Source organism: Chitinophaga terrae (ex Kim and Jung 2007), assembly GCF_900107795.1.
In the GTDB taxonomy this organism is placed as follows: domain Bacteria; phylum Bacteroidota; class Bacteroidia; order Chitinophagales; family Chitinophagaceae; genus Chitinophaga; species Chitinophaga terrae.
The window spans coordinates 1-57,671 of sequence record NZ_FNRL01000019.1 but is presented as its reverse complement, the minus strand read 5'-3'; the positions used below and the strand labels follow the sequence as shown (position 1 = coordinate 57,671).

49 protein-coding genes and 1 pseudogene (1 of these 50 running past the window's edge) are annotated in these 57,671 nt (G+C 46.3%); 26 read left to right on the top strand and 24 right to left on the bottom strand.

Annotation, left to right across the window (positions count from 1 at the left end):
- The 3 genes from BLV62_RS18890 to BLV62_RS18880 all read right to left on the bottom strand — a co-directional run.
- Positions 1-242, bottom strand: the 5' portion of a protein-coding gene (locus BLV62_RS18890) for a pyridoxal phosphate-dependent aminotransferase (RefSeq protein WP_089763529.1). Its footprint begins 781 nt before the window's first position; 242 of the gene's 1,023 nt are visible here — the first part of the coding sequence; it begins with the start codon at positions 240-242; its stop codon lies off the left edge, out of view.
- Positions 243-314: 72 nt separating this feature from the next.
- On the bottom strand, positions 315-1,019 hold the full coding sequence (locus BLV62_RS18885) for a hypothetical protein (protein WP_089763528.1): 705 nt from the start codon (positions 1,017-1,019) through the stop codon (positions 315-317).
- Between the two features lie 164 nt (positions 1,020-1,183).
- Positions 1,184-1,762, bottom strand: coding sequence for an HdeD family acid-resistance protein (locus BLV62_RS18880; protein WP_089763527.1), 579 nt, complete (start codon positions 1,760-1,762; stop codon positions 1,184-1,186).
- A gap of 183 nt (positions 1,763-1,945) precedes the next feature.
- Here BLV62_RS18880 and BLV62_RS18875 point away from each other — a divergent pair, with 183 nt between their 5' ends.
- Positions 1,946-2,866, top strand: a complete 921-nt coding sequence (locus tag BLV62_RS18875) for an acyl-CoA desaturase (RefSeq protein ID WP_089763526.1) — start codon at positions 1,946-1,948, stop codon at positions 2,864-2,866.
- Between the two features lie 63 nt (positions 2,867-2,929).
- Here BLV62_RS18875 and namA read toward each other — a convergent pair whose 3' ends face one another.
- Positions 2,930-4,006 (bottom strand): NADPH dehydrogenase NamA, encoded by a 1,077-nt coding sequence (gene namA / locus BLV62_RS18870; RefSeq protein WP_089763525.1) that lies wholly within the window; start codon positions 4,004-4,006, stop codon positions 2,930-2,932.
- A gap of 169 nt (positions 4,007-4,175) precedes the next feature.
- On the opposite strand from namA, the gene BLV62_RS18865 reads away from it, so the two are divergent.
- The gene (locus tag BLV62_RS18865; protein ID WP_139170278.1) at positions 4,176-5,435 is read left to right on the top strand and encodes a DoxX family protein; all 1,260 of its coding nucleotides are present in this window, start codon (positions 4,176-4,178) and stop codon (positions 5,433-5,435) included.
- Between the two features lie 54 nt (positions 5,436-5,489).
- On the opposite strand, the gene BLV62_RS18860 is transcribed toward BLV62_RS18865, so the two are convergent.
- The 4 genes from BLV62_RS18860 to BLV62_RS18845 all read right to left on the bottom strand — a co-directional run bounded on the left by BLV62_RS18860 (position 5,490) and on the right by BLV62_RS18845 (position 12,620).
- Positions 5,490-7,295 carry a RagB/SusD family nutrient uptake outer membrane protein gene (locus BLV62_RS18860; RefSeq protein WP_089763589.1) on the bottom strand — a complete coding sequence of 602 codons (1,806 nt, stop codon included), beginning with the start codon at positions 7,293-7,295 and terminating at the stop codon, positions 5,490-5,492.
- Between the two features lie 20 nt (positions 7,296-7,315).
- Positions 7,316-10,864: a SusC/RagA family TonB-linked outer membrane protein gene (locus tag BLV62_RS18855; protein ID WP_089763523.1), complete on the bottom strand. Its 3,549-nt coding sequence runs from the start codon at positions 10,862-10,864 to the stop codon at positions 7,316-7,318.
- A gap of 52 nt (positions 10,865-10,916) precedes the next feature.
- Positions 10,917-11,945, bottom strand: a complete 1,029-nt coding sequence (locus tag BLV62_RS18850) for a FecR family protein (protein ID WP_089763522.1) — start codon at positions 11,943-11,945, stop codon at positions 10,917-10,919.
- A 63-nt stretch (positions 11,946-12,008) separates the two neighbouring features.
- Entirely contained in the window at positions 12,009-12,620 is a 612-nt protein-coding gene (locus tag BLV62_RS18845) for an RNA polymerase sigma factor (protein WP_089763521.1), read from the bottom strand.
- A 103-nt stretch (positions 12,621-12,723) separates the two neighbouring features.
- Between BLV62_RS18845 and BLV62_RS18840 the strand changes: the two genes are divergently transcribed.
- On the top strand, positions 12,724-12,891 hold the full coding sequence (locus BLV62_RS18840) for a phosphatidate cytidylyltransferase (RefSeq protein ID WP_089763588.1): 168 nt from the start codon (positions 12,724-12,726) through the stop codon (positions 12,889-12,891).
- Here BLV62_RS18840 and BLV62_RS18835 read toward each other — a convergent pair.
- On the bottom strand, positions 12,888-13,256 hold the full coding sequence (locus BLV62_RS18835; RefSeq protein ID WP_089763520.1) for a helix-turn-helix domain-containing protein: 369 nt from the start codon (positions 13,254-13,256) through the stop codon (positions 12,888-12,890). The two genes, BLV62_RS18840 and BLV62_RS18835, sit on opposite strands and share 4 nt — an antisense overlap.
- 570 nt (positions 13,257-13,826) lie before the next feature.
- Here BLV62_RS18835 and BLV62_RS18830 point away from each other — a divergent pair.
- From BLV62_RS18830 to BLV62_RS18785, 9 genes are all read left to right on the top strand, one after another.
- Positions 13,827-16,979, top strand: coding sequence for a SusC/RagA family TonB-linked outer membrane protein (locus tag BLV62_RS18830; protein ID WP_089763519.1), 3,153 nt, complete (start codon positions 13,827-13,829; stop codon positions 16,977-16,979).
- A gap of 63 nt (positions 16,980-17,042) precedes the next feature.
- Positions 17,043-18,911, top strand: a complete 1,869-nt coding sequence (locus tag BLV62_RS18825) for a RagB/SusD family nutrient uptake outer membrane protein (protein ID WP_258522438.1) — start codon at positions 17,043-17,045, stop codon at positions 18,909-18,911.
- A gap of 24 nt (positions 18,912-18,935) precedes the next feature.
- Positions 18,936-20,105 (top strand): DUF5000 domain-containing lipoprotein, encoded by a 1,170-nt coding sequence (locus tag BLV62_RS18820; protein WP_089763518.1) that lies wholly within the window; start codon positions 18,936-18,938, stop codon positions 20,103-20,105.
- Positions 20,106-20,130: 25 nt separating this feature from the next.
- Positions 20,131-21,237 (top strand): DUF4998 domain-containing protein, encoded by a 1,107-nt coding sequence (locus BLV62_RS18815; RefSeq protein ID WP_089763517.1) that lies wholly within the window; start codon positions 20,131-20,133, stop codon positions 21,235-21,237.
- A 908-nt stretch (positions 21,238-22,145) separates the two neighbouring features.
- On the top strand, positions 22,146-22,532 hold the full coding sequence (locus BLV62_RS18805) for a PleD family two-component system response regulator (RefSeq protein ID WP_139170276.1): 387 nt from the start codon (positions 22,146-22,148) through the stop codon (positions 22,530-22,532).
- A 164-nt stretch (positions 22,533-22,696) separates the two neighbouring features.
- The gene (locus BLV62_RS18800) at positions 22,697-22,969 is read left to right on the top strand and encodes a hypothetical protein (RefSeq protein ID WP_089763514.1); all 273 of its coding nucleotides are present in this window, start codon (positions 22,697-22,699) and stop codon (positions 22,967-22,969) included.
- Positions 22,970-23,033: 64 nt separating this feature from the next.
- Positions 23,034-24,752: a carbamoyltransferase family protein gene (locus BLV62_RS18795; protein WP_089763513.1), complete on the top strand. Its 1,719-nt coding sequence runs from the start codon at positions 23,034-23,036 to the stop codon at positions 24,750-24,752.
- Positions 24,753-24,765: 13 nt separating this feature from the next.
- On the top strand, positions 24,766-25,752 hold the full coding sequence (locus BLV62_RS18790; RefSeq protein WP_089763512.1) for a glycosyltransferase family 2 protein: 987 nt from the start codon (positions 24,766-24,768) through the stop codon (positions 25,750-25,752).
- A 9-nt stretch (positions 25,753-25,761) separates the two neighbouring features.
- The gene (locus tag BLV62_RS18785; RefSeq protein ID WP_089763511.1) at positions 25,762-26,745 is read left to right on the top strand and encodes a glycosyltransferase family 9 protein; all 984 of its coding nucleotides are present in this window, start codon (positions 25,762-25,764) and stop codon (positions 26,743-26,745) included.
- Here BLV62_RS18785 and BLV62_RS18780 read toward each other — a convergent pair.
- From BLV62_RS18780 to BLV62_RS18760, 5 genes are read right to left on the bottom strand one after another with little or no spacing between them, the layout of a single operon-like run.
- Positions 26,737-27,813 carry a glycosyltransferase family 9 protein gene (locus BLV62_RS18780; protein ID WP_089763510.1) on the bottom strand — a complete coding sequence of 359 codons (1,077 nt, stop codon included), beginning with the start codon at positions 27,811-27,813 and terminating at the stop codon, positions 26,737-26,739. The two genes, BLV62_RS18785 and BLV62_RS18780, sit on opposite strands and share 9 nt — an antisense overlap.
- Before the next feature lie 3 nt (positions 27,814-27,816).
- A complete protein-coding gene (gene rfaE2, locus BLV62_RS18775) occupies positions 27,817-29,289 on the bottom strand; it encodes a D-glycero-beta-D-manno-heptose 1-phosphate adenylyltransferase (protein WP_211118334.1) in 1,473 nt (490 codons plus the stop codon).
- Between the two features lie 7 nt (positions 29,290-29,296).
- Positions 29,297-29,854 carry a D-glycero-alpha-D-manno-heptose-1,7-bisphosphate 7-phosphatase gene (locus BLV62_RS18770; RefSeq protein ID WP_089763508.1) on the bottom strand — a complete coding sequence of 186 codons (558 nt, stop codon included), beginning with the start codon at positions 29,852-29,854 and terminating at the stop codon, positions 29,297-29,299.
- Entirely contained in the window at positions 29,851-31,110 is a 1,260-nt protein-coding gene (locus BLV62_RS18765; RefSeq protein WP_089763507.1) for a glycosyltransferase family 4 protein, read from the bottom strand. The genes BLV62_RS18770 and BLV62_RS18765 overlap by 4 nt, the downstream gene beginning before the upstream one ends.
- A gap of 12 nt (positions 31,111-31,122) precedes the next feature.
- Positions 31,123-32,121: a glycosyltransferase family 4 protein gene (locus BLV62_RS18760; protein WP_089763506.1), complete on the bottom strand. Its 999-nt coding sequence runs from the start codon at positions 32,119-32,121 to the stop codon at positions 31,123-31,125.
- A 558-nt stretch (positions 32,122-32,679) separates the two neighbouring features.
- Here BLV62_RS18760 and BLV62_RS18755 point away from each other — a divergent pair.
- The 7 genes from BLV62_RS18755 (at position 32,680) to BLV62_RS18720 (ending at position 42,261) form a co-directional block, all read left to right on the top strand.
- Positions 32,680-33,366, top strand: a complete 687-nt coding sequence (locus BLV62_RS18755; protein ID WP_089763505.1) for an alpha/beta fold hydrolase — start codon at positions 32,680-32,682, stop codon at positions 33,364-33,366.
- A 30-nt stretch (positions 33,367-33,396) separates the two neighbouring features.
- Complete coding sequence (locus BLV62_RS18750) at positions 33,397-33,861, top strand: hypothetical protein (protein WP_089763504.1); 465 nt, start codon at positions 33,397-33,399, stop codon at positions 33,859-33,861.
- Positions 33,862-34,197: 336 nt separating this feature from the next.
- Positions 34,198-34,785, top strand: a complete 588-nt coding sequence (locus BLV62_RS18740; RefSeq protein ID WP_139170272.1) for an RNA polymerase sigma factor — start codon at positions 34,198-34,200, stop codon at positions 34,783-34,785.
- A gap of 46 nt (positions 34,786-34,831) precedes the next feature.
- The gene (locus BLV62_RS18735) at positions 34,832-36,010 is read left to right on the top strand and encodes a FecR family protein (protein WP_089763501.1); all 1,179 of its coding nucleotides are present in this window, start codon (positions 34,832-34,834) and stop codon (positions 36,008-36,010) included.
- 212 nt (positions 36,011-36,222) lie between these two features.
- Positions 36,223-39,597, top strand: a complete 3,375-nt coding sequence (locus tag BLV62_RS18730; protein ID WP_168927907.1) for a SusC/RagA family TonB-linked outer membrane protein — start codon at positions 36,223-36,225, stop codon at positions 39,595-39,597.
- 14 nt (positions 39,598-39,611) lie between these two features.
- Positions 39,612-41,066 (top strand): RagB/SusD family nutrient uptake outer membrane protein, encoded by a 1,455-nt coding sequence (locus tag BLV62_RS18725; RefSeq protein WP_168927906.1) that lies wholly within the window; start codon positions 39,612-39,614, stop codon positions 41,064-41,066.
- A gap of 70 nt (positions 41,067-41,136) precedes the next feature.
- Positions 41,137-42,261, top strand: a complete 1,125-nt coding sequence (locus BLV62_RS18720; RefSeq protein WP_089763498.1) for a TlpA disulfide reductase family protein — start codon at positions 41,137-41,139, stop codon at positions 42,259-42,261.
- Between the two features lie 73 nt (positions 42,262-42,334).
- On the opposite strand, the gene BLV62_RS18715 is transcribed toward BLV62_RS18720, so the two are convergent.
- Positions 42,335-43,723 (bottom strand): alpha/beta hydrolase-fold protein, encoded by a 1,389-nt coding sequence (locus tag BLV62_RS18715; protein ID WP_089763497.1) that lies wholly within the window; start codon positions 43,721-43,723, stop codon positions 42,335-42,337.
- Positions 43,724-44,032: 309 nt separating this feature from the next.
- Between BLV62_RS18715 and BLV62_RS18710 the strand changes: the two genes are divergently transcribed.
- Positions 44,033-45,064, top strand: coding sequence for a right-handed parallel beta-helix repeat-containing protein (locus BLV62_RS18710; protein WP_089763496.1), 1,032 nt, complete (start codon positions 44,033-44,035; stop codon positions 45,062-45,064).
- A gap of 10 nt (positions 45,065-45,074) precedes the next feature.
- On the opposite strand, the gene BLV62_RS18705 is transcribed toward BLV62_RS18710, so the two are convergent.
- A complete protein-coding gene (locus tag BLV62_RS18705) occupies positions 45,075-46,457 on the bottom strand; it encodes a S41 family peptidase (protein ID WP_089763495.1) in 1,383 nt (460 codons plus the stop codon).
- 235 nt (positions 46,458-46,692) lie between these two features.
- On the opposite strand from BLV62_RS18705, the gene BLV62_RS18700 reads away from it, so the two are divergent.
- From BLV62_RS18700 to BLV62_RS18690, 3 genes are all read left to right on the top strand, one after another.
- On the top strand, positions 46,693-47,181 hold the full coding sequence (locus BLV62_RS18700; protein ID WP_089763494.1) for a GNAT family N-acetyltransferase: 489 nt from the start codon (positions 46,693-46,695) through the stop codon (positions 47,179-47,181).
- Positions 47,182-47,323: 142 nt separating this feature from the next.
- Positions 47,324-48,685, top strand: coding sequence for an AAA family ATPase (locus BLV62_RS18695; protein WP_089763493.1), 1,362 nt, complete (start codon positions 47,324-47,326; stop codon positions 48,683-48,685).
- Entirely contained in the window at positions 48,669-49,316 is a 648-nt protein-coding gene (locus tag BLV62_RS18690; RefSeq protein ID WP_089763492.1) for an RloB family protein, read from the top strand. The genes BLV62_RS18695 and BLV62_RS18690 overlap by 17 nt, the downstream gene beginning before the upstream one ends.
- Before the next feature lie 35 nt (positions 49,317-49,351).
- Here the strand turns inward: BLV62_RS18690 and BLV62_RS18685 are convergent, their stop codons facing one another.
- The 3 genes from BLV62_RS18685 to BLV62_RS18675 form a co-directional block, all read right to left on the bottom strand.
- Positions 49,352-50,704: an SMI1/KNR4 family protein gene (locus tag BLV62_RS18685; protein ID WP_089763491.1), complete on the bottom strand. Its 1,353-nt coding sequence runs from the start codon at positions 50,702-50,704 to the stop codon at positions 49,352-49,354.
- Between the two features lie 102 nt (positions 50,705-50,806).
- A complete protein-coding gene (locus tag BLV62_RS18680; RefSeq protein WP_211117855.1) occupies positions 50,807-51,496 on the bottom strand; it encodes a type 1 glutamine amidotransferase domain-containing protein in 690 nt (229 codons plus the stop codon).
- Between the two features lie 189 nt (positions 51,497-51,685).
- Entirely contained in the window at positions 51,686-52,141 is a 456-nt protein-coding gene (locus tag BLV62_RS18675; protein ID WP_089763490.1) for a pyridoxamine 5'-phosphate oxidase family protein, read from the bottom strand.
- Positions 52,142-52,247: 106 nt separating this feature from the next.
- Here BLV62_RS18675 and BLV62_RS18670 point away from each other — a divergent pair, with 106 nt between their 5' ends.
- Positions 52,248-52,850 carry a TetR/AcrR family transcriptional regulator gene (locus BLV62_RS18670; RefSeq protein WP_089763489.1) on the top strand — a complete coding sequence of 201 codons (603 nt, stop codon included), beginning with the start codon at positions 52,248-52,250 and terminating at the stop codon, positions 52,848-52,850.
- 78 nt (positions 52,851-52,928) lie between these two features.
- Complete coding sequence (locus BLV62_RS18665) at positions 52,929-53,195, top strand: hypothetical protein (RefSeq protein ID WP_089763488.1); 267 nt, start codon at positions 52,929-52,931, stop codon at positions 53,193-53,195.
- A gap of 352 nt (positions 53,196-53,547) precedes the next feature.
- Here the strand turns inward: BLV62_RS18665 and BLV62_RS18660 are convergent, their stop codons facing one another.
- The 5 genes from BLV62_RS18660 to BLV62_RS18640 all read right to left on the bottom strand — a co-directional run bounded on the left by BLV62_RS18660 (position 53,548) and on the right by BLV62_RS18640 (position 57,235).
- Positions 53,548-53,811 (bottom strand): hypothetical protein, encoded by a 264-nt coding sequence (locus BLV62_RS18660; RefSeq protein WP_139170270.1) that lies wholly within the window; start codon positions 53,809-53,811, stop codon positions 53,548-53,550.
- A 58-nt stretch (positions 53,812-53,869) separates the two neighbouring features.
- Positions 53,870-54,538, bottom strand: a complete 669-nt coding sequence (locus BLV62_RS18655; protein WP_089763486.1) for a hypothetical protein — start codon at positions 54,536-54,538, stop codon at positions 53,870-53,872.
- A gap of 45 nt (positions 54,539-54,583) precedes the next feature.
- The gene (locus BLV62_RS18650; RefSeq protein WP_089763485.1) at positions 54,584-54,910 is read right to left on the bottom strand and encodes a hypothetical protein; all 327 of its coding nucleotides are present in this window, start codon (positions 54,908-54,910) and stop codon (positions 54,584-54,586) included.
- Positions 54,911-55,633: 723 nt separating this feature from the next.
- Positions 55,634-56,017: a hypothetical protein gene (locus BLV62_RS18645; protein ID WP_089763484.1), complete on the bottom strand. Its 384-nt coding sequence runs from the start codon at positions 56,015-56,017 to the stop codon at positions 55,634-55,636.
- A gap of 381 nt (positions 56,018-56,398) precedes the next feature.
- Positions 56,399-57,235 carry an AAA family ATPase gene (locus tag BLV62_RS18640; protein WP_139170268.1) on the bottom strand — a complete coding sequence of 279 codons (837 nt, stop codon included), beginning with the start codon at positions 57,233-57,235 and terminating at the stop codon, positions 56,399-56,401.
- Between the two features lie 168 nt (positions 57,236-57,403).
- On the opposite strand from BLV62_RS18640, the pseudogene BLV62_RS18635 reads away from it, so the two are divergent.
- Positions 57,404-57,664 (top strand): annotated as a pseudogene (locus tag BLV62_RS18635) (transposase); the annotation flags it as partial.
- Positions 57,665-57,671 lie beyond the last annotated feature (7 nt).

Here is a 57,671-nt window from a genome sequence, read left to right as displayed (position 1 = left end):
TATATGGCTTCTGTTCCTCCATTGGTAACGAGTACGGCATCGGCCGGCAGATCCAGTGATCGCTCCAGCTTCTGCTGGAGCCCGGCGGCCCCGGGATCGGGATAATGATCCACTTCACCGATCTGTTCAGCAAGATATGCTTTCAGCTCTTTACGCATCCCTGCATACCAGACATTAGAACTAAAATCTGCTTTAACAGGCAGATCAAACTGATACCTGTCATCTCCATGTCCTCTGATCATAGCGCAATGTATTAATTATTCCAGCGTGCCTTTATAAACAGCAATAAGGCCAGGAAGTTCACCGGACTTGCGTTATTTAAACTGATCGTTTTCCAGGCCGGTGTTTATGTCAACTTTTTTTAACACGGCTTCCACTGTTACTTTATTATTGCTGCTGTTCCGGAAATAGAACGGCAGTTTTATTTTTCCAACAGTCCTGTAATCGTCCAGCTCTGTCGATATTTCCGGCACATCTTCTTCCTGCCCCGACAGCATTACAGATAATACTTTATACCCGGTTTTCACGTCGTAGTAATTGCGGAGTATAACGCCGTCGATGGTGGCGATCGTTATTACGTATGCTGGGTTTCCCTTCACATTTTCCGGCTGCGGTGATAATTCCAGCTTCGTCATATTGTCGGGCGAGAGATAACCCAGCTCCGGAAAGAACTGGCTCCTGCTTTTGTACACATTCCTCAACCGGTTGCTGACAGGCACCTGTTTGCCGTAGTTGGTCAAACGGATGCTATCGCCCAGCACCACCACCTTGGAAAAAGGTTTATGCCCCTTTTGCAGGTTGATCTCCTGCAAATATTTACCGGGTCTTTTTCCTCTAATGATAATGTTCACCTTCCTGCCGTAGGCTTTGCCGGTTACCTTAAACGTGAAATCGTTCACCGCCTGAAGCGATGCAGCGCCTCCACACGCGTCTATATATCGTTGCAGTACCTTTTCCGCGGTCAGTGAACTATCGGCGTGCTGAGCACTGCCTTTTACAATAAAACCAAGCAATAGCATTATGACAAGGAGACTTAGACGGCACATTCTCATCAGGCTAAAACATTTAGGAAATCTTAAATATACGAACGGAAACGATTCTGACAAAGCCAGGCATTAAAAGAGGCAGGCTGACCTAAACCGTGGGTTTGGCCAGCCTGCCTCTTTTGCGCAAATAAGTACTGTTATACGCCCAGTTTTCTCATCTCTCTTTTTACATGTTTCAGGCGGAATGCGAATATGATGCTGAATATGCCGGTCACCCAGAATGCGGCGGCCATAAGGCCCAGTATTGCGGCCACTCCCAGGGCCGGGTTGTCAAGGATGCATATTGAAATAATTATTAACCCTATGCCTCCTACCAGTACCCAACCCCAGTTGGGTATGCGATCAGTGGACAACTGTATGGAAAAGCCTATCAGCGCTATTCCCCTGAACATGAACCAGAACGCCAGGAACAGGGGGATCACCGCCATGCTGATAGCGGGGTATAACATAAGGATCGTGCCCAGCACTACGTCAATAATCCCTGAAGCGAGCGACCAGCCCCACCCGTTATGGCTATGCCGGTTGCTGACAGCGAAAATTATCTCAAAGATCCCTGTAATAAAGAAGGTGACAGCGAAAAAGATGCTTAACAGTACATAACTGCTGAAGGGGTTCGAAAATACGATGAAGCCGGCGATGAGAAATATGATGCCGTTCAACAGGTACAGCCACCAGTATTTGACGTTATTTTTAACAGCAGAAAGGAATTCAGACATATTTAAGACTTTAAGGTGAGAAAAGGAAAGTTCTATGACATCTAACACCCTCTTTGTTAAAAAGTTCGCTTAAACATAACCGGGAAAAACCGGCGAAAGGGCTTACCTTTGTCTGATGATTTTAAATTTCCCCGGATGATTAAAATCATAGAATAAACCATAGATGGAAATTAATTTTGCGGAATGAATAAGGCGATCAAGCAAGACAGAAAGTCACCAAACTGGTGGCATCAAGTAGACTTCCTGGGCATCCACGCAGTGCCCTTGTTAGCATTTTTTACCGGCACTACAGCGTTTGACTGGATCTTGTGCGGGGTGTTATATGTTGTACGCATGTTTTTTGTAACAGCGGGTTACCATCGTTATTTCTCTCATCGCGCCTTTAAAACGTCGCGATTCTTCCAGTTTATACTTGCAGGCGGCGCACAAAGCAGTCTTCAGAAAGGCGCTTTATGGTGGTCTGCCAATCACCGTATTCACCATAAACACAGCGATACTCCTGAAGATCCTCACTCGGCTAACGTATATGGCTTCTGGTACGCCCATATCGGCTGGATCATGGGGCCTGAATATAAACCTACCCGTTGGGACCTGATCAAAGACCATAAAGCTAAAGAACTGGTATGGCTGAACAAGTACCACATGGTTCCTGCCGTTGTACTGGCAATTGCCGTGTATTTCGTTGGTAATAAAGTGAACGGGACAGGATGGTTCGATTGGACAGCAGGGTTGTCGACCCTTCTTATTGGCTTCTTCCTGAGCACAGTGATCCTCTACCATGGTACTTTCACTATTAACTCACTGATGCACAAAATTGGCAATAAAAGATATTATACAGGAGATGAATCCCGCAACAGCGCTATCCTTGCGCTGGTAACACTGGGAGAAGGATGGCATAACAACCACCACTACTACCAGAGCGCTGCACGCCAGGGCTTTTACTGGTGGGAGTTTGACATTACCTATTATGTACTGAAAACATTAGGATTTTTCGGCATAATCTGGGAGATCAGACCTGTGCCCGCAAAAGTGAAGAACAGCAATAAGCTGAAAGATATGAAAGCCACTCCTACCGCTAAGATACAGGTAGAAGAAGTGGTCTGAGAATATTATAAAGAAAGAAAAAAGCAGGGCTGTAACAGTCCTGCTTTTTTTATGCAACAATGGTTAATGCGCCTTCCTCGGTTTCGCCCTTTCATATTGTACAGGCCAGGCAATCTCCGCTCCCAGCGCCTGGGCAGCATGCAACGGGAAATAAGGGTCCCGCAGCAGTTCTCTTGCCATCAGCACCAGGTCGGCTTTCCCGCTGTCGATGATCGACGCAGCTTCTTCGGCAGTGGTGATAAGCCCTACCGCCCCTGTCATAATCCCCGAATCTTTCCTGATCCTTTCCGCAAAAGGAACCTGGTACAGCGGCCCCACACTGATCTTCTGATGTGCGGCCAGGCCGCCTGACGAACAGTCGATGAGGTCTACGCCCCGTTCTTTTAAAATCGACGCCAGTTGTACTGATTCCCCGATGTTCCACCCGCCTTCCGCCCAATCGGTGGCCGAAATACGGACGATCAGCGGCAATGGTTTGGGCCATACTTCGCGGACCGCAGCCACGATTTCCAGCAACACCCGGCTACGGTTCTCGAATGAGCCGCCGTATTCGTCGGTCCTGGTATTACTAAGCGGCGACAGGAAATTATGGATCAGGTAACCGTGAGCCGCATGGATCTCGATCACTTTAAAGCCCGCTTTCTGTGCCCTTACTGCCGCTTCCCGGAAATCGCCGGTCACTTTCCTGATACCGTCGATACTGAGGGCTTCCGGGTGAGGATATACGTCGTTGAATGGAATAGCGCTGGGTGCATACACCTGCCAGCCGCCTTCCTCGGGAGGCAACGCTTTGCTGCCTTCCCAGGGCCTGACAGTACTGGCTTTCCTGCCTGCATGCGCCAGCTGTATGCCCGCTACCGCTCCCTGTTCATGAATAAAAGCAGTGATCTCCTTCAGTTTTGTTATATGTTCATCTTTCCAGATCCCCAGGTCGTATTTGGATATCCTTCCTTCCGGCGATACGGCAGTAGCTTCTGTCAGGATCAGGCCAGCCCCTCCTACCGCCCTGCTGCCTAAATGAACTAAATGCCAGTTGCTGGCAAAACCATCCTCCGATGAATATTCGCACATAGGCGACACGGTTATACGATTCCGTAACGTAACGTTTCCAAGCTGAAGTGGACTAAACAAGTTTGACATATATCTCTTTTATCTTTCTAAAATTAAACAATCTTGATAAAAAGACTTTTAAATCCATTTTAACAAAAACCAGCCTCAACATATTGGGCCTTATTCCTATTTTTAAAACAATAAGAAGGTAGATGTGACAATGAAAATCTAAAAACCTATTCACCTAAAACTGCTATACATGCAACAATCCGAACGTTTGCAAGATTGGACCCTAACCCGCAGAATCCTGTTTCGTTTCTTTAGTGTTTACTTCCTTGTCTATGCATTGACCATCATGATAACCGAAGGAGGGAACGACTCGTTTTTCATGAAGATCTGGAACAAGCCTGTTACCTGGATCGGGCGGCTGCTCATCTCCCCTCAATACCAGATAGAAGTATGGCCTAACGGAAGCGGAGATACGACTTTCAACTACCTGCAGATCGTATGCTTTTTTATTCTCACCCTGCTCATCAATATTGTGTGGTGGGCGATAGAAAGAAAACGTACCCATTACGAAAAACAGGAGTATTTTATTCGTTCCATCCTGCGTTTCACGCTGGCCACTACCATGCTAACTTACGGGATGGCAAAATTAACAGGCAACCAGTTTGTTCCGCCAATGAACTACCAGCTGGACCAGCGCCTGGGCGACATGTCGCCGATGGGACTGGCATGGACGTACATGGGTTACTCCAAAGCCTATATGATGTTTACAGGAATAGCGGAGATACTGGGCGGCGTGTTGTTGCTCTTCAGGAAAACAACGTTATTAGGCGCGCTGGTGTCGATGGCGGTAATGGTAAACGTGGTAGCAATGAACCTGTGTTTCGATATCCCTGTAAAACTCTTCTCCTCTCACCTGCTGATGGTTTGTTGTTTTTTGGCGGCGCCGGACCTAAGCCGGATGATCAAGTTGCTTATCACCAACTCGCCGGCTCCTCCTTCCAATTACTGGTATCCCGCATTCAGGAAAAAAGGCGCCAGGATCGCATTCACCGTGTTTCGTTACCTGCTGATCGTTTTGATACTGGGAGGTAATATAGTTTCCCTGATCAGCTTTTCCCGGAAGCCTAAAGAAGCTGTTCCACTGGCAGGATCATATGAAATTGTTGACCAGAAATTTGCGGGAGAAAGACCGGCATCACTCAGCTTATTTAACAACTGGCAAAAGATATACGTGGAAGACCGTGGCATGCTGATCGCCAGGGGCAGTGATAACCAGATAGCCGGTTATTACCTGAAGATAGACACTGTCAAGAAAACATTTACAGCCTGGGCAGAGGAAGGCGATAGTCTTGAACTGCATTACCGGCAGGGACAAGATCAACGGTTAACGCTGACAGGATTGATAAACAAAGATACATTGACGGTAGAATTAAAAGGGAAAAGCAGGGACAGTACAACCCTCATCAGCAGGGGATTTCGCTGGGTTAATGAATATCCGTACAACAGGTAAAAAAATCCGGGCAGGGAGCGATACCCTGCCCAGGAATTTGCCACTACCATTTTATTAATAGCCGGAATTTTGTTTTAAAGTTGGTTGGCCTCCTTTCACACTCAGATCAATTTGCCGTTGCGGTATCGGGAATCTCACATTCTTAGGCGCAAACACTGCTCCTGCAATATCCGTAGTGATAGTCTGCTCATAAGTGAAGTACCTGTTCAACTCTGTTTGCGCAATACCCCATCTTACAAGGTCGAAGAAGCGATGCCCTTCCATGGCCAGTTCCAGTTTTCTTTCAAACCTGATAGCTTTAATAGCGTAGTCTTTTCCTTTTGCCGAGAACGTACCATTCGGGTAAGGAGATATTTTATAATTGGCGGCCGGTTCGTCTGTTACGCCATCCATCGGGTTATCGGGATCTATGTATTTCTTCACCCAGCCAACAGGATTGGCGGCCCGTTCTCTTACTGCGTTCACATGTTGTTCTGCGATATCCAGGCTTCCTACCTGCGCCTGGCATTCTGCCGCCATCAACAATACATCCGCGAAGCGGATCAATACATAGTTGATCGCATTGCCCGGCGCCCAGCCATTGCCATCATAGTATTTATCCTGTGTTGCCTGCATGTATACATTCTTTATCGCTGCATATGGGCCGGCGGATTGCTGGTTCCTTACCCAGGCAACGCCCGGGTGGTTGCCCCAATCCAGGAACGGGATACCACGGCGACCAACTGTCCAATCGAGCCTTGGGTCCAGGTTGCCGGCATCCGGGGTAAAAGCTACAGAATCAGGAACATTCATGTCATTCTTAACAGGATGGTTGTTGAAATCATCCAGGTAAGGCAAACCGCCGGCATCTGTGCGGTAAGAGTTCACCAGGTCCTGGGATGGCTGGTAGAAGCCGCAGCAGCTAAACGGACCGTTATATGGATAGTTCAGCATTTCGCCCTGGTTCGCGTTGCCGGTACCGCCAGATCCGTCATTCGCGCTATACTGGATGGAGAAAAGCGCTTCGCTGTTATTCTCTGTAAAGGCGTCAAAATTATCATGGAACTTAGGGCGCAATTCATATTTCAACCCTTTTGAAGTAACGCCGTTGGCAATCACATCTTCAAAGATAGGCATCGCATCGCTGTACTTTTTCTGGTACAGGTAAGCTTTGGCCAGGTAGGCTTTGGCAGCCCATGAATTGGCGCGTCCTACCACGTCCTGCACGTCGTTCAGGTGCTCGGCTGCGAATTTGAAATCAGCCTCGATCAGCGGCCAGATGTCCTTGTCGTTCGGAATTTTAAACTGGTCCACATCCAGCTTGGAATAGCTTACATCTTCTTCAGAGATCCAGGGAACATTGTCGAACATCTTCTTCAGGTCGAAATAAAAATGCGCCCTCAGGAATTTGGCTTCAGCAGCCAGTTCTGTTTTCTCCTGCTCCGTCATATCGGTCACATTCGCCAGCACATGCAGTACAAAATTGCTCCTGCGGATGCCTTCATAGTTCACTCTCCATTTGTCGTTGAAGAAGCCATTGGAAGGATTTCCTACAAAGGTCGCGATCTGCAATACCGCCGGCGCATCGCCGGGATCGCTGCCTTTATGTGCATCGCCCCCGCATACGCTGCCATAGATCCAGTTGTCCGGGGATACGGCATAGCCGCTACCCCCGGAAAGATTTGTCATATCGCCATCCTTAAAATCCTGCCCGTCCAATGCGCCATAAACGCCGATCAACAAATTGTTCACTCCTCTTTTATTAGTTAATGCAGATTCTTCCAACGATGACTGAGGGGTTCGTTTAAGAAAGCTCTTTCCGCAACTGCCCATCATTACACAGATCATCATTCCAAAAGAAAGTTGATATATAGATTTCATGATCATTTCTGGTTTAATAGTTAAAAGCCCAGGTTAATACCAATCAGATACTGTCTTTGATTCGGGTAAGCGCCTTCATCTACGCCAAAGTCGGTAATGTCGGACCCGCCGATCTCAGGATCCAGGCCCGAGTATTTGGTAATAGTGAAAAGATTTGCCGCCTGTATATATATCCTCAGTTTCTGAACATGATAACGCGACAGCCATTTCGATGGCAGCGTATAACCCAGTAAAAGGTTCTTGGCCCTTAAGTAAGATCCGTTTTCCACCATGTAGGAGTTAGGAACATTCTGGGTACTGGTAGATCCGTCCACTTCCTGTATAGGCGCTTTAGCGTTCTTGTGATCAGGGCGCCAGGAATCGTATAACGCTGTTTTGCTTTTTGCACTTTCAAAAGACGGATAGAAATCTCTCCACCATCTTACATTATTCCAGATCTGGTTGCCATGAGTACCGAAGAAGAAAATACTGAAGTCGAAACCTTTGTATGCCAGCCCGATATTCAGGCCGTAAGAGAAATCGGGATTGGGATTTCCCAGGAATGTACGGTCTTCCGGCGTAATGATACCGTCGTTGTTGGTATCCTGGTACCTGAAACGGCCCAGGCCTTCTCCTTCCTGGTAAATGGCCGAATTATCTTTTGTTGATTCCTTCGCAAGTTTATCTGCCGCATCGATCTCTGATTGTTCATTCCAGAACCCTACGATCTTATAGCCGAAGAAAGAAGATACCGGTTGGCCAACCGCATTCCTGATAATATTGCTGCCATCGAACCTGCGGCCGTCGCTGTCGAAATAATCCACCCCGTCAGCGATCTTGATGATCTTATTTTTATAAGTAGTGAAGGTTCCTGTAGCAGTTAACTGCAGGTCCTTGGTGAGGTTGCTGTGCCAGCCAACAGAAAGGTCCAGTCCTTCGTTCTTCATTTGCGCAATGTTCACGAATGGTTGCGGCGCTGTACCTGCCAGTCCTGGCAGTTCGGGATTGTATAAGAGATCTTTGATGTCTTTACGGTAATAGTCGACAGAGAGATCTAATTTACCGTTGAAGAGCGACGCATCTATACCGATGTTGGCATTGATATCTCTTTCCCATTTTGCATCGGGGTTGCCTATCTGGAATCCGGCAAAACCGGCGGTAAGCCCGTTGTTTACGCCTGCCAGGTCGTAGTAGGTAGAGCTGCGGTTGCCCCCGTAGAGGAAGTAACCGTTGTTTACGCCCAGGTTTAACTGGTTACCCATGATACCCCATCCTCCACGCAGTTTCAGGTCAGAGATCCAGGTAGCTTTTTTCATGAAAGGTTCCTGGGAGATCCTCCAACCGGCGCTGACGGCGGGGAAGGTACCGTAAGGGTTGTTGATAAACTTGGAAGACCCGTCCCGGCGCAGGGTTGCGCTGATAAGGTATTTATCTTTATAGGAGTAATCGACCCGGCCAAGGATAGAGAACAACCCTTCCTGTTCCCTGTTGCTATAGTTGGTTTGTACGCCGGTGCCGGTACTAAGGTCAGGGAAGTAATCATCAAAAGTGAAGTAATCTTTTGTTGTTCCGCCTACCGACCGGCTCCGGGCATCAAAAGCCTCGGTACCGGCAATGATCTTCAGATCATGTTCTCCCCTGAAGGTTTTATGAAAGGTAAGGGTGTTGGTCCAGGTCCAGTTATGCGAGTTATTGGCGCCTTCCGAATAGGAGTTGAAAGTTGAGTTCTCTTTGTTCTCATACTGCGGGAAGGTAAAAGAATGCGACCAGCCCGAAACTACTTCCCCGCCAAAACTTGTTCTTATTGTAAAATTATTCAGGAAGTCTACTTCTCCGTATACATTGCCGAACAGGCGGGTGTTCAGTCCTTTGTTGTTCCGTGTTCTGGCCATCATGGCAACGGGGTTCATCGCATCTCCCAGCGCATCGCCGGCCGAACCGGCGAAGTTGCCTTTGATATCATATACCGGGATAATGGATTGCTCCCGCATTGCATGGCCAATGGCGGCATCGGCGCTGTTGATCTCTACAGACGGGTTTTCGGTGATCGAGTAAGCGAGGTTCTCTCCCACCCTGATATGATCGCTGATATTGTATTGGGTATTGGAACGAATGGTGTACCGTCTCAGGTACGTGTTCATCAATGTACCCTGTTGATTGAAATAATTCATGGAGAAAAGATAATTTCCCTTCTCGCCGCCGCCACTGACAGCAATGTTATGACTGGTTATAGGCGCAGGCCTGAACACTTCGTGGTACCAGTCGGTCCCTGCTTTATTTGCTCTAACTATCTGGTAGAATTTATTATAATCGTTCAGGTCTGTATAATTCGGATTGACATAATACTTGGAGGGATCAACTGCGGGGTCGCCTTCCATTGCGCCTGACGGGAGGATGTAATCAGGAATGACAGGTTTGGCGCCATGGCCGTATTGCGGCGTACCGGGATCGGCGCCGGAATTCGTATAGGCCAGCCAGCGGAGTTCTGCCTGTTCCTGTGGGTTGAGGGTATTCCATACGTTGCCTCTTTTAGGATATTGCCGGCCGTAGTAACCGTCATAAGCTACTTTTACCTTGCCGGAACCACGGCGGGTAGTGATGATCACAACACCGTTAGAGGCCCTGGAACCGTAGATGGAAGCGGCGCCGGCGTCTTTCAGGATCTGGAGGTTGGCTACATCGTTGGGGTTCAGATCGGAGATATCAGTAGTTGGTACCCCGTCTACCACGTATAAAGGAGAGTTGGTACCGAAGGTGTTTACACCCCTGATCCTGATCTGCGGGGCTTCGCCTGGCTGCCCCGATCCGATCACGGTAACGCCTGATGCCTGCCCCTGCAGCTGTTCAGTAACCTGGGCGGTAGGTTGTTTCCGCAGGTTTTCTACATCAACAACGGCTACTGCCCCGGTAAGGTCTTTCTTCTTTTGAGTGGTGTAACCAGTCACCACTATTTCACTCAGGGCGCTGGCGCCTTCCTTCATGGTGATGTTAATGGTTTGCCGGCCTCCGATGGCGATCTGTTGGGATTCGTAACCGATGAAGGAAACTTCCAGCTGATCGCTGCTTTTACCGGGGGCGGTGAGGGAAAAATAACCGTCGGCATTGGTTACGGTACCCAGCGAGGTGCCGGAGATACGAACAGTAACTCCAACTATCGGATTTCCTTTTTCATCCCTGATAATACCTTTTACAGGATGTTGCTGTTGTGGGGCATTGTCTTCGGGCGATGTGGGAGCGGCTTTTTCAGAGATCATATAAAAACGGTCGCGAACCTTTTCGAAGTGCAGGTTGAAAGGAGCCAGCACTTTGCCCAGCGCTTCATCGGGCGACTGGCATCCGGCAATGGAAAGCGAAACTGTTTTGTTCTTTACCAGGTTGGTCTTGTAGGCAATGGCCACACTGAAACGTTCTTCGATCTGGTGAAGCACCGTTTTAAGGGCTACTTCATCAGGCAATTGGAGCGTACTGTCATTGGGGGCATCCGCCGGCCATTTGCTTACAGGAGAAAGAGCCTCCCTGGCCGATGCCGTTTGGGATAGGAAATACAGGGCCGATGCGTGTAATAACAACGCACGTAAACCTCTTTTCATGTGGTCAGGTTTTAACGATTAAGAATTAACGCTATCATGATCAGCGGCGATTTTATTTCTTATGAATCCAGATCTCATCGCCTCTTTGGTTGAATCTTGTACGAAATACTTTGCTTAGTTGAGTCATCATAGTATCCGGGTCGTAAATGATAGGCATAGACCCGGAAACCTTATAGTTTAACAATTGTGAATCTGAAATAATGAGCGTTTTGCCGAACACCTGTTTCATAAACACAGCGGCATCGGTGAGGGAGAAGTCTTCCATTACCAGTTTGCCTGATTTCCAGGCAGTGTACTGGGATGGATCCACATTGGTTTTGGCGAAGCTGCCATCTCCTTTGTTGTACCTGATCATTTCTCCCGGTTTAAGGTATAAGGCAGCTGCTTTGTTGTCGATATTCAACATAATGCGGCCGGTTTCCAACACTACTACGATCTCTTTACCCAGGCTGTTAACGTTAAAGCGGGTGCCAAGCACCTTTACATCGAGGTTGTCGTAGGTATGCACAGTAAAAGGCTGATTGGCGGAAGTATGTTTTACATTGAAGAAGGCCTCGCCATCCAGCCAGACTTCCCTTTCTGCCTTGTTGTTAACAGTATACAGCAATTTAGAATTGGCATTTAAGATAACAACAGAGCTGTCGGGCAACTGCAGTTGTTTGGTTTCGCCGGGTCTGGTATGAGCGCTGACGACTACCGGGCGTTGCTTCCCTGTGTTGTAATAATGCCAGCCGGCCATTAATATAATCCCGGCAAGTACCGCGGCGGCATAACGGGCCAGCGGCATCCATTTACGTGTAGGCGTAGCCGTTTGTTGCTCCTGCGTTGGTTCATCGGCCATGCCGCTCCATATCCGTTCCCAGAGTTCCTCCTTTTCATCGGCTGCCAGCGCATAATTGCGGAACCGTATGCCCAGCACCAGGCTGCGCGCCTGATCCACCAATTCAGTCTTTTCAGGGTATTGCGCTACCCAGTTCTCCCAGAACACATTTTTCAGATCGGGGTGCAGTACCCATTGCTGGAAGGATTCGTCCATAGCCAGTTGACTGGCCGAATATGTCAGATAATTATTACCCGCCAAAATGCTTGCTTTATTACATAGAGCAGGTAAGCTTTAAAATCTCATCAGTTTTTTCAAACTTTTTTAACTTTTTAATAAAATAAGTAAAAGAGGAAGGGGAAGATTCTTTTTAAGGATGCTGATGGCTTTGGAGATGGTGTTGTAGACGGAATCTACCTGCATGGCCATAATGTTTGCCACTTCCTGGTAGCTGAGGTTCTGGTAGAACCGGAGGTAAATAGCTTCCCGTTGACGGCGGGTTAACTGGTTTAATGCCTGTTGCAACAACCTTTGTTGTTCGGCTTTTGTTTCATTTTGTATGAGCAGGTGTTCCTGGGGCAGGGAGAAGTCGAACTCAAAAGCGTCCCATGATTCGGGGTGTTGGTAACGTTGATCGATCCTGGAGTTTTTCAGCAAACGTCTCCTGAGGCAACTGATCAGGTAATACCTGATGTTACGGATCTCTTCTGTCAGGTGCTCCCTGGTTACCCATAGGTCCTGGAAGAGGTCCTGCAGGCAATCTTTCACCCTGTTATGGTCAGCGCAGCAGTGCATACCATAATGGTAAAGATCATCGATGTATTTTTCGTATATGGCTTCGAAAGCGTTGCGGTCGCCCTGGCGAAAAAGTCCCCAAAGTGAGGAATGTGCGGCAACTACATGTAGGCCGGTACGAGCGGCTTTCCCTGTATTCATACGATCCTGGTTGATATCTTAAAGCTATTAATTATTCGGTGATCTTCAAATTTTTTTGGTACGAGTTATGAAAGTGAAGTATATATCATTAAAACTGAATAAGATGAGAAAGCTGAATTATTTCCTGTTAGTAAGTATTTTATTCCTGCTGAGTAGTTGTGAAGTGGTCGGCGGAATTTTTAAAGCGGGTGTATGGACGGGTATTATTGCAGTAGCGATAGTGCTTGGATTAATTATCTATTTTGTTACCCGGGGCGGCAGACGCGGTTAGGATTGTTCTTTCTTTTCCTGCTGCAGTTTGAGCAAGGCTTCCAGTAATTCGATGCGTTTTCTTTCTGTTTCCAGCAACTGGTCGTAGAGTGCCACTATCTTTTCAAAAGGATTGAACTGATAGTTGATGATTGTATTGTTTTGATCGTATATGTTGTTGATAATCACTTCCTCTCTAAAATTTCGTATTACATCAGGAGAAACTTCCAAAGCTGCAGCAACCTTTTCCAGTCGTTTGTCATCCATTGATTCTGCGTTTTCCATTTTCGATAAAGCCTGCTGGGTAACGCCGAGCCGTCGCGCCAAATCTGCCTGTTTGATGCCCCGGATCTCCCGGAGGCGGGCTATCTTCTGCCCTATGTTCATAAGTATCCAGATTTTGATTTACTAATGTACATTAAACAATCGAACCACAACTAATCTTGATAGTAAATGCCTTAATTTACAACGCGTTACATTAATGTATATCGATTGAATTTGTAAAATACAACCTTTTTCGTTGTAATACACAACCCTTCAAACTTGTATCCTTAACAATATATTAAAATCTTTGTCCAAGGCTGTAGCGAGCCTATGAACTTACATAATAGTTATGTTTTTGACCGGAACCGGGTATTGTAGTATTCCTTTAAGGTTGATCCACGTTATACGTTAGCTTTTGACAAAGGAAGAGTTAGAAAAAACAGTCCCGTAAAGACGATGTCTTTACGCCAGGAACTATTGCCATCATTTTTTTTAAACAATTTAATTGCAATCGATTACAAGAAAGCCATGAAATAGCCGTAAAAACAACCAGCAACATAAGCAGCATTTCCTAGAAAAGGACTACAACACCTTACTTGATTCAGCCACAGGATAACTACTCCTGTGGTACAGGCATTTTTTGCCTATAACGTCAACGTATGAACGAAAATTTTATCAAGCAAAATTCAACGTATGAAAGAGAAACTTTACATCATCCTGGCAGCAGTCATGTTATTGCTGCTGCTCCGGCCTCCGGCTTTCGCCTCCCCGTTCCAGACGGCCGACAAAGAAGTAAGAGGATTAGTAACCGATAGCACCGGCAGCCCTATCATCGGTGTATCCGTTGGCGTTAAAAACAAAGCCGGCGTCGGAACCGCTACCGATATTAACGGTCGCTACATCCTGAAAGTGCCAGCCAATGCAACGCTCATTTTCAGCATGATCGGCTTTGTTCCGCAGGAAGTTCCCGTAGCCAGCCGGGAAGTCATCAACATCAAACTGCTGAACTCCTCCAGCCAGTTGAATGAAACCGTAGTAGTAGCTTTCGGCAAACAGAAAAAAGCCGACGTAGTAGGCGCTGTTACTACCATCAATCCTTCCGAACTAAAGATACCATCCAGCAACCTGACTACCGCCCTTGCCGGCCGCATAGCCGGCGTAATCGGCTACCAGCGAAGCGGGGAACCGGGCCAGGACAACGCCGACTTTTTCATCCGCGGCGTCACCACCTTCGGTTACAAAAAAGATCCGCTGATCCTGATAGATGGTATTGAACTGACTGTTACAGACCTGGCCAGGCTGCAGCCAGACGATATTGCCAGCTTCTCCATCATGAAAGATGCTACCGCCACTTCCCTGTACGGAAGCCGCGCTGCAAACGGCGTAATCCTCGTTACCACCAAGGAAGGTAAAGAAGGTAAAGCCGCTATCACTTTGCGCCTGGAGAACTCCGTTGCCGCCCCTACCCGGAACGTGCAACTGGCAGACCCTATCACCTATATGCGGCTAAACAATGAAGCGGTTTTAACCCGCGATCCGTTAGGCCAACTCCCCTATACCGATCAAAAGATCGATAACACCATTTCCGGCGTAAACCCTTATGTGTTCCCGGCTACAGACTGGCGCCGCTCCCTGTTCAAAGACTATAGCAACAACCAGCGCGCGAACCTGAATGTAAGCGGCGGCGGAAGCGTAGCCCGTTACTATGTAGCCGGCTCCTTCAACCAGGATAACGGGATACTCAGGGTCGACAAACAGAATAACTTCAACAGCAACATCAACCTGAAAAACTATTCTCTTCGTTCAAACGTCAACGTGAATGTTACCAAATCTACCGAACTGGCTGTCAGGTTGAACGGTTCATTCGATGATTATACAGGACCTATCGACGGCGGATCTTCTGTCTATAAAAACGTAATGCGCACCAACCCCGTGTACTTCCCTGCCTACTTCCCTAAAGATGCAGACCACCAGTATGTAGAACATATCATGTTCGGCAACTATGAAGACGGAGGCGCCTACCTGTTAAACCCGTATGCCGACATGGTTAAGGGATATAAGAACTATTCCCGTTCCCTGATGGCCGCACAGTTCGAGATCAAACAGAACCTGTCGTCCATCACCGAAGGTCTGAATTTCAGGACTATGGCAAACGTAACAAGGAACAGCTATTTCGATGTAACCCGCGCGTATTCGCCGTTCTGGTATCAACCTGCGTCGTACGACAAACTCACTAACACGTATAAACTGCAGTTGATGAATGAAGAGAATGGAACAGAATACCTGAACTATGTGCCGGGACAAAAAACAGTCAGTTCCAGTTTTTACCTCGAAGCTGCATTAAACTATAACCGGACCTTCAACGAAGATCATAACCTGAGCGGTTTATTCGTATTCATGGTGCGCAATAACCTGACAGGCAACGGCGCAGACCTGCAGGCTTCTCTACCCTTCAGGAACGTAGGCCTGGCGGGAAGAGGCACGTACTCGTACAAGAACCGTTACTACGTGGAACTGAACTTCGGGTACAACGGTTCCGAACGTTTCCATGAATCGCATCGCTGGGGCTTCTTCCCTTCTGCCGGTCTGGCGTGGAGCATTTCAAACGAAGCATTCTTTGAAGAATATAAAGGAACAATCAGCAACCTGCGTTTACGCGCCACATATGGATTGTCTGGTAATGATGCCATCGGAGATCCCAACGACAGGTTCATGTACCTCTCCAACGTTAATATGAATGATCCTAACAGGAGCGCCGTTTTCGGACGTGATAACGGCTACTCAAGAAATGGAGTATCCCTCTCCCGCTACGCAGATCCGAATATCTCCTGGGAGCTCGCGAAAAAGGCGAACCTCGGCCTGGAGATCGGGTTATTCGGCAAAGTGGATATACAGGCGGATATCTATTCAGAAAAGCGCAGCAACATCCTCATGACCCGTACCGCCACCCCGGCAACCATGGGATTGTCGGCCCAGCCACGCGCCAATGTTGGTAAAGCCGAAGCGAAAGGTATTGACCTGCAGGCCGATTACAATCATTCATTCAACAAAAACCTCTGGATACAGGCGCGCGCCAACTTCACCTATGCCACCAGCAAGTTCACCAACTATGAAGAACCATCTTACGATGGCGCGCCATGGAAGCTGCATGTAGGATACCCTATCACCCAGCAGTGGGGCTACATTGCAGAGCGCCTGTTCGTAGATGATAAGGAAGCGGCGAAGTCGCCGCGCCAGAACTTCGGCGAATACGGAGGCGGCGACATTAAATTCCACGATGTGAACGGCGACGGCCAGATCACTTCCCTGGATATGGTGCCTATCGGTTTTCCTACCACTCCCGAGATCACCTATGGTTTTGGTTTTTCTGTCGGTTATAAAAGATTTGATGTTTCAGCGTTCTTCCAGGGCCTGGGAAGGGAATCGTTCTGGATCGACGCCCGTGCCACCGCTCCATTCATGACTTACTATTACCCGAATGAAGTGCTCTCCGGCCGCCCGCAGAACCAGTTGCTGAAAGCGTATGCCGACAGTCACTGGTCCGAAGAGAACAGGGATCTGTACGCACTCTGGCCACGCCTCAGCACTACCGGGATCGGCAACGACAACAACGCGCAGACCAGCACCTGGTTTATGAGGAACGGCGCCTTCATCCGCCTGAAACAAGTGGAAATAGGATATACCATCCGCGACTGGGCATTTATGCGAAGCCTGCGGATCTATGCCAACGGCACCAACCTTTTAACCTGGAGCAAGTTCAAACTATGGGATGTGGAAATGGCCGGAAACGGCCTGGGATACCCGGTTCAAAGGGTCTTCAACCTTGGCGTGTTAGCCAATTTCTAAATCAACCTTTATTGGCCTCTTAATAAGATGTTCATGAAAAAACTTTGTATAATATTTTCTTTTTTGACATTACCCGCTTTGTTCAGTTGCAGAAAATACCTGGATATAGTGCCGGATAATGTGGCGACGATAGACTATGCGTTCCGGCTGCGATCCACGGCCGAGAGATATCTCTTCACCTGTTACAATTATATGCCGGCACTGGGAAATTTCGACGGCAACCCCGGTAACGCCTCCGGCGATGAATACTGGCTGCCTGTGGTGAACAATTCCAACGCCTGGCAGATTGCCCGCGGGTTCCAGAATATCGTTAATTCCTACATGAACTACTGGCAGGGCAATAACGGCGGTAAAGACCTCTTTGAAGGCATACGCCAGTGCAACATCTTCCTGGACAACGTAGGCCGGGTGCCGGACATGACAGAAACAGAGCGGAACAGGTGGATTGCAGAAGCCCGTTTCCTGAAAGCATATTATCACTTCTGGTTATTCCAGATGTATGGCCCTATACCAGTGATCAGGACAAACATTCCTGTGGGCGCAAGCCCTGAAGAGGTATATCCTCCAAGAGAACCGGTTGATACTTGCGTTAATTACATCGTTGAACAATTAGACCTGGCAGCCAAAGACCTGCCTGAAAAAATCGAAAACGAAGTATCAGAATTAGGTAGAGTGACAAAAGCCATCGCGCTTACCATTAAAGCACAGGTACTGGTCGTAGCGGCCAGTCCCTTGTTTAATGGGAATCCCGACCATGCAGGATTTAAAGGACCAGACGGCACCCTGCTATTCGCTAATTCCCAGAGCCAGGAGAAATGGGTAAGAGCGGCCAAAGCCTGTAAAGAAGCAATAACATTATGCGAATCCCTGGGTCATAAACTGTATACGTTCAATCCTCAATTCTTCCAGTACGACATCTCGGATACAACCCGCGTACAGTTAAGCATCCGGAATGCGGTAACAGAGAAATGGAATCCGGAGGTTATCTGGGGCAATACCAACAGCCTGGCCCAAAGCATACAGGCGGCAGCTACACCAAGAGGGCTGGACCCTTCCAAGGTGGCCAACAGCGCAACCGTAGGGAACATCGCCCCCCCGCTGAAAATAGCAGAGATGTTCTACAGCAATCATGGCGTTCCTATTACAGAAGATAAAACATATGACTACAGCGGCAGGTTTAAACTGCGCTCCGGCACCCGCGCTTACCGTTATTACCTGCAGGAAGGCTACCAGACAGTGGCCATGCATTTCGACAGGGAGCCAAGGTTCTACGCTGATCTCGGGTTCGACGGCGGCATCTGGTACGGACAGGGATTGTTCAACGATAAGGCGAACCTGTTCTTCGTATCCAGCAAAAAAGGTCAGCCCGCCAGTGCGCAGAACCAGTCTTCTTACTCTGTAACCGGTTACTGGCCTAAAAAACTGGTGAATTTCAACAACGTGATAGGCGATGGAACTACCTATACTATCCAGAGCTATCCTTGGCCTATACTGCGTTTGGCCAACCTGTACCTGTTATATGCAGAAGCGCAGAACGAAGCGGAAGGTCCGTCAGCGGATGTATACAGGTACCTGAACCTGATAAGGGAAAGGGCCGGCATCCCGTCGGTCGAAGAATCGTGGACCAACTATTCCCGCAACCCGGCGAAGTTTACAACAAAAGATGGGTTAAGAGAGATCATACAACGGGAACGGCTGATTGAAATGGCATTTGAAGGACAGCGGTATTGGGATCTAAGGAGATGGAAAAAGGCAGCTGAAGAAATGAATAAACCGATCACCGGCTGGGATCTTGCCCAGGAAGATGCACCGGCTTATTACAGGGAAAAAGTGATCTATAACCAGACGTTCACAACCCGCGATTACCTGTGGCCTATTCCTGAATCAGAGCTTTTAAGCAACAAAAAGATCAATCAGAATCCAGGTTGGTAAACTGTCAATTTAAACTCATTCAACATGAAACGTTATTCTTTTCTATATCTACTCTGCTGCAGTTTAATGTTTGCCTGCAAGGAGGATAAACGGCAACCCATTAACCAGGATAGCGCTCCGGGACCCGTTTCCAATGTAACGGCAGAAAATATCGCCGGCGGTGCGCGCATCACCTATAACCGTCCTAAAGATGAAAGCCTGCTGTATGTAAAAGCAGTCTACAATATCAGGGAAGGCGTGCAAAGGGAAGTCAAAGCATCTTACTATCAAAACACCCTAACGGTAGATGGTTTCCCTGATACAGTAGCTTATACTGTAACCTTGTATGCTGTAAGCAGGGGCGAAAAAGCGTCGGCCCCGGTTACCGTGACCATACACCCGCTTACTCCGCCTGTAAAAGCGGCGTTTGAAACGCTGGAGATGACCAATACCTACGGAGGAGTGAGAGTAAGGTTTGTTAACGATGCGGAAGCAGACCTGGTTTTAACGGTGCTGGCTACAGATTCTACCCAGGAACTGGTACCGGCGGAAACCTACTATACGAAAAGGAAGGCAGGCGCATTTGCCGCCAGGGGTTTTGATACTACCAGCAGGAAGTTTGGCGTATATGTCCGTGACCGCTGGAACAACCACTCCGATACCCTGTTTGCTACGCTGAAGCCTATGTTTGAACAGAAACTGGATAAGAGCAAATTCAAGGAAGTGGATCTGCCAACAGATACTTATCAGCCACATATTGGCAAATTCAACCAGTTATGGGACGACAAGCTGGGAGGCAATATCTTCCATACCAAACCAGGAACAGGATTGCCGCAATGGTTCACTATCGACCTGGGCGTTAAGACCTCTTTGAGCCGGTTTAAACTGCACCACAGGGACGGAACGTTTGATGGTCCTTACACGGGGGGCGACCCGAAGATATACGAGATCTGGGGAAGCAACAACCCGCCAAGCGACGGCAGCTGGAATAACTGGGAACTCCTTTCACGGTTCGAATCTGTAAAGCCTTCCGGGCTGCCTGAAGGCACCGTAACCACGGAAGACAAACAGTTTGCGGTTACTGACGGGGAAGACTTTGATTTTCCTCCGGATATTCCGCCTGTGCGTTACATCAGGTTTAAAACCATCAAAGTATGGGGGGCATTAGACCATATGTATATAGCAGAACTGACCTTCTGGGGAAATGTGAAATGATCGTTCATCATTTAATTCAACTACAATGAAAGCATACAGCATATACGTCATGATCCTGCTGGCCGGGCTTTTCTCCTGCAGCAAGATGGATGATAACTATAAAGGTTTTATTAAAGGCGGGGAAATTGTATACGCGGGGTCTGCAGACTCCGTAAAAACCTGGCCCGGTAACAAACGTTTGCAGCTCACGTGGCTGCTCAGTGATCCGACTGTTACCAGCGGGAAGATCTATTGGAATAACAGTAACGACTCTATGGATCTTGTATTCAAACGCCAGCATGAAATCGATACCATTAAACTGATATTATCGCCGCTGCAGGAAGGCCAGTACTCCTTTGATATCTTCACCTTCGACAGCAAAGGGAATAAATCAATTAAGGTAACAACAACCGGACAGGTGTATGGCGACCGTTACCTGGCATCTCTTCTTCCCCGCCCTGTCAGGAGCGCCCTGTATATCAATGGAGTACTGAATATCACCTGGGGAACGCCTGATTCGCATGTATCGGGCACGGAGATAAAGTACAGGGATCGCTCAGGCGCAGAAAAGCTCATCAGCGTACCCGCCGATTCCAATACCACCACTATCGATACTTATGAATACACAGAAAACAATCCTATTCTTTATAGCACGGTGTACCTGCCCGACAGCAACGCGATAGACCTTTTCAAAACGCCATTTGAGGAAATAGCGGTAAAAGGTCCGCCTATGGAATACGCTAAAACCGGCTGGACAGCTACCGCCTCCGATTACGACGAACCATCGGGCCGTGGCCCTGCCAACGCGATCGACAACAATGTGTCTACCGTTTGGCATATGTCTAAAGCGGCAGGCTCCAATTATCCGCATACCATTAAAGTTGATATGGGAACAGTGAACGAAGTCGCAGGCTTCACTTTCAACCAGCGGTTACCGTTAGATGGAGCTGTTAAACTGATAGAGATAGAGATCAGCAATGACAATGCAAGCTGGCGTTCGCTGGGTGCATTCACTCTCTTATCAGTGAACGACAAACAATACCTGGATCTGACAGAAACAGAAAGCTTCAGGTACTTCAGGGTGATCATCCGCTCTGATTACAAGAATTCAACCTTTACTGCGCTGGCAGAAGTTGGAACATATAAAAGGTAGTGGTGTCTTTTATTTAAACATAACAGCATGACCATTATTGGTCGTGCTGTTTTATTTCAGGAGTATACCACTTGTAAAAACGTCTCCCCTTTCCTGTAATCAATAGCACCGGATAAATTAAATAGAAAAGGGGCGGGATCATACCCATACACCTGCCGAAAAGAGATCGGCCTGTCTCGCCGTCCAACAAAAATACAAGCGGCGCCGTAAACATAGCTACTGTGGATTCTGCTGCAATAGGTTCATAAAAAACCATGTCCCATATCCCATAAAACAGTAACAGCACCAGGATTATATAGGTGATCCTGTTATTTACCAACAGAACAAAAAGCAAGACTACAGACAGCAAGAAAGCAGATCTTCCAGCATAATATGTGTCCTCGAACCCGAAGTATATGCCAATAATAACATTCAGTATAAGGATAAAGGCAATAAATAAATTAAATATTCTCATATTCTTTTTGGATGCAAACACTAATTTAATTAAAAGTAACCTGGCAGCTCAATCTCCCCGCTCTCGCCCCGTAACGCGTAGATATTACCCGTTACCACTCTTATCCGCTAACTTCCTGTTTAAAATATATATCACACTAAAACTATAACAGTAAAGGTTATTGGGAAATAATAACAGCCGCATTTTTTTCTGGCACAGTAGATGCGCCCTTTATTTACCCAATGGTTTTTAACTTTCAAATTGATTCGTATCAGTTAAGAAAGCCCGCCATTAACCATTAAGCGAAAAAAAGGTTGAAGAACCATTAACTACACCCAAGATTAAAAGGTAAGGATATACAAATTGCATGTCAATATTTACTCTTCCTTGTAGCTTCACACAAGTTCGACGGCAAATAAGTTAAACTCGATTTTTTATATGTCCGATAAACTGCGGGCTTAAATTATTTGTCTGTATGGCGAAGATTGTCATTATGGAATCCGATAAGGATACGGTCTTTCTCTATACCCATATGTTGCGTAAACATCACGAACTTACGTTTGTACATACGGGCAGAGAGTTGCTGATGCATGTCAGGGGAACCAATGTAGTGATCGTCAATAGCAAGCTTCCCGATATAACGTTAGACGACCTGTGCGATCTCGTATACAGGACTGCCAAACCTCAGAAGATCTGTATACTGATCATAGCAGCCTCTCAAGACGAATCAAAGCTGCAGCAACATTGTCCCGGCGATCAATGGATCAAACGGCCATTCCCCCAAACCGCATTATTGAACCTGATTTCAGATTGTTTGCAAAAGGTATCAGCATTGCCCAAAAATAACGTATATCCATTGTAGTTATATCCAAGCAGGTAGAAGCTGAAAAATATCACTCATAATGTTACAAGATTACACAGCAGTGAGTAGACGGCTACTCATCCATTTATAAAAAAATACCCCTACCGGGTACAATTTCCGGTATGGTGTGTTGTTTGAAACCATTTACTAAAAACCATAAAGTTATGACGCAAGAAACCAGACAAACAAGCCAACCGGGTAATAACCCTTCCTCCTCAGATCCTCGCCGTAGCGGTGCTGCGGCGAGTTCTTCAGACATCAACGAAGAAAACACAGATGAACTGTCTGAAGCGCAGTCGGAGGAAGAAACTGAGACCAGCGACACCGAGGAAGATGGCAGCCCCGTGCTGGACGAAGAAGACCTTGAAGAAAACGGGTTATCAGAGGAAGAAGCTGATAACATAGAATGGGAAGGCAAAAAGCCGCCCGAAGAATAACCTGCTTCTTCACTTACTAACCCATTTTCACCCAATAGAAACCACCAAACCCAACGATTCCATTATGTATACACTCGGCATCAATGCAGCATTTCACGACTCGGCAGCCTGCCTGGTCTCCGATGGTAAATTGGTAGCTGCAGCAGAAGAAGAAAGATTCACCCATATCAAACACGGGAAAAGACCTATCCCCTTCAGCGCATATGAGCTACCTTTTCATGCAATCGATTATTGTTTAAAAACTGAAGGCTTACATATCAATGATATTGACCACTTTGCTTACTCATTCGATCCATACATCCTGATGGATCCCCAGTGGGGCACTCCTCCTGAAATAAGATTGCCATTATTTCCTTCCAGCAACGGCGTAGCCGAAAAATGGCACTCGCCCTGGGACCCATTATTTTTACAGGCTATTGCCAACGCAAGGGGCCAGCTGAACGACGGCTATCCGCATCACCTGCAGAAAAGATTTTTGCATGCGAACACCCAGCCGGAACAGTGGCATTTCCTGGATCATCACCTCTGCCATGCCGCCAGCGCCTTTCTTCCATCCCCCCATCATGAAGCCGCAGTAATGACCATCGACGGGAGAGGCGAAAAGGCCACTACCACATTCAATATCGGGTACGATAACACGCTGGAGAGACTGAAGCAGGTAGACATGCCTCATTCTATCGGGTTATTGTATGAAAAGATAACTACACACCTGGGCTTCCTTCATTCGTCTGACGAATATAAGGTAATGGCCCTGGCTTCCTATGGCAAACCCACTCATCTGAATGTGCTGCGGGATCTTATATCAATGTCCGATAACGGCAGCTATAGCATAGCGGATGTGGATCTCTCCGAGATCCTGGGGCCTCAACGACGCAAAAACGATCCATTCACCGATACTCACTTCAACATCGCTCAATCTATGCAGGCAGTGCTCCAGGAATGTGTCCTTAACCTGGCATCCTGGCTTAAACAGACTACGCAGTCTGATACGATCTGCCTGGCCGGCGGCGTCGCCCTGAATTGTGTCCTGAACGCAGCGATCCGGGACTCCGGTATCTTCCGGCACTGCTGGATTCAACCGGCAGCCGGGGATGCCGGAACTGCTCTCGGCGCCGCATTATGGACAGATGCAAGGGAACGGGGACAGCAATCGAAATCGTTTGTAATGGATCATGCCTACTGGGGTCCTGAATTCTCAGACGAGGAAATTGAAAAGTTCCTGAAATGGACAAAAACACCTTTTACCAAAATGGAGGATGTAGCGGCAACTACCGCTTCCATCCTGGCCGATAACAAGATTATTGGGTGGTTTCAGGGGAGGATGGAGTTCGGACCCAGAGCATTAGGCGCAAGGTCTATTCTCGCCTCCCCTATTCATCCTGAAATGCAGGCAAAGCTGAACGAGATAAAAGAGCGGGAAGATTTCAGACCGGTTGCTCCTGTGGTCTTGGAAGAAGAAGCCGCCAACTGGTTTGAAAACGCCGGCACCTCTCCGTTTATGCTTTTCGTTAACACGGTTAAACCATCCAAGCGCGACAAAATACCTGCTGTATGCCATACCGACGGCACAGCGAGGATACAGACCATCAACCGGGATCAGCACCCAAGGTATTATAATGTGCTGAAAGCCTTTCATCAACTTACCGGGGTACCGGTATTAGTGAACACTTCGTTCAATACGTTGGGCAAACCTATCGTATGTACGCCGCAGGACGCACTGGAATGCTTCTGGAGCTCTCCTTTTGATGCTTTGGTCATTGGTTCGTATTTAATCAGTAAATAAAATCTTTTTCACTATGGCGTCTGAAATTCGGGTTTCAGTTGTAGTACCAACTGTCAACAGGCCGACCTTATTAGCCGATTGCCTGAATGATCTGCTAAACCAGGATCTCGACAGAGAGATGTACGAGATCATCGTGGTATGCGATGGTCCGGATACCAGCACCCAGAAAGTGGTAGCTGCAATGGCAAGAGATACCATCGTACCGGTGAGATTTCGCCAGCTCCCGACCAGGTCGGGGCCGGCTGCGGCCAGGAACCAGGGCTGGCGCTCGGCCTCCGGGGAACTGATCGTATTCACCGACGACGACTGCAGGCCCGCTACTTCCTGGCTGTCTGCCTTCTGGGCCGCATACCTGCACAATAAAGGCAACTGCGCATTTACAGGAAAAGTGATCATTCCTCTTCCTAAGCCGGAACAGATCACGGACCACGACTTTAATACGCAACACCTGGCAGATGCAGAGTTTATCACCGCCAACTGCGCCTGCCCTAAAAAGATACTGGAGCTGACAGGCGGGTTCGACGAAAGATTTACCATGGCTTTCAGAGAAGACAGCGATCTCCAGTTCAATCTTCTTTCCAACGGCATAAACATCAAATATATAGTTGAAGCCATTGTTGTGCATCCTATCAGGAAAGTGAAGTGGGGACATAGTCTGAAAGAACAGCGCAAGGGACACTTCAATGCGCTGCTGTACAAAAAATTTCCCGTCCTCTATCAGACACGCATCGGGCAGGCGCCCCCGTTGAGATATTACTTTATGATTATAACACTTCTGCTGGGTTTACTGTACTTTGCGATTGACAGACCCGTTGCGGGATATATACATATCCTGATATGGCTGGCTTTATGGCTGGAATTCAGCTACCAACGGCTGAAGTTCACGAGCAGAACTACCAGTCATATTCTGGAAATGCTGGCTACATCTGCCATCATTCCATTTCTTTCTGTCTATTGGCACATACGTGGACTGATCAGGTTCCGGACCATATTCTTTTAAACCTTTTTTATGCTTACAGATATCAAACGTATCGGGATCCTCAGGGCCTTAAATCTAGGCGACCTGTTATGTGCCGTTCCCGCGTTCAGAGCGCTGAAAGCGGCCTACCCGGGAGCGGAGATCTCGCTGATCGGACTCCCCTGGAGCCGGGCCTTTCAATCGAGATACCGGCAGTATATTGATGAAATGATAGAGTTCCCGGGGTACCCCGGACTACCGGAACGCGATTGCGACATCGACAGCATACCAGTATTTATTAACGATATGCGGTCGAGGCGTTTTGACCTGTTGTTGCAGATGCAGGGAAAAGGTACCATAGTCAACCCATTGGTTCATGCCATGAAAGCCAGGTACACGGCAGGTTTCAGGCCGGATAAAACGGAAGGCCTGTTCCTGGAATACCCCGACCGGCTACACGAAATACACAGGCATCTCAGCCTGCTCAAACACCTGGACATTCCCGTGCAATCATCGGCCCTGGAATTCCCGCTGAATGCAGCTGACTATGCAGCATTCGGAGAGATCAACGACGGGTTGACGGAGCATCAATACATCTGCGTTCACCCGGGCTCCAAGGGCGCCTGGCGGCAATGGCCCACTCCGTATTTCGCCGCTATCGCTGATTACCTGGCAGAAAAGGGATATAAGATCGTTATCACCGGCGTTCCCAGCGAAACAGGGATCGCGGAAGAAGTGCTCAGGTATATGCGTTACCCCGCCGTCAATTTAGCCGGGAAAACAACTTTAGGCAGTATGGCCGTTCTGCTGCAAAAGGCGCGGGGACTCGTATCCAACTGTACGGGCGTTTCGCACCTGGCGGCAGCCATCCATACCCCAAGCCTGGTGATCAGCATGGATGGAGAAGCGTTCAGATGGAGCCCGCTGAATACGCAGTTGCACCAGGTGGTAGACTGGACGAAACACCAGGAGTACGACTATGTAATAAAACAGTGTGAAAGTTTACTGGAGAGAACAGAATATGTTTTACTGTAAGATGTTGTCGATTGCCTGCAACACGTTTTCTACCGTTGCAGGCTTTAATTTTTCTTTGGCAATCTTTTTATAGGCATATTGCAACAACTGGTTCTTACTCTGCAGGGCATCCGGTACGTCGAAATACAATACTTCATGCCTTACATTCCATGGCGTGTGCTGCAGGTTGGTGATAGCGTATAACACCACTATAGGCGTAGAGGTAGCCGCAGCAATATGAATAACGCCGGTGTTCACCGATACTACGAGGCGACTTTTCTTGATCAGCAGCGCCAGTTCCGCCACACTGAAAATACCTGCCACGTTAATTGCTTTTTCCCCGATCGCTTCTTTCAGTTTCTCCGCAGCCTGCGCCTCCTGCTGGTTCCCCGTGATCAGCAGTTGATAGCCATAGATGTCAACGACCTGTTTTGCAATTTCTACCCATTTGCTGAAACTGTAACGGCGTTTTTCGTCCTGGACCATCGCATGTAAAATGATCCATGGTTCATGTGGATCTCCGCCGTGTTGCCTGATCTTTTTAGTAACCGAAGCCCAATGCACATCATTGGTTTGCAAGGAAAGCCTGAGCCTGGGGAAATTAGCGCCTGTTACAGCTACAAGCTCCAGGTCCCTTTCCACCTGGTGCAATTCCTTCTTAAATGGCTCCTCATCGGGTATCCAATGCGTTAAGAGCTGGTATGGATTTTCGCGGCAATAGGCCAATCGTACGGGTATCCCCGCCTGCCAGGCCAGCATGGCCGATGGCAGCGGGTTCTGACTATATACAGTAAAAATGATAGCTGCATCAAAATGCTGGCTGCTTAAAGTTTTTACTATTTCCGTATAGTCGTCGGGGGTAGTAATGTTGTTTTGCTTAACCCAGGGCGCATCATAGATAAATACCTGGTCAATCTCCGGTATTTCCCTGGCAATAGCGGCTGCGGCTGTTGAAGTAAGTACAGACAGCTTGCAGTCGAGCGACATTTTCAGCGCGCTGAAAGCGGGTGTGCTCATCAACAGGTCGCCCATATTATCGAGTCGTATGCATAAAATGTTTTTAACGTCTTTCCAGTTTGTTTGCATCATTGATCAAATGTTCAGCAGTTGATAGGCAGATATTTTATTGATTATATTGCTGGTAGATGTATTGTTTACAATCGGGATTATTTCTACCTGTCCTCCCAATGCTTCTACTAGCGGGGCTTCCGGAAGCGTGTCTATCGTATAGTCGCCTCCTTTTGCAAAAACATCCGGCTGGATGATACTGATTAGCTGGTCGGGGTTATCTTCATTCAAGCCTCCAAACGGAACTATATGTGTTACACATCTTAACCCGGCCAGCACTTCCATCCGGTCGGCCAGGTGATTGACAGGCCGTTTGGGTCCTTTCAGGCGTTTGATGCTTTCGTCGTTGTTCACGCCAACGATCAATACATCTCCCAGGCCGGCAGCCTGCTCGAGGTACGAAACATGGCCGCTGTGAAGGATATCGAAGCAGCCATTGGTAAAAACTATGCGCTTGCCGCTGCTGCGGTAGAGCGAACTTAGCAATTCCAATGTTTCTTCGCTGTCGATGATCTTGCTGTTTAATGCTGCAGTGAACATCAGTTCCCGGATACTGCAGAAGGCTGTTACCGGTTTTTTAATGGCAATGCTGGCAGCCAGCGAAGCAACAGAAGCAGATTCGATGGAATTGCGGCATTGCATATAGGCCATGGTGAAGGCACTCAGGTAGGTATCGCCGGCGCCTGAAACCTGCGGATGCGGCACTCTTTCTGCTTTCAGGACCATGGCAGGTTTTTCCTTTTCCAGGATAACCGCCCCGTCCTCATCCAGGGTTACAGCAATTACCTTTGCGCCTGTGCAGTCGAAGAGCCGCGACTGGTGTTGCAGCAAAGCGGATGCGTGGATAGCTTCTTCCCTCTCTTCCAACAACGTTGCTGTCTCCTTACGGTTGGGCTTCACAATATCCGGCTGCAGCGCAGCATAGTTTTGCAGCTTCTTTGAATCTACCGCCAGGTATGGATGGTATTTCTTCTGTAACTTTTCTATAGCCTTAATAATAGCTGTATTGAAAAATCCTTTCCGGTAATCTGCCAGTATAACAGCGTCGAAATAAGGATAGATTTCATTTAGTTCCCTGATCACCATCTTCGTACAACTGTCGTCTATAGAGCCTTCCGAGCCTTTGTCGTACCTGGCCAGTAACTGCGTGCCCGATACGAGGCGGGTTTTACAGATAGTAGTACGTTCTGCGCAACTGATTATATTAGTATTGATCTTGCTATCGGAAAACAATTCCTGCATTACCTGGGCTTCTTTGTCTTTACCGGTGATGCCCATGCAGGTAACGTTAGCGCCCAGGGCCGCGAGGTTAAAAGCAATGTTGCCGGCGCCTCCGAGCGCATATTTTTCGTCCTGTATATTCACTACCGGGGCGGTTGCTTCGGGGCACAAACGGTTGCTGTATCCTTTCATATAAGCGTCCAGTATCAGGTCGCCTATCACCAGTACGGAGAAGCGTTGCGGATGTTCATATAATTGCTGAATTACTTTTTCCATCATTCTGTTATTTATTTTTTAGAATAAAGCTGGCTGCTTCATCAAAAGATGAGACGATCAGGGTTGGTTGCCGCCAGTGATCAAGCAGCCACTCCGTTTCATTACCATTATCTACCAGTATAGACCTGCAACCGCATTTATTACCGGCTTCCACATCGTCCAGTATATCTCCTATCATCCACGACCCTTTCAGATCAATGCCGTAATTGGCGGCGGCATCTGTCAGCATTCCCGGCCCGGGTTTCCTGCAATTGCATTTCTTTTTATAGGCCCCGATCCTGGCGTCCGGATGATGCGGGCAGTAATAAAAGCCGTCTATCATTACATTTTCCTCACTCAGCAACTGGTTGATACGGTTGAAAACGTGTATCAACATGGCTTCTTTAAAATAGCCGTATGCCACTCCCGCCTGGTTGGTCACCAGTATCAGCAGGTAACCTGCGTCTTTAAGCCGCCTGAGCGAAGGCCCAACAGTTGGGAGAAGGCTAATACGTGTAGTGTTAACGTTATAAGGTATATTTTGTATCAGTGTCCCGTCCTTATCAATAAACACCGCCTTTTTCATATAGCCCGTTTGATCTTTTGCTCTTCCTGGTAGTGGTGAAAGATAACATGGTCGTACAGTTTGCCAAGATTAGTCGCTACCCTGTCCCAGGTAAATAATTTCTGCACTCGGCTGATCGCTTTCTCTCCCATTTTCTGCAGGCGTTCAGGCTGTGCCAACATCTCGGTGATGGCTTCCGAAAGGGCCTTCGGATCGCGGGGCGGAACCAGTTTACCTGTTTGGCCGTCAACCACGCTGTATTTAATTCCCCCAACGTTTGCGCCTATCACAGGCGTACCGCAGGCCATTGCTTCCAAGGGCGTGATACCAAATGGTTCGTACCAAGGCGTGGTGATGAACAGGTCGGCAGCCGAATAGAAGTATTTCAGTTCTTCCCTGTTCTTATGCCCTACAAACTGAACTGCGTAGGAAATGCCTAATGATTTTGCCAGCAACCGTAATCTTTGCAGCTCATGGTTATGCTGGAAGAATTCCAGGCCTCCTCCAACGATGATCAGCCTTATATTTTCTTTGCGGCAATTTAAATGAGCAAGTGCCTGGATCACGTTATCCACTCCCTTTCTCGGCACGATACGCCCGAGCTGCAGGATCACTTTTTCTTTAGGCGGTAGCTTCAGCATAAGCCTAGCCATATATTTATCGATAGGGTACATTTCCTGCAAGTTAACGCCGCAAGGCACTACCACTATTTTTTTAGGCGACACGTCGTAATACTGGATCATATCTTCCCTATCCTGTGGGCATTCGGCAATTATGGCGTCCGCGGCCGCCATGGTCTGGCGTTCTATTTCCAGGCGTTCGGGCGGGAACTGGTCGTTATCGCCCTGGAACAGCCTGCGTATATGTCCTAACGCATGATAGGTTACGACGTATGGAATTTTAAGGATCGATTTCAATTCCATGGCCACGAGGGCCGACATGAAAAAGTTCGCATGTACCAGGTGATAATTGATCTGTTCTTCTTCAATGAACTGGATCATATCGTCCCTGAAGGCGGCCATGTAAGGCAGCAATGTTTCTTTGCTGACAGGCACCGGGGGGCCGGCATCCACATGAACAACCCTTACTCCTTTCATCCAGTTGATACAGCGGGGATGGCTGGTATTCTCCCGGCGGGTGAAAACATCTACCAGGAATCCTTTCTGGGTAAGTTGCCTGGCTATTTCTTTTACATAAACATTCTGCCCACCGGCGTCAACGCCTCCCAATACCGCCAGGGGTGAAGCGTGTTCACTAATCAATGCAATCCTTTTCATGGTTAACAGTCTTTAGTTTGTAAGAAGTTGAGTGTGATAGTTGAAGTTGTTGGGTTTCCATTCGTTATTCGCTACAAGTCGGAAGAGTTGCTCCCATTCGGTGGTGAACCTGTTTATATCAAATAGTTCCAGTGCGGTTTCGCGGGCATTTTTACCGATTTCTATAGCCAGAGAACGATCTGCCAGCAGCTCCTGCATGCGCATAATAAGATAATCAACGTCTGTATGTATGTATCCATTTTCACCATCTCTCAATACCGTGACCAGCTCTGTGGTTGCCAGTCCCACCACCGGCATCCCCTGCATCATGGCCTCACACACAGCCAGCGCGAGGCTGGTATACCTGACCGGATGAAAATAGAACCGGTAGTTGCATCGTACAGCCGGCAGATCGGGGTGCAGGATCTCTTTGGCCTGTTCCCCGTTGCCCATTCCTGCCAGGTCTAACGGCACCGATTGTTGTACCCTCTCGAAAATATCTCCTCCCAATGCCCTTCCCCGCTGCATGATATGATTGATGGTCACCAGGCCTTTTTCCCATCTGCCATTGAATGTGAATGGAGAAGGGGTTACGCCATGCAAAATAACCGTGGTGGGCGTTTGATTCGTTTGCCACATCAGCTGGTTAAAATGCGTAACATGCACCAGCACAATGTTCGGATCGTTTACAACATGCGACTGTGCAACCGGGTGATTGGCCGGGGTATTATGTTCCAGGTAAATGGCCGGCAACGACCGCTGGTAGTCCGACAGCACCTCGAATTGATCTTTCAGGTAATTTTTCTCCGATTGAAAAAGTATGCAGTCAAAGTGGCGATCCTTTACTTCATCAAATGGTATTTCATGAACATTGCCGCCGAACGGGAATGTAGCGCCGCGTCCGTAGTAGCCTTCATCCCGCTGTTCCCTATACGGAATATAAATATCGTAAGGTCCCTGAGCCAGGTAATACAGATAGCTGCCGTGAATATGCCAGGTGAAGATAGATAGCCGCTTCGAGGTTGAATACATGTCGCATGGTTTTGCCTAGACTGGCACCAAGAATGCGCCAATTTGGTTCCTGCGTATAGTATTAAGCGTGGTGAGCTAATCAATTTAAATTTGAAGAGCTTGAAGGAAACACTTGTGGCACATGGACAAATGTGCCGTTACAGTAATTATCCAGATAACTGAAACGCTTATATCAAAATCAATTAATTATATCGGGCACTGGACATAGTTTGTATAAACTTCTACATAATTTTAAAATGAAACGTTGAATAAGTGAAACAAGTTTGCTGGGGAACTGAAGCAATATAAGTGGTTATGTTGTGAGGATAACAAACTATTTAACCTTGTCCAAAATACGATAAGCATGCGGTTTTTGCAGGATCAGCGTTAATGCCATGAAAATATTAATGCGCAGCATAGACTGGAATTATGCTGAGGGCAGGCGAGTGGGCATCGGCTATCTTCCAGGAAAGGATCTCAATTTAATATTCATCAATTGTTAAACTGATTTCATTCGGGGAACTACTTTTTTTTATTTATCTTCCCTAACTATTGAATAACCTGGTATAACCTGGCCATATGACAAAAGAAAGAACATATGTTTTTATTCCCGGAGGCTGGCACGGCGGTTGGGCTTACGACCCGGTAACCAGCAAACTGGAGGCGCAGGGAAAGAAATGTATTTCGTTAACCCTGCCAGGACTCGAACTTCAACCAACGCCATCCAACAGGATAATAAATTTAGATACTCATATCGGGTTCGTGGTAGATACGCTCGTAGCAGCAAACGTTACGAATATAATCTTATGCGGCCACAGTTATGCGGGGTTAGTCATTACAGGAGTTGCAGACCAGATTCCAGAAAGAATTAATGCGTTGGTGTATATTGATGCGTATATTCCCGAAGACGGAGACTCGTGCTGGAGCCTGACCAGCGACATCTATCGGGAGCGTTTTGTGGCGGGGGCCAAGTTTGATGGTTTGAATGTGGAAGTTCCGCAAGGGACGGAAGACAGACGAAGACCTCATCCCCTGGCAACATTCATGCAAAGTGTGCGTTTAAATGGAAATCACAGGCAGATCCCCAACCGTGCATTTATTTATCTGAGCGGCTGGGAACAAAGCCCATTCGTAAAGCAATATGAAAATCTGAAAGATTCTCCCGGTTGGCAGGTCGAAACATTACATTGTGCGCACAATGTAATGAGAGAACGTCCCGACGCCCTGGTTGATATTTTATACAGGCTGGAAGAAAAATACAGTTAAAATGCCAGGCGATAGTAAATTTAAGAACATATGAAAGTAACCAGGCAGATCATTGCAACCCGGCGCACTATGTTACGCGCTCAATTATATTTCCTGGCAAAGAAGAGCCTATGGATGTATCTTTTTGCCATGCTGATCATTGGATATTACATGCCGCTGCCGGGGCAATCCTGGTGGCTCTCAGCCGCTCTTTACTTTGTTTGTTTAATGGTAATAGTAGTGGCGCCTCTTTATTATTTAAGCGCGGGCACCAAGGTTAAATCCGGCGCTTTCAATTTTAACATAGAATTCAGTGAAGAAAATATCCAGGTCTTTTACCCGAAATCGAATAAAGCGGAAACCAAAAGCTGGGATTGGGTTCAGACCATTGATATTATAAATAATGGCGCGCGTATCACCGTGCGGATGCCTAATCGGTTGGTGATATTCCTGGACCGGTTAAATAGCGGGGAACTGGCATTTTTTAAAAAGATGAAAGATGCATTGCATAAATAAGCAAGGAGGATGAGTAAAATGAGCTTTACGAAATCCTCAAAATCTTTTGCTAAAATCATTAGCGCAACATTTTTCTATTTACTGCTGTTTTGTCCATTCGTCAACTCTTGCCTAAAGACTGAGATATTATGAAAGTCACAGTTTCCAATCTTTCAGAGGGAGATTGATTGAGCCAATACATCCAATCATTTATCGAGTCGTGCGCCTTCGTCATAGCAACTTTCCGAGCTACAGGGACGCCCAGGGAAACAACGATCCACACCCCCGTCGTCACTTTTACCTGATAAATCCTAAAATTATTATTAGCTTGCACGCCCACACGCAAACTATAGTGAATTGACGTCCGGTTCATCTCCATACAGTGACAGGGAACTTCTTTCAAGAATTGCTGAAGGGAATGAAGCCGCCTTTGCCGACCTTTTTAACATGTATTCGGCGGCGTTATCCCGTATTTCCATGCGGATACTGCAAAGCGAAACTGCCAGCCAGGAAGTGCTGCAGGACTTTTTTATCAAATTATGGCTGAACAGGACCAACCTGGCGGAAATTGAGCTGCCCGGGCCCTGGCTGAGAAAGGTCCTGATCCGGGAATGCCTGCAATACCTCCGCAAAGCCGCCGTTTACCAGAGCAAACTGGATGGCCTCCCAATGGAGACCGACAGCCATAACCACGCGCTCCACTCTCTGTCCGTTAAAGAGATACAGGAAGCGGTGAGCAAGGCCCTTTCCTCCATGTCGCCCCAACGCAGGCTTATTTACCAGATGAGCCGCGAAAAAGGGATGACAACAAAAGAAATCGCCGAAGAGCTGGGGTTATCGAACGGGTATGTAAGAAACGTGCTTAGCGCGGCCCTGCAAACGATCCGTGGTTTTCTTTTCCCTATGGACCTGATGTCTGTAGTTGTCTTTTTATATTTTTTTTAAGACGCATAGTGACAACTCCCTTTCACGCGCATCTCTTATATAGGATATGGATCAATCTCGCATTATTTACCTGGTAGGCCGACACCTGGAAAAGGGCCTGACAGCGGCCGAACAGGCCGAGTTCGGACAGCTGCTCCGGGATCCGGAGAGTCATGACGCCCTGCTGGCAGCATTTGACGCCCTGGCGGGCGACCTGGATATTTCCGTTCCGCCGGACGCGTCGCTGCTGCCTATCCTGCATACCGCGCTGGCCAGCGACCGGCCGCCAATGCAGGTTGCATCGCGCCGCCGATGGTATTGGCCTGCTGCCGCAGCCGCCGCAGTACTTGCCATAGTTGCAGGCGGTTACCTGTGGCTTTCCCGCCCGGCGGAAACAAGGCTGGCCCACAGCCGAGCGGAGAAGCATAATATCCTCCCAGGTAAAGAAGGCGCCATCCTCACCCTTGCCGATGGTTCGGAAGTGGTGCTCGACAGCCTTGGCAATGGTACCATCGCCCGGCAAAATGGCGCGCAACTGGTACTGGCCAATGCTCAACTTTCATATCAACCTGCCGGAACCAGCGCTGAAACAGTCACCTACAATACCATTACTACCCCCCGGGGGCGGCAGTTCCGGGTTGTATTATCCGACGGCACAGAGGTCTGGCTGAACGCAGCCAGTTCATTAAGATACCCAACGGTTTTTGGAGAAGGAGAAAGGCAGGTTGAAGTAAAAGGCGAAGCGTATTTTGAAGTGGCGGCCGACACTAAACGACCTTTTCATGTGAATGTAAATAAGAAAGCGGACATCCTGGTACTCGGCACACATTTCAATGTAAATGCCTATGACAACGAGAAAACCATTGCCACTACTTTAATGGAAGGAGCAGTACGTGTATCCGCCACCGTTTCAGGGAAAGCGGCTGAAGTAGTATTGCGCCCCGGCCAGCAGGCCCGGATCAGCGCGGCAGCAGACCGCATCACGGTAAAAGAGCATGCCGATGTTGATAATGTGATCGCCTGGAAAAATGGGTTGTTCAACTTTGAAGGAGCCGACTTTGCTGATATTATGCGCCAACTGGAACGCTGGTATGATATTGAAGTCGTATACGGGAAAGGAATACCAGATATAGAATTTGAAGGACAAATGACGAGAGATGTACCATTAAACGGATTGCTGACTATACTTAGCCGCAGCGGCATCCAATTCAGGTTAGAAGGAAGAAAACTGATAGTTCAACCATAATAATACGCATAACGACCAACATTAAAATATGAGATAACAAAAAATTACCGCCACAGTTGCGACCTGTGACGGTAAAAGATCTAGCTGACAAAAAAAGCCTTTTACATCAATTTTCTAACAACCAAATCTATTTGCAATTTATGCAAAAAAAACGTTATTGGCCATTCCCCGGCTTGCCGGACCCTGGGCCTATTGAAAAAATCAAACGGATTATGCGACTCACCACCCTTTTGCTATCGGCGGCGCTTCTTCAAACGCATGCTACCGGTAGGGCACAGCAGGTGTCGATCACCGGGCGGCAACTGACTTTGCGGGAGATATTCAAAGCCATCAAAGACCAGACTGGCTATGTAGTGCTAAATCAGAAAGGCGTTCTTTCAGATGCCAGGCCTATTGCACTTTCCGCTAACGATGTTCCGCTTCTCAAGTTCCTGGAACTCGCATTCAAAAGTCAACCATTAGAATATATGATCCAGGGGAAGACAATTCTTGTCACCCGAAAAAATCAGCCAACTCCTGTTGCCGGCACAACTCCCGCTACCAACGTTGAAGCGGCGCCTCCGCCGGTAAACGGCGTTGTTCGGTCGGCAGATGGAAAGCCTATGCCTGGCGTGACTGTAGTTATCGTTGGTCAGAACAAAGGCACTGTAACTGCAGCTAATGGCGCATTTACGCTCGAAGTAGCGGAAGGAGACCTGCTCCGTATCTCTGCCGTTGGTTTCCTGCCTTTAACCGTTAAACGGGTTAACGGCAACTTCGTTGTAGTGAAAGACAGCCAGTCTGGGCGCCCAGACCACAACGATGAAGGAGAAGCCGTTTCCAGCCTGCTCTCCGGCAGCAGCGCGTTGTTGTCTGTTCGCCTGGCTCCCAGCTCCTCGCCCCTGGACGAGGTACAGGTAATGGCCTATGGAACCACTACCAAACGGTTCAACGCAGGTAACATCAGTTCCATTTCCTCGAAAGAGATCGCGAAAAATCCTGTGAACAACGTCATGGAAGCGCTCCAGGGAAAAGTGCCCGGCCTCTTTATCCAACAGGTGACAGGCCAGCCGGGCGGCGCATTTACCGTAAGGATGCGCGGCGCAGCCAACCTCACTACCGGGGCCACACAGCCGCTTATTATCGTAGATGGGGTACGGTTCCCTGCCGGCACTCTTCCACTCTCGACCAATACGCTGTACGGCACCCAGAGCTTCCTGCAAGGCGGCAGTGGACTCAATTATATCAATCCTAATGATATCGAAAGCGTAGATGTGCTGAAAGATATAGATGCAACAGCTATCTACGGTTCCTCCGGTGCATATGGAGTGATCCTTATCACGACCAAAAAAGCCCGCGGCAACCGCCAGGCCTTTAACGCCAATGTATATACGGGCGTATCGCTCATGGGCAAGGCGCCTAAGCTGATGAATACCGAGGAATACCTTATGCTCCGGCGGGAAGCGCTGAAGAACGATAACCTGCAGGTATCGGCACAAGACCTTGACCTGAACGGCACCTGGCCCGAAGACCGTTATACCAACTGGAGGAAAGAACTGATGGGCAAGGCCGCTGCCACCACCAATGTCAACCTGTCTTACAGCGGCGGAGCTGGTAATACCAACTACCTGATAAGCGGAAGCCTGCGCAATACTGGTAATATTCAACGCCATACCGGCGCCAACAAAGATGGTTCCCTGCGTTTTGCCCTGAACACAGGCACTACGAACAACAAGTTCAACATGTCGCTGACCGGTACCTACCTGAGTTCAGTGAACGATATGGTACCGCAGGATTTCTCCGGGTCCGTCATGGCTGTCCCCAATGCTCCCCGTCCTTTCAATCCCGACGGCAGCATTAACTGGGATGCTATCGGTACTAACGTTAACAGTACCAGCTTTGCCTCTAACATCAACAAACAATATAAAAACACAACCAACAACCTGTTGGCCAATGCTACACTGACCTACCGGCCAACAAAGAGTATCACATTGAACAGCGTATTCGGATACAACACCATCAACGGGAAGGAGCTGATAGGCAATCCTACCAGCACTTTCAATCCTTCCAATATCCTCGCGGCTACTCAGACGGTAGGCATCCTGCACCAGTTTTCTACCCGTTCCATTACCATTTCCCCATACGGCGAGTATAGGAAAATGATCGCCTCGCGGGGTAACCTGAGCGTTAAGATAGGCGCTGAGATCAGTAACCAGGTATCACAGATGACCGATATCACCGGTACCGGCTTCCCATCCGACGCTTTGCTCGTTAACCCGGCCATAGCCACTTCCGTGGTTTCGAAATACGAACTGAATGAATACCGCTCTATCGGTACCTATGGTATCGTAAAATTCGTGTGGAATGAGAAATATATTGCGAACGTAAACCTCCGGCACGACGGCTCCACGAAGTTTGGCCCTGGCCGCAGGTTTGGCAACTTCGGTTCAGGCGCCCTGGCCTGGATCTTCAGTGAAGAAAAACTGCTGAAAGATAAATTACCCGCACTCAGCTATGGTAAGCTGAGGGTCAGCAGCGGCGTGGTAGGCGGCGACGCGATCGGCGACTTCCGTTACATCGAAACATACCAGGCAATGTCAGGAAACTACGATGGCAAAACGGGTTTGCAACCCAATGCTCTGCCTAATCCTATCCTGAACTGGGAACGGAATTTCAATTCAGAAATAGGCCTGGAGTTAGGGTTCCTCGACGATAAGATCATGGCTGATTTCAGCTATTACCTGAACCGTGCAGGCAACCAGTTGCTTGGCCAGCCACTTTCCAGCGTTACGGGCTACACGAGCTATACGCTCAATTCTGATGCCCTGATCCGCAACAGCGGTTATGAAGCCAGCATTACATCAAACAATATCAGGAAAAAACATTTCAGCTGGACTACCCGGTTCAACATCACCGTTCCTGAAAGCAAACTGCTGCGAATTCCTACACAAGCCAATCAAAACTCTAACTATGTTCTGGGCAAACCGGTTACAGGAGTGTTGTTGTACAAATACAACGGCGTAAACCCTGAAACAGGCTACTATAGCTTTACCGACGGCAAAGGTAAAACAGATGATTTTTCGGGTTCGTTCACCCAGGCCGATAAAACCGAGTTTATTGACCTGGCGCCTAAGTATTATGGCAGCCTGACCAACTCCTTTACTTACAAGCAGTTTTCATTGGATTTCTCCATCAACTTCACCAGCCGGATGGGCAAAAACCTGTTGAGCAATGCCCTCCTGCCTTTCGGCATATTTGGAGGTAATGGCAGCACCATGTGGCTCGACCGCTGGCAGAAACCAGGGGACCAGACAGATATTCCCAAAGTAAGTACGCAGTTCGGCAACTTCGGTCGCCAGATGTTATTCAACGAAAGTACAGGAGCATATTCCGACGCCACTTATGCCCGGCTGCAGAATGTGAGCATTCGATATACTTTAAGCGAAGCCCTTAATAAAAGGCTACATCTTAAAAACGGCAGCGTATACCTGCAGGGGCAAAACCTCCTTACCATTTCGAAATATAACGGTTTGGATCCCGAAAATCTCAACCCTTCAGTGATCCCACCCCTGCGGGTGATCACCGCCGGGATTAACGTAACTCTTTAATGTTTAACCAGCAGATGAAACGAACCATCAAACATAGATTTTACAAGTCGCTGTCGCTGTTTACACTGGCCGGCAGCCTGGTACTAACAGGGTGCGAAAAATACCTGGACGGCACCCAACTGCCGGCAGGCACCATCGAAGCGGAAGATGTGTATGTGAACGACAACATGGCGTCGACAGTTGTTACGGGCATGTACATGAACCTTACCAATAACGCCGGTTTTAACGGTGGCACAGGCAGCAACCTTGGTTATGTACTGGCCCTGTATACCGACGAGGCCAAAAGTACGCTGAGTGGCAACTTCGCAGACATTGTTTATAAAAATGCGATCCAGTCTTCCGAAAGCCCTTATTGGTCTGCATACTACAAAATGCTCTTCGTTGCCAACGCCGCTATCAAGGGCATTAACAATAGCTCTGGAAAGCTGCAGTATAAAGATCAATGGCTGGGAGAAACTTATTTCCTGCGGGCCTTGTTCTACTTCTACCTGGTAAATCTTTACGGGCCGGTCCCCTTGGCGTTATCGACGGATTACACCGTCAACAACCGCTTAAGCCGTGCGCCGATGGCTGATGTATATAACCAGATCGTTGCAGACCTGAAACTGGCGCAGTCGATGTTGCCGGCAAATTACCGGAACGGTTACGGCGCGGCAACTACAAGCCGTGTCCGACCCAATAGCGCTGCAGCTACTGCCCTGCTGGCCAGGGTATATCTTTACATGGGCGACTGGGCTAATGCAGAGGCGCAGGCTACAGCAGTGATCAGCAACCAGCTATACGACACGGTAGGCCTGAACAACGTATTCATTGCCAACAGCAAAGAAACAATATGGTCGGTAGCCCCTAAAACCGCGTCCCCGGCTTACGAATTCAACTTTTACAATAACGGTATGCCGGCAACCATTATGCCCCCGCAGGGACCTAACTCGTTCCTCGTGTATTCAACGGTCAGCGACCCTTTATTAAACGCCTTTGAACCGGGCGACCGCCGGTTTACCGAGTGGCTTCGACCTGTTACCATTCTTGCGTCGGGTACGCAGCCTGCAAAGACCATGTACTTCCCGGCCAAGTTCAAATCATCCGTCAACAATGCAGAGTACCAGGTACCATTGCGTTTGGCGGAACAATACCTGATCAGGGCGGAGGCAAGGGCTATGCAGGATAAAGGCAACGCAGCTGAAGATCTGAACCTGATCCGCACCCGTGCAGGTCTGCCTTCTATCCAGCCCGCCACGAAACCGGCGCTCCTGGCCGCCATTGCAAAGGAAAGACAAATAGAACTGTTCTCGGAATACGGGCACCGTTTCTTTGATCTGAAGCGGACAGGCAAACTGGATGAAGTGATGAACGTTGTAGCGCCTGCGAAACCTACTACCTGGAAGAGTTATATGGCTAACTGGCCTATTCCGCCAAACGATATTCTTTCAAACCCAAATCTTACACCTAACCCGGGGTATGCAAAATAACCCGGCAACAGAACGGGATGGTCCGCCATTCATCCCGTTCTCATTTTTACATACTTAAATTAAACAGAAGATGAAACGTTTTATTCTGGCTGCATCGTTATTGATGCCAGGCATCTCGTTGGCCCAATCGTTCGATTACCAACTGAAAGTGCAACTGAAATCAGTCAAAAAACCGTTATATGCCTATATTATATCCGATTATAGCTGGACAACCAGGAAAGTGCTCGATTCGGCCATCCTGCAGAATGGCGTAGCCGAGTTCAAAGGCAACCTCGAAGAACCGGCGATGGTGCATGTATTTATCGATCATGAAGGGCAAGGCTCTAAATGGCAGAAAAACGCCGATGTGATTGACCTGTACCTGGAAAGCGGGAAGATAACCGTTCAGGGAAAAGACAGTGTCAAAACGGCGAAGATCAAGGCCGGCCCCATCAACCGCCAGTTTACAACATACAAGGAAGCGGTGATGGTATATTACAGGGAGGCGGCGAAACAGCCGGCGCTAAAAGAGGCAGACCTGAAACGGCCCGGTGTTACGGACTCGATCATGAAACTGATCAGCGAAACGGCCGCAAAAACAGACACTCTCAAAGTTGCGTATATCCGCAACCATCCGGACTCCTATATGAGCCTGGCAGCCCTTAGGGAACTGGCGGGAAAAGATATTGATGTAGCCTCTGCAGAACCATTGTTTAACAGTCTTTCTGCCAGTGTCAGGAATACCACGACAGGGCAGAACTTCGCCCGCAAATTGGAAGAAGCGCGGTTATTCGCTGTAGGCGCAACAGCGCCGGATTTCACCCAGAACGATGTGAACGGCAAACCTGTAAAACTATCGGACTTCCGTGGAAAATACGTACTGGTAGATTTTTGGGCTTCCTGGTGCGGACCATGCCGCCGGGAAAACCCCAATGTAGTTAAAGCATACCAGGCGTTTAAAGACAAGAACTTCACCGTGTTAAGCGTATCGCTGGACCTGCCCGGGAAAAAACAGGATTGGCTGGCCGCTATTGAGAAAGACGGTCTAACGTGGACGCATGTATCCGACCTGAAAGGCTGGAAAAATGAAGTGGCTCAGTTATACAAAGTGAGGGCCGTTCCACAGAACTTTCTTATCGACCCTACCGGCAAGATCGTCGCAAAAAACCTGCGGGAGGAACGTTTGCAAAAGGAGCTGGCGCGTATCTTACATTAAATTTAATGTATCCTATGTTCTACCAAAGAAGCAGGCATTCCGGGTAAAACGGAATGCCTGCTTCTTTTCATTTTTACCATCTCAGTAAGGGGTTTCTCCACCAGTCGTCCTGCCCGTTTTCGCTGTAGTATAATCCAAAGTCCAACGCCGGGTCGCCTGCCTTTTTTGCGGGATGCAATAGTTTGAAGCTATAATTTCCCTTGCGCAGCGGCAGGATCACTACCTGACGGGTGTGGCCTTCTGCCGGATCGTATTGCGCCCACAACGAATCATTAAAATAAAGCTGGGTGCCTTCAGAAGGCGTCAGTTGAAAAACGTAGTAGCCGTCGCGGGGTATGGTAACAACTCCGCTTAATTGCCCGTCAACAGGTTTGGACTGCATATCCAATCTGCGGCTGTTGCCCGGCGTCTTTTTCGGCGCCAGGTAGTCGCCGGTCTTCGGTTTCTTCTGCAACTCTCGATCATAACGTCCGCTGGGTGAAAACGAAATTGCCCGGATACTGGAAGGATCATCTGTTATCACATGATCATCCGCCAGTGTACTGTTCCTGCCAGGCAATGAACCATCGGAGGTATATCGGATGTCGGCATAGTTTGTAGGCAGGAACAAACGGATAGGATGACCTTTTACAACAATACCGCCAGTTGGAATATAATTAGCGTTGCGGGTCTGGTACCCGAGGTAAGCGTATTTAAGCCCGTCATAGTTCGATTTAAAAACGCTTGAGATATGCGTTTCGTTGTCATAAAGTTCTGAGTGCCATCGCAACCCGGAAGGCGAATTTGCTTTCAATACGCTATCCATCTTGTCGCGCGCCATATCGCCATACGAAAAGCCGGTGCGGCCCCCGATGTGCAGAACTGTATTATGGAACGGAACAGAATTTAGTTGCTGGGCCACAAGGCGTACCAGGTATTGGTCATCAAAGCGGAAGGCCGGGTCGCCAAGCGTATAAAAGCGAAACATAGCAGGCCGCTGAAGCATCGCATAAAAACCGAACACACCGCCAAAAGATGCGCCGAATATCCCATTCTCCCCGCTCACACGATATTTTTGGTTGATATAAGGTATGAGTTCTTTCTCAAAGAACGCTATGAAGTTGTCTGCGCCCCCGGAACTGTCAACGTCCTTCCAGCGGGTAGGGGTAAAATCGCGGTCCCGCAGGTTAAAGCCATTGACATAACGGTTGGGAATACCTACAACAATTACTTCCGGTATTAATTTTATCGCGGTAAGGAAACTAAGGATATTGGTAAATGTGCGGGTATTCCATTCCCCATCAATCACGTACCATACGTCGTAATGCGCCGTGTCTGTCGCATAAAGTTCCGGCAGAACGATTTCAATCTGACGCAATTCGCCCAGGCGATGCGAATAGATAGAATCTTTTGCAGATGGAGCATATTGCGCCCGGGCTTCGATCGCAATAATGACCAAGAGGTAAAAAAACAAACGCTGCATGGGGATGGTAGTTAAAACGGTTTAGGTAGCGATTATATCTGGCAGTATTCGAAAACCCTTTGTAAGCTCGTCGGGGACCGGGGGCATTTAACAGCAAGTTAAAATAACTTTCCCGGAGTTGCAACTTCGTGCCGATACCCAAACGCTAGTCTAAAAGATAACCGGATACGCGCCTAAAACAGGCAATGAAAAGGGCGTCTTGCGATAAGAAAAAATGGCAAAAAAAGTTTAGATTGGGTTGGTAGAATCTGATCAACTTATCTACCAGCCAGGATGGGTAAAAATTTTCCCTGTTATTAATAATCCGTTATGTACAAATTAATTATAGGTTTATTCGCCTTATTGGCAAGCCACATAAATTTAGCAGCGCAAACATTATTTGTAGACCCGGTAAAAGGTAGTGATGATGCGACAGGAACAATCACAGCTCCGCTGTTAAGCATTGTCAAAGCAGTTGAACGGGCCGGCAAATTTACAGGGGAACAACCCGTTACTATCAAGCTCTTGCCCGGTTTGCATATCCTGACCGGCCAGGTAGTGCTAAAGCCATTCAAGACGAAACAGGACAATCAGCGCTTCAGTATAGAAGCTGCAATCATGCCGGACGATCCGAACTGGCTGCCATCAAAAATGCCTGTCATACAATCCATCTCTCCCAACAACAAAAACTGGGGCTCGTTCGACCATTGTACCGGTTTCCAGGTAGAAAGAAATAATACCTGTTTCAGGGGGTTGAAATTTGTTGGGAACACCAATCCTTCCGTCGTTTATTATTACACTATCGAACGGCATTTCCCTGAGTTGAAAGATATGGAAGTATCACAATGCCTTTTTGTGGGCAACAGGAACTCCGCTCCTATCCAGGGCGCTCTTTTTGCACAAGGCGGCGGAATTAAAGTAGATCATTGCATCTTTTACGAATGTAAGAATGCACTGCTCTTATTCCTTTCTGTGAAAGGTTTTTCCCTGACCAACTCAATTATTTACGGCGCTTATGAAGGCGCTATCTGGTTTGGGAAGTATTCTGATTTCACTTTCAATAACAATGTGATAGCCGGCAACCGTTGCTTCTGGGTAGGAATGAAAGGCTTTACGCCTCACTATATCTTCAGCAATTCCCTGATCAGCGACAACACGATATTCATGGGATTAAATAATAACGGGGTTATTGAAAATGATACAGTAACAGTGCCGTTGACCAACAACGTACAGCGATCAGGCAAAGTGTTGTTGCAGGTAGTAGAAACAGATACTGTACCGAAAACCTATCTGCATTTAGCGGCAGGATCGGCGGGCGGGGATATTCCAGCGGGTTTGTTTGGCGCTACAGGAAGGAAATGAGATAGCTATTTTATTTCGTCTTGGCCAATTCAGCCAACGCTGCCTGAATCCAATCAACTTTGTTATCAAGCGGTATCATAGGTGGTATTCCAACAAATTCATATTTGGAATTTTCCTTGTATTTGGTGGTTGTGGTAAAAAGTATAAACTTTCCACAGGGGATTTCTGTTGATTTTACATCTCCATAGCCCATAAAACCGCCAGAGTGCTGTCCCAGCGTAATTACTTTTTCACTTTGAATAGCATAAGTTACCAGGCCTTCAGCTGAACTGGCCGTACCTTTATTGAATAGTAGCGCTATTTTTTCGGGATACCTGGCGCCTGTATATTCAAGTTTAGTCACCGCGTGTTCTTTCTGGGGGATAAATGAAAACGGTTTCGCGTTTTTCATTCTTGATAACAACTCCTCATTAACGCCCTCATAGCTTTTTATATTATCAGGGCTTACCCAAACCTGCACTTCATCTACGTTCATCGGCTTCGTATAGATCAGGGGCAGCAGGTCGAAATAACAGGACTCAGAGCCACCTCCGTTATCCCTTATGTCCAGGATTAAAAATTTCTTTTGGGCAATTTTCGGGATAATCTCCCTGTATAATGAATCCAGTTGGGGCTTTAAGTGATAGGCAAATGATCGTAGCGAAAGATAATAGGTGTCATCATTTAACGGTCTGAATTCCCACAGTTTTTCATCAGGGCCGGCATTGATCTTATTAAACCCCATCTTCGGGATCTTCCCATTTACAATACGCATATTATTAATAAAGGCGGTATTGAAATTAAAGCCCAGTAGCCCCAGGTTATACGCACACAGGAAGGAACCGTCTTCTTCTCTTGTAAGCGTAAATAAGATATGGCCAACGTCCAGCAATTTGTTTTTCTTTAGTACAATACCTTCATAATGGTTCCTGTCGCCCTGCATAACGGCCACTGTTATACCGCTTTCTGAAACATATATACCTTCAATATCATTAGCAGGCTTGTTGTTTAACTGCGCTATTACCTGGCTGGTATCTATTTTCTTCAGTTTAAATGCCCTGTAGGATGGCGAGGCTTTGAAGCTATCTAACACTGTTTGAGAAGAAAGATCCATATTTTTTTTCTGTAGTTTAAAGTCGATATGGCTATGATGGTCTTTCAATACCTTCAGGTATTCGTTAAAGTATATATTACACAGATCAGTATTTCTTTCCTTTGCTATTTTACCTGTGATTTGAGCTACGGCGCTTTTATACTTGTTATATAACTGTCTGTCGTCCTTTATCTGCTGAAATGCAGGATTATTATTCTCATAGTATTGTTTCACAAACAAGAATTGCTCTTTGCAGGTGCATTCCTGGGCGAAGAGATTAATACTATATAAAAGGAAAAAGAGGATACTTATATGCTTCATATTTTAGGTATGTAGCTTAAAAGTTAATGATTTATTGTAAGTGACGTGTAAGAAAAAGCTATGGTCTTATCATGTAAGAAGTATAAACTCCGGTAGCAACTTAATAACCGGGTCCGATATCCGCCCCAACCTTGATCTTTCACGGAAAAACATTTAATTAATTTCGGACGGCAAATTGTTAATTCAACTATAAAAAAGTTATCTTAATAGCAATATATTAAAAAAACAACTGTTAATGAGGAACGGGAACCATGACATACAACTCAGGCCGACGGTGGCTTCAGATTTAGAAAAATTGTTCCAAATTCAACTTAACCGGGAAGCCATTTTTTTAGCTGCGTTTAACTCGCAGGACCCGACAGACAAACCGGCTTATTTTGCGAAATACACAAGGTTATTAAGCGATCCTACTGTAAACAACCAGACTATTATCGTGGGGGAAACCATTGTTGGAAGTATTGCAAAATTTCTAATGGAGGGCGATGCCGAAATCACTTATTGGCTCGACAGGGATTTTTGGGGCCAGGGCATAGCAACGGCTGCACTTAAGAATTTTCTCGGAATTGAAACGATCCGGCCCCTCTTTGGACGGGTTGCATTTGACAACTTTGGGTCACAAAGGGTCCTGGAGAAATGTGGATTTACCAGGATTGGTTCCGATAGGGGTTTTGCCAATGCCAGGCAGATGGAGATAGAAGAGTTTATTTACAGGCTTGATGTTTAAAGTTGGAGGGAGGCAGAAGTTTTTTGTATGTTTTAGGAATAAACACGACCTCACGTTAAAAATTCACACCGCACTTAATTTTACCTTTATCCTATAGGCAATTTCAATAATTTTAATTATTTTTACGTGAAATTTTCACGAGATGCTGGTAAGGTTTATTGTAGGCAACCTATTTTCCTTTAAAGAGGTTACAGAATTCAATATGTTACCTGGCAGGTTTAGCCGTCTCCCTCATCATGTTTTTGAAAGAGGAGGTGTTAGCCTGCTGAAGTTAAATGCTATCTATGGCGCCAACGGTGCAGGCAAAAGTAATTTTATTCACGCCCTTGCCCTCTTCAGAGATTTCCTGATTGACGGGAAAATGCCCCTGGACCTGATCACCGAAACATTCAAGTTCGATCCGGAAAGCAAACAAAAAAATGTGTACCTGGGCGTTGAGTTTATAAAAAATGAGGTTCCATATTACTATGGATTGACTATAAATCAAGGTATTATTGTAGAGGAAGAATTGCAAATAAGTGGGTTAGATAAGAAAGTGGACAAAACATTGTTCCTGCGGAAAGACAAGGCCGATGAGGCGGATCTGGAATTAAGCTTTTCAGATGAAGTGAACAAAGATCCCGAAGCTGCCTTGTTCCCTCAATTTTTGAAGAATGAAATCCTGGAAAGGAATGTTCCCGTTTTGTACCATATGAGAAACAGGCATAACAGGATTTTCGAACCATTTAAAAATGCATTGGACTGGTTCGAAAGAAGCCTTGAATTGATTTTGCCTTTTTCCCGGCCGGGGGGAATGGCAATCAGATTAGAGAAAGACAAGGCATTCCACCAATTTGCCGTTGACATAATGAGATCGTTCAATACCGGTATTCATGACATCCAGGTTAAAACAATCCCTATTGAAGAATTTTTCGGCGAAGACAATAAACAGGAAGCGGAGAGGATCGCTGCAGAATTGAGGGCGAGACCAGGCAATGGAAAATTCATTCGAACACAATGGGAGGAGGCTGTTTTTGTTTTAGAGAACAATTTGCCTGTCACCAAACGAATTGAGTTAACGCATGTTGAAGACAACGGGGCGACGCAGTTCCTTTTGTCGGAAGAGTCAGACGGCACAAGAAGATTATTGGACTACATTCCTGCTCTTTTCAATGCAGTTAACCGGGAAAAAGTCTTTTTCATTGATGAAATTGAGAGAAGCATTCATCCCCTGCTAATCAAAGAGCTTATTCGCAAATTCTCTCATGATCCAAACACCAAAGGACAATTGATATTCTCTACGCATGAATCGAATCTGCTGGACCAGGATATTTTCCGGCCTGATGAGATATGGTTTGCTGAAAAGAATAAACAAGGCGCCACTCAGCTATATGCATTGAGTGAGTTTAAAGAACACCACACTATTGATATACGTAAAGGATATCTTAATGGCCGGTACGGCGGCATTCCGTTTCTTGGTAACTTAAAAGACCTAAACTGGGAACAATATGCCGAAACCCATTAAGTTTAGCTATGCAAAAAAAGAACCCTTCAGGGATGCTTTTTATTTCATTATCGTATGCGAAGGGCAAAACCGGGAACCTGACTATTTCAGGTTTTTTGATGGTATATCGTCACGGGTGAAGATTGTATCGGTCGAAAGTGATGCAGGAAGCAGCGCTCCAAAAAAACTGATAGAAAGAGCGAAAAGTAAGGAAGAAGAACTGGATGCCAAAGCAGCGCGTGACCGATTGTGGTTCGTAATTGACACCGATAAATGGAGGGCCCAACTACATGAGATCCGGCAAGAATGTGCAACCAAGAAACATTGGAGGGTAGCGCAAAGCAACCCATGCTTTGAGGTCTGGCTATATTTTCATGCTAAGGAAGGCATTCCTGAGTTAGAAGACATTACAAAATGTAAACGCTGGAAACCATACTTACCGACTATTATTCGTGGCGGTTTCAGCCCAGACACCCATCCTATTGCCATAGAAACAGCTATAGTAAATTCAAAAGCATCTTATGCAGCAACTGGATATGAGCCGCAACCAGGGAGCACCGAGCTCTGGAAGCTTGGAGAGGAGTTGCTTCCGTTAATCAGTAAAGACCTTGACAGCTTAAAGGGCCGGTTTGATGCACCTGAATTGATATGACAATTGTTGCCAGGTAACAGGGTTAAAAAATTATACTAATCATTCCAATTTTTCAAGTCCCGGATAGTAAATCCCATTTCGGTTAACCGGTGCTCCAGGTTGGATAAAATATAATCCTGTTCCGTTGGAAACCTTTCCAAAATCTTCTTATAGGCAGGTAACATTTTTTTATCCTTTACACCCGACAACGCCTGCAAAGCAGCATGTATTACGTAATTAACAGGATCATTCAATCCATTGATAAACGTATCAAGATAATCTTCTTTGTTTTCCAGCTTACCCAAAGTATAAAAAGCAGTAACACGGATCTTTTCGTTTTCATGGTTGGTAGCGGGAGCGATCAAAGGACCGTAATCCATCTTTGCTTCCACCAGGAGGTAAGTACAAAACCTGAATGTCTCATCATCAGTGATACGCGGCAGATTGCTTGCAATAACTTCCAACCAATCTCCGCTTTTATTTTTTGCATACCACCAGACAAATTGAACAACAGCCAGCAGGTCTGTTGCACTATAAGTTAACAAGTGTGGTTTTGCAACCGGATAATTGAATTTGGTAAGCACCTGCAACCATTCACGTTTATATGCTGCATCCGCATGCAGGTATTCTTTTTCTAATAATACTCCTATTTCGGGATCAAGCCTCCGTATTGCCAGGATCGCTCTGATACATTCATATTTCGTAAGCTGATCCGTCGTCGTATGGTACTTGTCTAATAATACGGTTACAGTACCTCCCATGGTATAGCCAAACCAGGAGGGATCATCGGTTAATAACTCTCCCGAAATGATTTCGTCTAGCCAGCGCTCATACCAGTCAAGGAAATTATCTTCAAAAGCGAATTTGGGTTGTTGCCTGTCGGTATCCACGTTTACTACTTTTCCCGCATGCTCACCATTAAGTACTAATCCATGCAAATAGCTGCAACCTTGCGATCCGATAGGTAGTATGCCTGCATAAATGTTTCCTATTGCGGCCTCATACTCCTCGTTTGTTCTTTCATCTTTTTCCGCATCATTTATAAGCTCCTGCCAGTGATCTGCCGTCATACCCGGATAGATCGTTACCGGCTCGCTTAAATAGGTGGCAGGTTCAGTTGTGAGTTCATCAACACAGCCGCCCAGCGGGTAAATACCGTAGAACGGGCCTGCAGCCGCACCCGCATGCGATTGGCCTCCATTACCCAGGTGTAGCAGGAATGCCTTGTAACATGCGGGCAATGAGATTTTATACCTGGTCTCAAAGTCCAGAAGTGTCTTCTCCTCCAGTGGCTTATGAAAAATATACTTATGGTAGCTGGCGCCAAAAGCTTTCAGTTCCTTATCTTTTTCTTTTGCAACGATTAATTTGGTTCTGATCCGGTCTATTTGTTCATTAAACTGGTGCATGAAATGATTTTATGTCGGGGGCAAATTAGTTTTTTTTCGGTAGAGATTCCCCCGGAAACATCCTCCTTCTGAGCAATCGTTTTGTGACATTCGAACCACGTCTTAAGCCCCTCGCTCCAAGAATCCGATAAGCGCTTTGGCTGTCGGACCAGCAGACAAAGGATTTTGACCTGTGATCAGAAGACCGTCGCGCTCAATGTGGGATGTAAAAGGAACAACAGCCGAATGAAACGAGGCTCCCAATTCCTTGAGCTTCGTTTCCAGTTTATAGGGAACGTTATCACTGCGAAAAGCGAGCACCTCTTCGGTATTGGTAAAACCAGTAATCTTTTTACCTTGTAAAAATCCAGGCCGCAATTCCGCGACTTTTATAAATGCAGCCGGCCCATGACATACAGCCGCAACAGGTTTACCGGCGCCCAGATAATCCAGAATTATTTCGGCGCTTATGGTACTGCCGGCGAGATCCCAAATCGGGCCATGACCGCCCGGATAAAACAGTGCGTCAAATTCCCCGGTCCTAACATCTTCCAGCCGGAGGGTATTATTAAATTTTTGTTGTGCAACTGTATCATCCTGGAAACGCCGGTTGGCTGCGGTAATATTTTCGGTCACCGTACTCATGGGATCAACCGGCGGACGGCCGCCCTTTGGGCTCGCCAGTGTCACTTCATAACCCGCATCAATAAATTCATAATAGGGATCGGTAAATTCGCCGAGCCAAACGCCGGTTTTACTGTCGGTGTTTTCCATATCCTCATGTGAGGTGAGAATCATCAGGATTTTTTTCATGGTAAATGATTTAAGTGAACATTTGCTGGATCTGTGTTCACAACTATCTTGCCATGAGGGTAAGCAGTGAAGGGTTTTAGAAATGGGATAGGTTTACAAGACAGCCCAGGTTCAAATCATCCAATGTTATACTGTGTCCAGGAGCCTACACAACCGATCCGCAAATCCGTCATTTAAAAATTAAATGTTTCAAAATGGCGGCTCATTCCAAAGCTGGCCTCTATCAATAACCGGACGCAATTTTTTAATACTGAAAGTCGCAGTTGCTACTAACTCGTCTGCTTTCTCATCACCAAATTTGGCTCTTAGTTTTTCCCTGATGTTTTCCAACTTTTCGCCTTGCGTCAATATTTCAATAGCTTCGGCATAAATCCGCACACCTTTATAATCTCTTGCTCTCGCGGCTGGCTCATATACTAAGAAAACCACTGATTTGTTTTCCTGGATATTATTTAAAGAGACAGACGGATTGTCGCTCAATTCCAATTCAATATTGCCATCTGCGTTTAGTCGTGGCGTTCCCATTAAAGCGATTGACGGTTCGCCATTTTTATTGACTGTACACAGGAATTTATCGTGATGACTTTCGAAAAATTCTCTCAATGCGTCTGTGCACAAATTATTTTGTTGTTTTACTATATCCATTTTCGCTCAACTTTAAGGTTCAATTTGTATCTTATCTCAAAGGTAGTAAGATTTATCAAATAAGATACAAAATGTTCCCAATTTTCTATCTTTGTAAAAAAAGGATATGAACAAAACCGAAAATAGCCGAAGACGTGGTGATGAATTATTGGAAAGCCTGTATAATGCAACAATGAAGCTGGCTACGACAACCAAATTAACTAATCTGACTTTTCAGCAAATAGCTGATGAAGCTAGAACAAGCAGAACAGTTTTATACAGAAGATGGTCAACCCCCTTTGACTTGTTGCAAGACATCTATTCTTACAAAGCCAAAAAGTTGTTTGACGGAGCGTTTTTTGATGAATTAAAAGACAATGGGAGCCTGCGAAAAGATTTATTACAGCTTTTAACCGTTTACCAAAAAGTTCATACCGAAATCGGTGCTGAAATAATAAACAATTACTATTTTCTTAGAGCACAAGATAAAAATGATAATAACGAACTTCTTATTCACAAACAAGCTGTTGAAAAACACCTGAATGCAACAAAAAAAATTTTGGCAAACGCAGAAAAAAGAGGGGAAAAAATTAGAAAAATAAGCCCAATAACCTTAATGCTGCCTTACGACCTGATACGAACTGAAAATCTTATCAGACCAACCAATATCTCTAAAAAACGACTTACAATGATGGTAGACGAAATACTAATGCCTGTATTTGTTGGATAAAAATATAAGAAACTGCCGCAAAACCGCTTTCGCCAGCTCTCTTATGTGGCCGATACCGGGTCAGAGAAGGCAAGGGCTATGTTGGACGGAATAAAGGCTGATTTAAAAAAGCTGTCGCAGTCCAAAAAACCGGATGCTACAAGGGCCTATAACCAGTTTCTGGCAAGGTACGGCGCCCAGTTTGGACTGGGCGATCCCGAAGCTGTTGCTGCTATCAGGCTTCAGCTACAGCAGCAATATACAGTACAGCGCAAGTTTTCGCTGATAACCGGTAAAATGGTCACACCGTTAGACGCTTATCATCAGCTTGTAACCATGCTGGCAAAGGCGCTAAAGAAGTATTGAGCTTGGCGTATTGATATGTGTAGCGGGCATATGCGCCTCCCAATCCTTCCACATGCATTAATGTATAGGTATATAGCAACAAGCATTACGTGGAGCTAAAAGGGGGGTACGAATACAACCGGGAAAGCGCTTAGATAACAGGTTAACTTTTGATATTTCTGGTAGATTTGGATAATACCTGCTGCTATGATCGCATTTAATAGCAACAGGTATTATTTTTTAAAGCTTTCTATCTATTAAGATAATGGTTCTTGAATTGCCAAGAGACTGATATAATAAATGAATAAAAATCGTCGAAAATAGACACAATATGCTGTAGTTGTAATAAAATTAAACAATCGAACTCTTCCATTTATTCATCATCCGGATCTGGTAAGTCGATTTCTTCTTGCTTAATTTCCCAACGGATCTTACCCGTACCTAAATACTCACCGAAATGTTTTTCTAATAGTTTAAATACTTCTTCAGGTGCCTCATCCGATACAAAATATTGGTTAAACAGTTCGTGAGATAAATTTAGTGCACTGGCAATATCAACTTGCGAGATATAAATATCACGATCTCTTGCACGACGCTGTATTATTGAAATTGTAGCTGCAAAAAACTTTTTCATCATAACTATGAATTGATTGCTATTTCATTTATACATTGTGGTAACTGTCACCATTACAATATTACGGAAATGTTTGGACCTTGTCAAAAAGATATGTACGATAACTTGGAAAATCATTAATTATATATACTACTGTCACAATATAATGATAAAGAATTTGAACCGAGCTATTTGGTAAACTACTCATTATTCCATAAACTTGGTTCGCTACACCTGCACTTCTGGTATCACCAGTCAATGGATCTTCATAGTACATCGATCTTGGAGTTAATTCTACCCTGGCATATTCGACCTCGTCAATAACAGTTGGGACTTCGTCATTGTACACCAAACCGGCTATAAACAATACCTGTATTGGCGGAAAACCCAAACCGTCAACCTCTGGGTCTGGGTCAAAAAAAAGATTATTAAACTTTATAGTCTCCGATATACCGACAGAACCGATCCTATTTAAATTTATTCCTTCTCCCATTTGTGATCTTGCCGTAGTATCTATTCCGGCCCCGGCAACTACCTTCATGTTGTTGGTATCTTTTGGGATTTGGATAGTGACTATTTTGCCATTGGGATATTGGAATGTACGGGTTCCCAGTTGTTCATTATCAATAACTCTAACAGTATCTCTTACTATTTTTTGCTGTTTTGTTATTGGTTTGGGCAAATCATTTTTAGAGCATGAAATAAAAATAATAACCATTACAAAATATAAAGCACTTGCTATTTTTTGCATATCAAATATTTTTTGACTTTATTAATTCAATGAATTTTCGCATGCCTATCTAGGTAAAGTAGGCCCGGAGGAATTACTATCAATAACCTGCTGTAGCAGATTCTCAGGATCTTCAAATAATTCTGATTTTATATGTACTCCGGAATAGGATAAATCCTTAGAACTTGTGTCCTTGATTTCAGGAATCTTGGTTTGAATCTTTTTTCCATCTGGTAAAATGAAAGTGCGAGTGCCTTTATTCTCATTATCAACTACTTTTATTGTTATATTCTTTTCAGCTATATGGTATTTTACCTTTGATTTATTAGTGGATTTAGTACAAGAAAGTAAGATAATAGAGATGGGAATCAAGGTAACAAACAATAGTTTCATACAAAATAGATTGAGGTTGCAAATAAAAATCACTTAAGTAAAAGAATAACTCCTACTTTACATAGATACAGAAAATCTAGTAACAGGTGTAGCGGCATGAAATATTTTTTTACAGAAATATGTTAATCTTTAATTGTTAGATAACATCTTAACAATTAGACCAACAGCATATATTACAATCGGTGTTTTGAGGTAATGTTTTAATTATATAGGCGCCGTAAAAAAGTGAAATTTAGGAGTTTGCTTTAACCCCTAACATAGTTATCATATATAGTCGTTGAAAATTTTTGACCTCTTGCGCATATGACCCTTCGTTATCGCATGAATAAGGAATGCAAATTCCGCCGTATTTAGGAAAGGTTACGCGGCTCGTCACTGATCCATTTTTGCCCAAGTCAAAAAATCGGCCCTATCTGCAGAAGGACATTACTATATTTTAGAAATAAAAGGTTCGGCGGAGTGGATGATTATATTTCAAAAATGGCAGATATAGGCTTTGACCGGTACACAAAGCCGTCGGTGATCAACAGAGGACGCTAGCAGTAGCTTACCGCCTACCTGGCTTTTGAATGAAAGGATCATTTGGCTGCCTATTTAGCCATAGGTTCTTGTCATGGCTATTCTTATTAAACTTTGCAGGAAGCATACAGCTCTACAGGCTTATTTGCCACAAATGACAAAAGGCCGGTCGCCTTCAGCGCCGGCCTTTTGTATTAAACAATGTTATTCCCGCTGGATCAGCAGATGGGCTAAACCAGGATCATTTCTTATCTTTTCCAGCACAGTATGAATGATAAGTTGCATATCCATTTTAATATCATGGTAATTTGCCTGTATTTCTTCTTCTGTAACATCTCTAGTGACAGGCAGGTCTACGAATGCCGCTTCTTCTTTCTTTATTGCCTCTACATCGTTTATGATCTGGCAATGGAACATTTTCTGCTCAATGCGCTGGTCGGGATTATCGGAAACGATACCCACAAATTCGCCGGAGCTAAGCTGGGCTATCTTGGAAGCCGGTATGGCCGAATCCAGTTGCGAGGAATGGCTGATTGAAATATCATTGCTATTAACCGACTTGCTTTGGTTAACAGTAGGCGCTAACAAAAAATGTAATCTGCTTATTGAAATCGGCTATCAGACAAGACTGAAAAATACCTATCGGTGAAGGTAGCGGATGTTACTTTGGGCCAAAGTTATAGTAGCTGATTAGATTATTTAAATGTAAAAACCGGAAAGGCGCTGCTGCCGCGCCATTCCCGCCCCTATCTCCGGCAGGGGTTTCAAACAATAGGTAGAGAAAATGTGTTATTGCTCTCGGAAGCACATGCTAGGCAAAGGATTTTGGAGCTTTATGAAATAGACCAGCTTATTGTTGCCTTCTCCCTTGCTCCGCTTATCCTGGCCCCTAAACAGCATTTTTCAAACTAAGTTGGCATCTATTTTTCTGTCGTACGCGCTTTAGGTACATCAGAACCAGGTATTGTATTATGCTTTTAGTGTATTGGAATAGCGATGCTCTCTTTTTTGGAACGCTTCATGTCCTCCTTCAAGTGCAACTAAGTTGTCTCTTGTCGCATCGTTTTCTATCGTTGTGCTTTTTATTATGGTTAGGTTTGTATGGTCATCAACTTCCAGTATGTGAATCAATTCTGCGTCGCCGTTAATGACAAAGTTTGCATTGTGGGTCGCAAAAATAATCTGACGTTCATTTTTCCTTGTTTTAATTACCTCAACAAGATAATTTGAAATCAACATGCTGTCCAAGTGTGCTTCCGGTTCGTCAATGATAATAGGATTGTTACCCAATAAAAGGAGAATAACTAAAGCGGCTGTACATCGCTGCCCAAAAGAGGCGATATCAATCGACTTGCCATCATAGTAAACAAGTATTTTTTTATAGGTAAAATAATCGTGCAATGCATGTTTAATTATTAATTTAAACAATTCAAAGTTTGATGGATCTGAAAAAAGCTCTTTCAAAAAAGTCTTAGCATTTGATCGTGTAGGATCTGCCTCAAGCACTTCCAAATATTTATCGTGGCTTGGATCATCCATATTTTTAATATGGAATAGGAGTTGTTCTAAAGGTTGAGAATCAAATTTCGCCTTGACAGTAAACTGTCGAATTGCCGGTTCAAATAGTCTTTGAAAGTCTCTTATTATTTGCTCCCAAGCGGCGGAATAATCAAAGTCATATTTTAAGGAAATAGTTTTGACTAATTTTTTATTCGTATTAAGCTTGTCAAGTTTTTGTTGAATTTTTTCAATATGGTCGGTCAGTAGCTCCTGATAGGACTTGCATATAGCAACCACTTCATCCATGTTGAAATCATCTATCGCTTTTTGTAGTCCATCCAAAAGCAGGCTCTCGCTGTCAACTTCGGCTTTAAGTCGGGCAATTGTTGCATTTGCATTTGTGATGTTGTAAGCTTCCCTTAAAAAAAGACTGTTAGAGAATAGAAAAATGATTGATAACTTTAACAGTGTATTATGAAAGGTAAACGATTCAACCCGGAGCAGATCAGTAAGATTCTTAAGGAATTCGAGGCGGGTAAAAGTGTTCAGGAGATTACGCGCGAACACGGAGTTAGTCCGGCCTCATTTTACAAATGGCGGCAGCGATACGGTGGCCTTGAGGGCAGCGAGCTGAAACGCGTAAAGGAACTGGAGGAAGAGAACCGCAAGCTTAAGCGGATGTACGCTGATCTTGCCCTTGATTTGGAGGCCGCAAAGGAGGTCATTGCAAAAAAGCTTTGAA

Bases quoted from the DNA above. Each gene is read 5' to 3' on its own strand.
- BLV62_RS18790 (WP_089763512.1), top strand. From the start codon at position 24,766: ATGGCGTCTGAAATTCGGGTTTCAGTTGTAGTACCAACTGTCAACAGG.
- BLV62_RS18765 (WP_089763507.1), bottom strand. From the start codon at position 31,110: ATGAAAAGGATTGCATTGATTAGTGAACACGCTTCACCCCTGGCGGTA.
- BLV62_RS18845 (WP_089763521.1), bottom strand. From the start codon at position 12,620: ATGAATACAGGGAAAGCCGCTCGTACCGGCCTACATGTAGTTGCCGCA.
- BLV62_RS18860 (WP_089763589.1), bottom strand. From the start codon at position 7,295: ATGAAATCTATATATCAACTTTCTTTTGGAATGATGATCTGTGTAATG.
- BLV62_RS18690 (WP_089763492.1), top strand. From the start codon at position 48,669: ATGCCGAAACCCATTAAGTTTAGCTATGCAAAAAAAGAACCCTTCAGG.
- BLV62_RS18650 (WP_089763485.1), bottom strand. From the start codon at position 54,910: ATGAAACTATTGTTTGTTACCTTGATTCCCATCTCTATTATCTTACTT.
- BLV62_RS18660 (WP_139170270.1), bottom strand. From the start codon at position 53,811: ATGATGAAAAAGTTTTTTGCAGCTACAATTTCAATAATACAGCGTCGT.
- BLV62_RS18710 (WP_089763496.1), top strand. From the start codon at position 44,033: ATGTACAAATTAATTATAGGTTTATTCGCCTTATTGGCAAGCCACATA.
- BLV62_RS18705 (WP_089763495.1), bottom strand. From the start codon at position 46,457: ATGAAGCATATAAGTATCCTCTTTTTCCTTTTATATAGTATTAATCTC.
- BLV62_RS18735 (WP_089763501.1), top strand. From the start codon at position 34,832: ATGGATCAATCTCGCATTATTTACCTGGTAGGCCGACACCTGGAAAAG.
- BLV62_RS18865 (WP_139170278.1), top strand. From the start codon at position 4,176: ATGCAACAATCCGAACGTTTGCAAGATTGGACCCTAACCCGCAGAATC.
- namA (WP_089763525.1), bottom strand. From the start codon at position 4,006: ATGTCAAACTTGTTTAGTCCACTTCAGCTTGGAAACGTTACGTTACGG.
- BLV62_RS18755 (WP_089763505.1), top strand. From the start codon at position 32,680: ATGACAAAAGAAAGAACATATGTTTTTATTCCCGGAGGCTGGCACGGC.
- BLV62_RS18770 (WP_089763508.1), bottom strand. From the start codon at position 29,854: ATGAAAAAGGCGGTGTTTATTGATAAGGACGGGACACTGATACAAAAT.
- BLV62_RS18815 (WP_089763517.1), top strand. From the start codon at position 20,131: ATGAAAGCATACAGCATATACGTCATGATCCTGCTGGCCGGGCTTTTC.
- BLV62_RS18720 (WP_089763498.1), top strand. From the start codon at position 41,137: ATGAAACGTTTTATTCTGGCTGCATCGTTATTGATGCCAGGCATCTCG.
- BLV62_RS18780 (WP_089763510.1), bottom strand. From the start codon at position 27,813: ATGATGCAAACAAACTGGAAAGACGTTAAAAACATTTTATGCATACGA.
- BLV62_RS18820 (WP_089763518.1), top strand. From the start codon at position 18,936: ATGAAACGTTATTCTTTTCTATATCTACTCTGCTGCAGTTTAATGTTT.
- BLV62_RS18655 (WP_089763486.1), bottom strand. From the start codon at position 54,538: ATGCAAAAAATAGCAAGTGCTTTATATTTTGTAATGGTTATTATTTTT.
- BLV62_RS18695 (WP_089763493.1), top strand. From the start codon at position 47,324: ATGCTGGTAAGGTTTATTGTAGGCAACCTATTTTCCTTTAAAGAGGTT.
- BLV62_RS18730 (WP_168927907.1), top strand. From the start codon at position 36,223: ATGCGACTCACCACCCTTTTGCTATCGGCGGCGCTTCTTCAAACGCAT.
- BLV62_RS18785 (WP_089763511.1), top strand. From the start codon at position 25,762: ATGCTTACAGATATCAAACGTATCGGGATCCTCAGGGCCTTAAATCTA.
- BLV62_RS18855 (WP_089763523.1), bottom strand. From the start codon at position 10,864: ATGAAAAGAGGTTTACGTGCGTTGTTATTACACGCATCGGCCCTGTAT.
- BLV62_RS18675 (WP_089763490.1), bottom strand. From the start codon at position 52,141: ATGGATATAGTAAAACAACAAAATAATTTGTGCACAGACGCATTGAGA.
- BLV62_RS18840 (WP_089763588.1), top strand. From the start codon at position 12,724: ATGAGAAAGCTGAATTATTTCCTGTTAGTAAGTATTTTATTCCTGCTG.
- BLV62_RS18670 (WP_089763489.1), top strand. From the start codon at position 52,248: ATGAACAAAACCGAAAATAGCCGAAGACGTGGTGATGAATTATTGGAA.
- BLV62_RS18835 (WP_089763520.1), bottom strand. From the start codon at position 13,256: ATGAACATAGGGCAGAAGATAGCCCGCCTCCGGGAGATCCGGGGCATC.
- BLV62_RS18830 (WP_089763519.1), top strand. From the start codon at position 13,827: ATGAAAGAGAAACTTTACATCATCCTGGCAGCAGTCATGTTATTGCTG.
- BLV62_RS18805 (WP_139170276.1), top strand. From the start codon at position 22,146: ATGGCGAAGATTGTCATTATGGAATCCGATAAGGATACGGTCTTTCTC.
- BLV62_RS18760 (WP_089763506.1), bottom strand. From the start codon at position 32,121: ATGTATTCAACCTCGAAGCGGCTATCTATCTTCACCTGGCATATTCAC.
- BLV62_RS18700 (WP_089763494.1), top strand. From the start codon at position 46,693: ATGAGGAACGGGAACCATGACATACAACTCAGGCCGACGGTGGCTTCA.
- BLV62_RS18640 (WP_139170268.1), bottom strand. From the start codon at position 57,235: ATGGATGAAGTGGTTGCTATATGCAAGTCCTATCAGGAGCTACTGACC.
- BLV62_RS18680 (WP_211117855.1), bottom strand. From the start codon at position 51,496: ATGAAAAAAATCCTGATGATTCTCACCTCACATGAGGATATGGAAAAC.
- BLV62_RS18880 (WP_089763527.1), bottom strand. From the start codon at position 1,762: ATGTCTGAATTCCTTTCTGCTGTTAAAAATAACGTCAAATACTGGTGG.
- BLV62_RS18795 (WP_089763513.1), top strand. From the start codon at position 23,034: ATGTATACACTCGGCATCAATGCAGCATTTCACGACTCGGCAGCCTGC.
- BLV62_RS18685 (WP_089763491.1), bottom strand. From the start codon at position 50,704: ATGCACCAGTTTAATGAACAAATAGACCGGATCAGAACCAAATTAATC.
- BLV62_RS18885 (WP_089763528.1), bottom strand. From the start codon at position 1,019: ATGCTATTGCTTGGTTTTATTGTAAAAGGCAGTGCTCAGCACGCCGAT.
- rfaE2 (WP_211118334.1), bottom strand. From the start codon at position 29,289: ATGGAAAAAGTAATTCAGCAATTATATGAACATCCGCAACGCTTCTCC.
- BLV62_RS18875 (WP_089763526.1), top strand. From the start codon at position 1,946: ATGAATAAGGCGATCAAGCAAGACAGAAAGTCACCAAACTGGTGGCAT.
- BLV62_RS18665 (WP_089763488.1), top strand. From the start codon at position 52,929: ATGTTGGACGGAATAAAGGCTGATTTAAAAAAGCTGTCGCAGTCCAAA.
- BLV62_RS18800 (WP_089763514.1), top strand. From the start codon at position 22,697: ATGACGCAAGAAACCAGACAAACAAGCCAACCGGGTAATAACCCTTCC.
- BLV62_RS18750 (WP_089763504.1), top strand. From the start codon at position 33,397: ATGAAAGTAACCAGGCAGATCATTGCAACCCGGCGCACTATGTTACGC.
- BLV62_RS18715 (WP_089763497.1), bottom strand. From the start codon at position 43,723: ATGCAGCGTTTGTTTTTTTACCTCTTGGTCATTATTGCGATCGAAGCC.
- BLV62_RS18725 (WP_168927906.1), top strand. From the start codon at position 39,612: ATGAAACGAACCATCAAACATAGATTTTACAAGTCGCTGTCGCTGTTT.